At 55.1% G+C, this 57,671-nt stretch carries 50 protein-coding genes (1 of these 50 running past the window's edge); 32 read left to right on the top strand and 18 right to left on the bottom strand.

The window, feature by feature from the left end; translation table 11 throughout:
- The 6 genes in view from Q4D85_RS06165 to Q4D85_RS06140 are tightly spaced (at most 8 nt apart) and all read right to left on the bottom strand, a layout consistent with a single transcriptional unit that may run on beyond the window.
- Nucleotides 1-899, bottom strand: partial view of a phosphotransferase family protein gene (locus Q4D85_RS06165; RefSeq protein WP_303199002.1) — the 5' portion only. Its footprint begins 79 nt before the window's first position; 899 of the gene's 978 nt are visible here — the first part of the coding sequence; its start codon is at nt 897-899; its stop codon lies beyond the left edge, outside the window.
- Nucleotides 896-1,981, bottom strand: coding sequence for a phosphotransferase family protein (locus tag Q4D85_RS06160; RefSeq protein ID WP_303199001.1), 1,086 nt, complete (start codon nt 1,979-1,981; stop codon nt 896-898). Before Q4D85_RS06160 ends, Q4D85_RS06165 begins: the two co-directional genes overlap by 4 nt.
- Nucleotides 1,978-3,762 (bottom strand): ABC transporter ATP-binding protein, encoded by a 1,785-nt coding sequence (locus Q4D85_RS06155; RefSeq protein ID WP_303198999.1) that lies wholly within the window; start codon nt 3,760-3,762, stop codon nt 1,978-1,980. Before Q4D85_RS06155 ends, Q4D85_RS06160 begins: the two co-directional genes overlap by 4 nt.
- 8 nt (nt 3,763-3,770) lie before the next feature.
- Nucleotides 3,771-4,871: a glycosyltransferase family 4 protein gene (locus Q4D85_RS06150; RefSeq protein WP_303198997.1), complete on the bottom strand. Its 1,101-nt coding sequence runs from the start codon at nt 4,869-4,871 to the stop codon at nt 3,771-3,773.
- A 3-nt stretch (nt 4,872-4,874) separates the two neighbouring features.
- Nucleotides 4,875-6,083 carry a glycosyltransferase family 4 protein gene (locus Q4D85_RS06145; protein WP_303198995.1) on the bottom strand — a complete coding sequence of 403 codons (1,209 nt, stop codon included), beginning with the start codon at nt 6,081-6,083 and terminating at the stop codon, nt 4,875-4,877.
- Entirely contained in the window at nt 6,080-7,252 is a 1,173-nt protein-coding gene (locus Q4D85_RS06140) for a glycosyltransferase family protein (RefSeq protein WP_303198992.1), read from the bottom strand. Before Q4D85_RS06140 ends, Q4D85_RS06145 begins: the two co-directional genes overlap by 4 nt.
- Before the next feature lie 589 nt (nt 7,253-7,841).
- Between Q4D85_RS06140 and Q4D85_RS06135 the strand changes: the two genes are divergently transcribed.
- Together Q4D85_RS06135 and Q4D85_RS06130 are read left to right on the top strand one after the other, a co-directional pair.
- Complete coding sequence (locus Q4D85_RS06135) at nt 7,842-8,699, top strand: chromosome condensation regulator (RefSeq protein WP_303198991.1); 858 nt, start codon at nt 7,842-7,844, stop codon at nt 8,697-8,699.
- Between the two features lie 110 nt (nt 8,700-8,809).
- Entirely contained in the window at nt 8,810-9,001 is a 192-nt protein-coding gene (locus tag Q4D85_RS06130) for a hypothetical protein (protein WP_303198989.1), read from the top strand.
- 25 nt (nt 9,002-9,026) lie between these two features.
- On the opposite strand, the gene Q4D85_RS06125 is transcribed toward Q4D85_RS06130, so the two are convergent.
- On the bottom strand, nt 9,027-9,650 hold the full coding sequence (locus tag Q4D85_RS06125) for an SgcJ/EcaC family oxidoreductase (RefSeq protein WP_303198986.1): 624 nt from the start codon (nt 9,648-9,650) through the stop codon (nt 9,027-9,029).
- The gene (locus tag Q4D85_RS06120; RefSeq protein ID WP_303198983.1) at nt 9,628-9,999 is read right to left on the bottom strand and encodes a hypothetical protein; all 372 of its coding nucleotides are present in this window, start codon (nt 9,997-9,999) and stop codon (nt 9,628-9,630) included. Before Q4D85_RS06120 ends, Q4D85_RS06125 begins: the two co-directional genes overlap by 23 nt.
- Nucleotides 10,000-10,217: 218 nt before the next feature.
- On the opposite strand from Q4D85_RS06120, the gene Q4D85_RS06115 reads away from it, so the two are divergent.
- Together Q4D85_RS06115 and Q4D85_RS06110 are read left to right on the top strand one after the other, a co-directional pair.
- Nucleotides 10,218-11,624 (top strand): DHA2 family efflux MFS transporter permease subunit, encoded by a 1,407-nt coding sequence (locus tag Q4D85_RS06115; protein ID WP_303198981.1) that lies wholly within the window; start codon nt 10,218-10,220, stop codon nt 11,622-11,624.
- Between the two features lie 219 nt (nt 11,625-11,843).
- A complete protein-coding gene (locus Q4D85_RS06110) occupies nt 11,844-12,872 on the top strand; it encodes an ATP-dependent 6-phosphofructokinase (RefSeq protein ID WP_303198979.1) in 1,029 nt (342 codons plus the stop codon).
- A 49-nt stretch (nt 12,873-12,921) separates the two neighbouring features.
- Here the strand turns inward: Q4D85_RS06110 and Q4D85_RS06105 are convergent, their stop codons facing one another.
- On the bottom strand, nt 12,922-13,614 hold the full coding sequence (locus tag Q4D85_RS06105; protein ID WP_303198978.1) for a DUF4241 domain-containing protein: 693 nt from the start codon (nt 13,612-13,614) through the stop codon (nt 12,922-12,924).
- Nucleotides 13,615-13,769: 155 nt separating this feature from the next.
- Here Q4D85_RS06105 and ald point away from each other — a divergent pair, with 155 nt between their 5' ends.
- The 7 genes from ald to Q4D85_RS06070 all read left to right on the top strand — a co-directional run bounded on the left by ald (nt 13,770) and on the right by Q4D85_RS06070 (nt 22,359).
- Entirely contained in the window at nt 13,770-14,888 is a 1,119-nt protein-coding gene (ald, locus tag Q4D85_RS06100) for an alanine dehydrogenase (protein ID WP_303198977.1), read from the top strand.
- 255 nt (nt 14,889-15,143) lie between these two features.
- Complete coding sequence (locus Q4D85_RS06095; RefSeq protein ID WP_303198975.1) at nt 15,144-15,746, top strand: MptD family putative ECF transporter S component; 603 nt, start codon at nt 15,144-15,146, stop codon at nt 15,744-15,746.
- A 49-nt stretch (nt 15,747-15,795) separates the two neighbouring features.
- Entirely contained in the window at nt 15,796-16,584 is a 789-nt protein-coding gene (locus Q4D85_RS06090) for an energy-coupling factor transporter transmembrane component T (RefSeq protein WP_303198973.1), read from the top strand.
- Complete coding sequence (locus Q4D85_RS06085; RefSeq protein WP_303198971.1) at nt 16,584-17,969, top strand: ABC transporter ATP-binding protein; 1,386 nt, start codon at nt 16,584-16,586, stop codon at nt 17,967-17,969. The genes Q4D85_RS06090 and Q4D85_RS06085 overlap by 1 nt, the downstream gene beginning before the upstream one ends.
- A gap of 124 nt (nt 17,970-18,093) precedes the next feature.
- Nucleotides 18,094-19,602 (top strand): Asp-tRNA(Asn)/Glu-tRNA(Gln) amidotransferase subunit GatB, encoded by a 1,509-nt coding sequence (gene gatB, locus Q4D85_RS06080; protein WP_303198970.1) that lies wholly within the window; start codon nt 18,094-18,096, stop codon nt 19,600-19,602.
- Between the two features lie 364 nt (nt 19,603-19,966).
- A complete protein-coding gene (locus tag Q4D85_RS06075) occupies nt 19,967-20,680 on the top strand; it encodes a DUF3558 family protein (RefSeq protein WP_303198968.1) in 714 nt (237 codons plus the stop codon).
- A 2-nt stretch (nt 20,681-20,682) separates the two neighbouring features.
- Nucleotides 20,683-22,359 carry a hypothetical protein gene (locus tag Q4D85_RS06070; protein ID WP_303198966.1) on the top strand — a complete coding sequence of 559 codons (1,677 nt, stop codon included), beginning with the start codon at nt 20,683-20,685 and terminating at the stop codon, nt 22,357-22,359.
- A gap of 60 nt (nt 22,360-22,419) precedes the next feature.
- Here Q4D85_RS06070 and Q4D85_RS06065 read toward each other — a convergent pair whose 3' ends face one another.
- Nucleotides 22,420-23,130 carry a LysE/ArgO family amino acid transporter gene (locus Q4D85_RS06065; protein ID WP_303198965.1) on the bottom strand — a complete coding sequence of 237 codons (711 nt, stop codon included), beginning with the start codon at nt 23,128-23,130 and terminating at the stop codon, nt 22,420-22,422.
- Nucleotides 23,131-23,200: 70 nt separating this feature from the next.
- On the opposite strand from Q4D85_RS06065, the gene Q4D85_RS06060 reads away from it, so the two are divergent.
- From Q4D85_RS06060 to Q4D85_RS06050, 3 genes are all read left to right on the top strand, one after another.
- Entirely contained in the window at nt 23,201-24,070 is an 870-nt protein-coding gene (locus Q4D85_RS06060; protein WP_303198963.1) for a LysR family transcriptional regulator ArgP, read from the top strand.
- Between the two features lie 15 nt (nt 24,071-24,085).
- Entirely contained in the window at nt 24,086-24,778 is a 693-nt protein-coding gene (locus Q4D85_RS06055; protein WP_303198962.1) for an HNH endonuclease family protein, read from the top strand.
- Nucleotides 24,779-24,865: 87 nt separating this feature from the next.
- On the top strand, nt 24,866-25,714 hold the full coding sequence (locus Q4D85_RS06050; RefSeq protein ID WP_303198960.1) for a DoxX family protein: 849 nt from the start codon (nt 24,866-24,868) through the stop codon (nt 25,712-25,714).
- 102 nt (nt 25,715-25,816) lie between these two features.
- On the opposite strand, the gene Q4D85_RS06045 is transcribed toward Q4D85_RS06050, so the two are convergent.
- The 4 genes from Q4D85_RS06045 to Q4D85_RS06030 all read right to left on the bottom strand — a co-directional run bounded on the left by Q4D85_RS06045 (nt 25,817) and on the right by Q4D85_RS06030 (nt 31,298).
- Nucleotides 25,817-27,082: a glycosyltransferase family 87 protein gene (locus Q4D85_RS06045; protein ID WP_303198958.1), complete on the bottom strand. Its 1,266-nt coding sequence runs from the start codon at nt 27,080-27,082 to the stop codon at nt 25,817-25,819.
- 84 nt (nt 27,083-27,166) lie between these two features.
- Nucleotides 27,167-29,008: a dihydroxy-acid dehydratase gene (gene ilvD, locus Q4D85_RS06040; protein WP_303198956.1), complete on the bottom strand. Its 1,842-nt coding sequence runs from the start codon at nt 29,006-29,008 to the stop codon at nt 27,167-27,169.
- An 82-nt stretch (nt 29,009-29,090) separates the two neighbouring features.
- Nucleotides 29,091-29,624: a PH domain-containing protein gene (locus tag Q4D85_RS06035; RefSeq protein WP_303198954.1), complete on the bottom strand. Its 534-nt coding sequence runs from the start codon at nt 29,622-29,624 to the stop codon at nt 29,091-29,093.
- Between the two features lie 129 nt (nt 29,625-29,753).
- A complete protein-coding gene (locus Q4D85_RS06030; protein ID WP_303198952.1) occupies nt 29,754-31,298 on the bottom strand; it encodes a mechanosensitive ion channel family protein in 1,545 nt (514 codons plus the stop codon).
- 462 nt (nt 31,299-31,760) lie between these two features.
- Between Q4D85_RS06030 and Q4D85_RS06025 the strand changes: the two genes are divergently transcribed.
- From Q4D85_RS06025 to serA, 7 genes are all read left to right on the top strand, one after another.
- Nucleotides 31,761-33,617, top strand: a complete 1,857-nt coding sequence (locus Q4D85_RS06025) for an acetolactate synthase large subunit (RefSeq protein WP_368502273.1) — start codon at nt 31,761-31,763, stop codon at nt 33,615-33,617.
- Nucleotides 33,618-33,653: 36 nt separating this feature from the next.
- On the top strand, nt 33,654-34,175 hold the full coding sequence (ilvN, locus tag Q4D85_RS06020; RefSeq protein WP_303198946.1) for an acetolactate synthase small subunit: 522 nt from the start codon (nt 33,654-33,656) through the stop codon (nt 34,173-34,175).
- A gap of 93 nt (nt 34,176-34,268) precedes the next feature.
- Nucleotides 34,269-35,282 carry a ketol-acid reductoisomerase gene (gene ilvC, locus Q4D85_RS06015; protein WP_303198939.1) on the top strand — a complete coding sequence of 338 codons (1,014 nt, stop codon included), beginning with the start codon at nt 34,269-34,271 and terminating at the stop codon, nt 35,280-35,282.
- A gap of 734 nt (nt 35,283-36,016) precedes the next feature.
- The gene (locus Q4D85_RS06010; RefSeq protein ID WP_303199037.1) at nt 36,017-37,033 is read left to right on the top strand and encodes a cation diffusion facilitator family transporter; all 1,017 of its coding nucleotides are present in this window, start codon (nt 36,017-36,019) and stop codon (nt 37,031-37,033) included.
- A 117-nt stretch (nt 37,034-37,150) separates the two neighbouring features.
- A complete protein-coding gene (locus Q4D85_RS06005) occupies nt 37,151-38,953 on the top strand; it encodes a DUF262 domain-containing protein (protein ID WP_303198938.1) in 1,803 nt (600 codons plus the stop codon).
- Nucleotides 38,954-38,993: 40 nt separating this feature from the next.
- Nucleotides 38,994-40,568, top strand: coding sequence for a cell wall-binding repeat-containing protein (locus Q4D85_RS06000; RefSeq protein ID WP_303198936.1), 1,575 nt, complete (start codon nt 38,994-38,996; stop codon nt 40,566-40,568).
- A 211-nt stretch (nt 40,569-40,779) separates the two neighbouring features.
- Entirely contained in the window at nt 40,780-42,372 is a 1,593-nt protein-coding gene (serA, locus tag Q4D85_RS05995) for a phosphoglycerate dehydrogenase (RefSeq protein ID WP_303198935.1), read from the top strand.
- A gap of 97 nt (nt 42,373-42,469) precedes the next feature.
- Here the strand turns inward: serA and Q4D85_RS05990 are convergent, their stop codons facing one another.
- Nucleotides 42,470-42,841 (bottom strand): helix-turn-helix domain-containing protein, encoded by a 372-nt coding sequence (locus tag Q4D85_RS05990; protein WP_303198933.1) that lies wholly within the window; start codon nt 42,839-42,841, stop codon nt 42,470-42,472.
- A 109-nt stretch (nt 42,842-42,950) separates the two neighbouring features.
- Here Q4D85_RS05990 and Q4D85_RS05985 point away from each other — a divergent pair, with 109 nt between their 5' ends.
- The 3 genes from Q4D85_RS05985 to Q4D85_RS05975 all read left to right on the top strand — a co-directional run bounded on the left by Q4D85_RS05985 (nt 42,951) and on the right by Q4D85_RS05975 (nt 45,697).
- Nucleotides 42,951-43,379 carry a nuclear transport factor 2 family protein gene (locus tag Q4D85_RS05985; RefSeq protein WP_303198931.1) on the top strand — a complete coding sequence of 143 codons (429 nt, stop codon included), beginning with the start codon at nt 42,951-42,953 and terminating at the stop codon, nt 43,377-43,379.
- Between the two features lie 401 nt (nt 43,380-43,780).
- Nucleotides 43,781-44,500, top strand: coding sequence for an ABC transporter ATP-binding protein (locus Q4D85_RS05980; RefSeq protein WP_303198928.1), 720 nt, complete (start codon nt 43,781-43,783; stop codon nt 44,498-44,500).
- Between the two features lie 42 nt (nt 44,501-44,542).
- Nucleotides 44,543-45,697, top strand: a complete 1,155-nt coding sequence (locus Q4D85_RS05975; RefSeq protein ID WP_303198926.1) for a SufD family Fe-S cluster assembly protein — start codon at nt 44,543-44,545, stop codon at nt 45,695-45,697.
- 52 nt (nt 45,698-45,749) lie between these two features.
- On the opposite strand, the gene Q4D85_RS05970 is transcribed toward Q4D85_RS05975, so the two are convergent.
- Nucleotides 45,750-46,616 carry a DUF4862 family protein gene (locus Q4D85_RS05970; RefSeq protein WP_303198925.1) on the bottom strand — a complete coding sequence of 289 codons (867 nt, stop codon included), beginning with the start codon at nt 46,614-46,616 and terminating at the stop codon, nt 45,750-45,752.
- 152 nt (nt 46,617-46,768) lie between these two features.
- Here Q4D85_RS05970 and Q4D85_RS05965 point away from each other — a divergent pair, with 152 nt between their 5' ends.
- Together Q4D85_RS05965 and Q4D85_RS05960 are read left to right on the top strand one after the other, a co-directional pair.
- A complete protein-coding gene (locus Q4D85_RS05965; RefSeq protein WP_303198924.1) occupies nt 46,769-47,785 on the top strand; it encodes a 3-isopropylmalate dehydrogenase in 1,017 nt (338 codons plus the stop codon).
- A gap of 53 nt (nt 47,786-47,838) precedes the next feature.
- Nucleotides 47,839-48,492: a DUF2625 family protein gene (locus tag Q4D85_RS05960; RefSeq protein ID WP_303198922.1), complete on the top strand. Its 654-nt coding sequence runs from the start codon at nt 47,839-47,841 to the stop codon at nt 48,490-48,492.
- Here Q4D85_RS05960 and Q4D85_RS05955 read toward each other — a convergent pair.
- Both Q4D85_RS05955 and Q4D85_RS05950 read right to left on the bottom strand, forming a co-directional pair.
- Nucleotides 48,489-49,925, bottom strand: coding sequence for a deoxyribodipyrimidine photo-lyase (locus tag Q4D85_RS05955; protein ID WP_303198920.1), 1,437 nt, complete (start codon nt 49,923-49,925; stop codon nt 48,489-48,491). The genes Q4D85_RS05960 and Q4D85_RS05955 overlap by 4 nt on opposite strands.
- Nucleotides 49,926-49,961: 36 nt before the next feature.
- Nucleotides 49,962-50,642 (bottom strand): suppressor of fused domain protein, encoded by a 681-nt coding sequence (locus Q4D85_RS05950; protein ID WP_303198919.1) that lies wholly within the window; start codon nt 50,640-50,642, stop codon nt 49,962-49,964.
- Between the two features lie 361 nt (nt 50,643-51,003).
- Between Q4D85_RS05950 and Q4D85_RS05945 the strand changes: the two genes are divergently transcribed.
- The 6 genes from Q4D85_RS05945 to Q4D85_RS05920 form a co-directional block, all read left to right on the top strand.
- Complete coding sequence (locus Q4D85_RS05945) at nt 51,004-52,860, top strand: putative nucleotidyltransferase substrate binding domain-containing protein (protein WP_303198918.1); 1,857 nt, start codon at nt 51,004-51,006, stop codon at nt 52,858-52,860.
- Between the two features lie 116 nt (nt 52,861-52,976).
- Entirely contained in the window at nt 52,977-53,504 is a 528-nt protein-coding gene (locus tag Q4D85_RS05940) for an exonuclease domain-containing protein (RefSeq protein WP_303199036.1), read from the top strand.
- A gap of 94 nt (nt 53,505-53,598) precedes the next feature.
- Entirely contained in the window at nt 53,599-54,396 is a 798-nt protein-coding gene (locus Q4D85_RS05935) for a fumarylacetoacetate hydrolase family protein (RefSeq protein ID WP_303198917.1), read from the top strand.
- Between the two features lie 253 nt (nt 54,397-54,649).
- Nucleotides 54,650-55,234, top strand: a complete 585-nt coding sequence (locus Q4D85_RS05930; RefSeq protein WP_303198916.1) for a bifunctional 2-polyprenyl-6-hydroxyphenol methylase/3-demethylubiquinol 3-O-methyltransferase UbiG — start codon at nt 54,650-54,652, stop codon at nt 55,232-55,234.
- A gap of 481 nt (nt 55,235-55,715) precedes the next feature.
- Nucleotides 55,716-56,429: a DUF3558 family protein gene (locus Q4D85_RS05925; protein ID WP_303198915.1), complete on the top strand. Its 714-nt coding sequence runs from the start codon at nt 55,716-55,718 to the stop codon at nt 56,427-56,429.
- Between the two features lie 2 nt (nt 56,430-56,431).
- Nucleotides 56,432-57,671: hypothetical protein (locus Q4D85_RS05920; RefSeq protein ID WP_303198914.1), on the top strand; the 1,240-nt coding region annotated here is incomplete at its 3' end.

Genomic DNA, 57,671 nt, shown 5'->3' with positions numbered 1-57,671 from the left:
CAGCACAGCCGCAGGCGTGCGGATTGCGTGTATACCCGCAACCGGGAATCGGAAATATTTAAATTGTGCGCAAGTGAAAAAAGTTCTTCGGTGATGCGTGACTGGGTGTCGGAAGAATAAACCCCTTGGTAGCCACGCAGCTCAACATGAGCAAGCAAATTACCTACGTCCAACGCCGCTTCACCGTAGGCGGCCGTATCCAAATCCAGCACACTTATCGTCGCGCCGTCCCACAACAATTGCTTGTCATGTAAATCCCGATGCAACAGCATCGAAACATCTGGGGTGCGCAGCAGTTCTGTAGCTAGCTTTTCGACGCTCCCACGTAAGCCGTCAAACACCGATTCGGTCAACGCCTGATAGCTCTCCACCTGGCGTAACCAATGCTGCAGCGTGGCACGCTCCTCCGCAGCGCCATGAGAAGGAAGAGGCACGTGAGGTGTTCGTGCGAAACTCGGCCAAAGCTCGGCGAATTTTCGCCAACCGGGCAGGGAATCGTCGCCAAGCTCCAGAAGCGTCTTGCCACTCAGCAGCGAATACTCGACGGTAGACTCCGTTTGCGCCACGATCTCCGCAGCGCCCAGCCCCGCAGCCTTCGCTACAGCAGAAAGATCCGGCGGCGCAGCCTTCGCAATATGCTTGATGGCCCTACACCGATCAGCGTCGATGACGACCGCGCGCCGATGCAGCCGGTGTACCACCAACCCTGGGTGAGGTTCAAGCGCGGGAAGCTTAGGGTCGAAACCAAACGGACTACGCACGACGTTGCCATTCGCATCAATCTCGCCAGCCCGCAACTGCCCGTCGACAAGCTGCTCAAACGTGAGGCTGTGGTTCTTTATATTCGGCCACGCGCGGACGATATGAGGAAGGCTAAAGAGAACATCAATGGGTGTCACCGAAGCACCTCCTCAATACGATCCAGCCGTTGAGCAATCTCGCCGCGCCACTGCGGCGACGCGGTGCGCAAGGGTTCCGTCAACCGCATAAGCGCCGCGTGCACCTGGGCGGTACGAATATCAGCCTCGGAGGGAAGCTCAGCCGTTTCAGCATAAGCATCAAGAAACACACCCCGAAGCTCAAGATCAATAGCCGACAGATAAGAACCAATATCGAAAGCCGCAGGTCCAAGATGTGCCCGGTCGAAATCACTGAGCCACAACTGACCACTCGCGCAGTCGTAAAGAATCTGATCGGGAGTAAAATCACCGTGCAACAAAACACTGTCAGAATTCTCAAAAGTAGGAGCCTTGATCGCAGCCACCCGCTCAGCCAGCCCAGAATCCAAAGATTCCAAAATCCCCACATGGGCACGCAATTGCTTACGCACGTTAGGGGCCGGAGCAACAAGATCAGACGGCACCGTATCTCCTAACGCATGCAACCGCGCAAGCGCCGCACCAACCCGAGCCGTCGCCGACTTATCCGGATTGTGCTCCAAATCAGAGTCGCCAACAAAATTCACAACACTGAGATACGGGTTGGAACCATCGTCAAACCGCGTTTGAGTAGGCACCGCCGTGGAGATGCACTCATGCAATTGCTTGGACGGCGTACCAGCAGTGTTGACGCGCCACACCCGATCACCAACCCGAAAAACCACACGGCGCGCCGGGTTGTAGCGAAGAATCTTTCCGCCTAGAACCTCGGTGGGCAATGGGCGCAACAGTTTGGTGAGCTTTGCGTCAGCGATGATTTCGCCTGTCTGGAGCATAAGATCGTCAGACAGCGCAATGGTGCGTACATTAAGCTGCATCTCGTTAGCCAACCGCTGAATTTTCTGGGCTTTCTTGTGGCTGTTGGGCCACAACACTCGAACCCAACCGAGAATGCGGCGGGTCTCGGGGTCCCGGAGCGAGGCAACTAAGGAAGTGGCGGGTTTGATGCGAATCCATTCCGCCTTGACATTTTCGCCGAGTTTTTCGCTGAGCCAGGAGGGATCGGTAAAACAATCAACTAATGACGCCGTGGTTGGAATCATGGCTGGAAGTCCTCCTTGGAGTTGACCCAATTACGGAAAGCTTCGCTGTAGGAATACAGCTCGCTGGGGGAGCCGTCGAGAAGCACTTTGCCGTTCTCAAGCCACACGACACGGTCGGCACGCAACGCAACTTCCGCGTCATGGGTGACAGCTAGGGTGGTGCGACCTTCAACGAGTTTCTCAATCGCCTCAAGCACCAGACCTGCGGATTCCGGGTCGAGCCCAGTGGTGGCCTCATCGAGAATGACGATTGGGGTGTTGCGGAGCAAGGCGCGCGCAATGGCTACTCGTTGGCGCTGACCGCCGGAAAGCGTGCCGCCGCGTTCACCCACAACGGTGTCGTAACCCTTAGGCATCGCAATGATGAAATCGTGGGCGTTCGCAGCCTTGGCCGCCGCTTCGATGTCCGCATCGGTGGCGTTGAAACGACCGTAACGAATGTTTTCGCGAATCGTGCCGGCGAACAGGACTGCCTCCTGGTGCAGCAAGGAAACATGGGCACGAAGATCCGCAAGATCGAGACTTGTCAGTGGAAGGCCGTCGATACTAACGGTGCCTTTTGTGGGGTCAAGCGCTCGAACCAGCAGCGAAACCAGCGTGGATTTGCCCGCGCCGGAAGGACCGATAATCGCCACGGTTTCTCCGGGATGAATGTCTAGATTAAGGCCGCGGAGAACCTTCGTCGATTCATAGTTAGTATGCACGTCGTCGAATGTGACCAAGCCGGAAACATTGTCCCCAAGTGGGACGGGGTTTTCGGGAGAGGAAATGTCAGATTGAAGCTCCATGAGGTCAGCGACACGCTCACCGGAGGCCGTCGCCCGGGCGATGCGCCCGGTGTATTTCGCCATGTCGCGCAGCGGTTTCATGGTGGTGCGCAGGTAGGTGGTAAACAGCACGAGGTCACCGAGAGTCATGGCACCGTCAAGCACCCGGAGCCCGCCGCCAACTAGAACAGCTGCCGACGCAACACCGACAATCACATCGGTGCTTCGTTCCAAACGAGCGGCCAGTCGGCGGCTTTTGACACCCGCGGTCAGCGAGGTTTCATTCGCACCTATGAACCGATCGGCTATTAGCGACTCCAAACCGTACGCCTGCACGATCTTGATCGAGGACAAGGACTCCTGCGCGGTGTTTGCCAACTGCCCTTCAGCTTTACGGGTTCTGCGGGCAGCGACAGCGATCTTGTGGGAAGCACCCCGAGAGGTGATTAAGAACAGGATCATGGCGGCGACAACAACCAGCGACAATAGGGGATCGAGCACCATCATGATGAATAGCATCACGATCAACGTAATCACGTTTGCCAGAAGGGGAAGCCCTGCAGTAACCGCCACTTCCTGCATGCGGTTGACGTCCGAAACGAGACGTTGGACGGTATCCGCACTGCGGTTTTGGGAGTGAAACTGTTGGGACAGGCCTTGGACATGGTGGAAAATGCGGGCGCGCAACAGGGTTGACGCGCGGGAACCTACCAGCGCAAAGGCGACCGTGGCCAGGTAATTGCACAACGCGCGCATCGCAACAATTAAGACCAAAACTCCGCCGCAGATGAGTAGCAGCCGTAACGAGGCCGGTGCCTCCGCAATGTCTGCACCGATGGACACGGACAAAGCGTCGATGACAAATTTCAGCGGCCATGGTTCCAACACGCGGAAAACGACCTCAAGAAGCAATGCCACCACGCCGCCAACGATGAGCTTCCGCTGGGGTTTGACGTCCGGTGCAATCAGTTTAAGTGTGCGTCTGAGCGCGATTTTCTTCATTCGTTTACGCATAGATCAGCCTATTCCGCCACACCGGCGAGTTGGAACATGGTGTCGACGACGCTGGACCAGCTGTGCTTTTCTACGGCGCGCTTCCTAGCGAGCTCGCCGTAGTGTGCGGCTAGTTCTGGACTGTGCGCTAGCGCGTCGATCGCCTGAGTCAATGCAGTTGTATCTGATGGGGGCACAAGAACACCGACACCTCTTAGAACTTCGGGGATCTGCCCGATCTCCGAGGCGACCACCGCTAGCCCGGCTGCCATGTATTCATAGACCTTCAGCGGCGAGAAATACTCCTGGTTTTCCGGGTAAGGTGCAACGCCAATGCTTGCACCTGCAAGGTAGGTGGGCATGTCTTCGGGCGCGATAGCACCGCAGAATTCGACGTCGATTCCCAGCTCGGCGGCTTTCTGTTCCAGGTTGTCGCGTTCTGGGCCATCACCGATGATACGTAACCGCCATGGGCGCGTGGCCTGGGCAGCGGCTTCTAGAAGCACTGGCACACCGTGCCACGGCTTTAACGTTCCGACGAAAACAACCACGGGTGCTTTCGACGGATCGGTGTCCTGCGGGTGAATTCGATTAACGTTCACACCGTTGGCCACGGTGAACGCGGTTTCGGTGTCGGTGTGATCGATCACCCACTGTCGTACCGGCTCCGACACACAGATGGTTGCGGCGGCCGCGCGCACCTGGTTCTTTAAAGCGGTGCGGGCGTATTCTTCACCGATAAGTTCGCGGTGGGTTCGTTGTTCGTCGATAAGCGGTGCGTTTACTTCGAGGATTGCCGGCAATGCGCTTTCGGCGATTACCGTGCTAAACAGGGAATAACGCTCGTAGATGAAGTCGAAGTCGCCGTCGGCAATGAGCTCGACAAACCGCGCACTAGCGGCGATCTGTGCGTGCTCCCGCGTGGCGGCATCGCCTTTGCCAATGGGGATTTCGACGACAGTAAGCCCAGCGAGGTCGGCGGGAATGTCGGTGCCGCGTTTCGTTGTGAAAACGGTGACGCTGTGACCCTTTTCGAGCATTTCGCGCACGACTTCTTGGATATGGACGCTGGCGCCCTTTGTTCCAAAAACGGGAATGCCTGGGTCAACGCTGACATAAGCAATATTCATGTTTTAAGCTCCTTGGGCAGATTCCCACTGCGATAATGTTCGTGCTTGACTCAGGCTGTCAAAGTGCTTTTCGACGAGCACTCGGGCGTTTCTGCTCAAGGCGAGGCCGTCGACCTTTCCGTTGGCACATTTCTCTAGTGCTTCCGCAAGCGCGGGGATATTACCTGGCTCTAAGAGCAGTCCCGTGTCTTCGTTGCGGATTACCTCGGGGATTCCTGTCACGGCTGTCGAAATCACGGGAGTTCCACACGCCATCGATTCCAGGATCACCGTTGGCAAACCATCAATGTTGCCGTCGGTACCTGGTACGCACGGGGCTGCGAAAACGTGGCAGCGGCGTAGCAGATCGCGCACCTCTTCTTGGTTCAACGGCCCCAGCATGGAGACAGTATCTTCAAGGTCGAGATCCTTGATCTTCTGCATCAAGTCGTCTTTCAACTCGCCAGTACCACCGAGGAAGACTTCGATGGGGATACCTTTTTCTTTCAGGATTGCTGCCGCGTCGATGAGGTCGCCAAATCCCTTTTTGGGCACCAGCCGTCCAACGGCCGCGACTTTGAGCGGCTCCGATAGTTCCGGCGGCTTGTGATACGGGAAACGATCGAGTTCTAGCGCGTTGTACTGCAGGCTGATATTTGCCCCAGTGTCTGCCAGAACCTGCTGAAGATAATTGAAGTTGTATTGACTAATCGCAATCACCCGGTCTGCATCGGCACAGATGCGGCGGAGCCAGTCCATGTTCACACTGTTGTGGAAAATGTCCTTGGCGTGGGTGGTCACGGTGTAAGGAATGCCACTAAGCTGCGATGCAACCCAGGCCATGCGGCCGGAAAGCGCAGCGAAATGCGCATGAAGGTGCGTGATCCCTTCCTCCTTGGTCTTCAGTGCCAATTCCAACCCTTGGGAAACATCCGTAAAACCTAAGGTGGAAAGCTCTGGAAGGATTTTGTGGAAGTTCTTCGCTATCTCGGGATCTTTTACTGTTGAACCGATGTTCTTCCAGAAATCCTCAGCGCCGAACGGACGACTGATCCACTTCACCTCGGCACGCACCCGAGCCAACTCCGGATGAAAACGGGCGTCGGTGGTAGGGCGCAACGCGAAAATTGTCAGTTCGTCACCGATTGCTTCGCGAGCAAGAATTTCTGTGACGATAAAGGTCTCGGAGAACCGAGGATAAACTTTAAGGACATAACCTATCCGACCGGTCATGACATCACCTCTACGCGTTCGTGGCTGAAAAGATCCGCTGCGAATTCTGCTGCCTGGGTTAGCCCCTGGCGAGAAACGGAAGAACGATCAACGGTGCGGGTAACAGCGGTTTTTACCCATTCACTGAGTGCCTGCGTTTCCAGGTCTTTCATTCGGGTGTATTCAACCATTCCCACTGTTGCCAGTGAGCGGGCCCGAATCAGTTGTTCAAGTCGTGGCACCTCACGGGGCACGATCATCGCGGGGGTGTCCGTAGCCAGGATTTCTGCGATGGTGTTGTATCCGCCCATCGAAATCACGGCCGACGCCCGCGCAATTTGGCTCGCCAGTCCCGGCCACGATTTGATCACTTTTACTTCTGGACGGTGGTCGGCAGCATTAACGAGCACATCAAATCGGTGATCGTCTAACTGTGGGCCAGCGACCACCACGTGGTGGTGCCCAGCGGGTACATCAATATCCACTGCGATCCGGGCGAGATCGAAACCGTCTTCACCGCCGCCAACCGTGGTTAGAACGAAGGGCTTTGGCGCAATATCGGAATTTCGATCGGCGATCTGGCGTCCTTTGGACAAGTAACCGGTGAATTTCACCTTGTCGGCCAGGGCCAGCGGAATCTCACCGGACACCACTGGATCGTGAACATGTTTGTCGCCGTACACCCAAATGGCATCGATGAGGTCGTAGACGATGTCGATATCGCCGAGGCGATCCCATTCGGCTAGTGCCACTTCCGGGGAGTCGAGGATTTCGCGCATCCCGAGCACGATATGGGTGTCCGGGTGCTGTTGCTTGAGCGCGATAAGCGGGGCCTTGAGCTCTTGCCAGACCCCGAAGATGTGGCGGTCGACCACAACGATATCTGGCTGGTAATTAAGCAGCGTTGCGGAAATGATTGCGGACCGAAGCTCGATCAACTGCGAGGTCTCTTCGTTGATGTTGCGTGCTTGGTAGCCGGTTTCGCCTTTGGAGATTCCGGGAACTGCAACCCAGTCGAAACCTGGTGGAAGCGGAAATAGATGAGAAGGCGCAAGACCAGAAAGTAACAATCCCGACACGTTCGGGATCGCCTTTGCGATGTGATGCGCGATCGCCAAGTTGCGGCGCACGTGGCCTAGCCCTTGTGAATCGTGGCTGTACATAAGCACACGAATGGGGGTGGAGGTCATGGTGATAAGCCTTACCTGAAGAATCCTATGCCCTGGTTTTGGCGTAGGGGTGGGAAAAGGGGGATAAACGCTGGTGAATGAACGTTTTACGGTTTAAAAGATTTTTCTAATTAATCATTCGTTTCTAATAGTTTAAGTAGATTATTTGCGGTCTTGCAAATTCCCTTTTGCGCAACATGAAATGTGATAGGTGGGTGGTAGGGCAATGGAATTGCGCATTTCCCGAGGTTGGTCCCCGATATTTGGCAAATTATACGGTGATGTTAATGGATTTTTCAGAATGAGTTTTTAGTGCAATGACCGGCCATTATGAAGCCAAGGTGAACCCAAAATGAAGGATGTGATTTTCGACATATTGTTGGAGTTTTTAAAGAAATAGGCGTAACCTATGTCGCCGCACGATTGGCACCCGGTAGCCACCTATAAAAGAATCTGGAAGGATTCTTCACCACACTACGGTTTTGTCTCATTCCACCAACCATGACTGCACTCTGCGCGAAGCGGAACCACGCGTTACTCTGCGCGAAGCGGTACCACGCGGTCTGGAAACTCCGTGCACTTTCGCGCCTCTAGGGTAGGTTTGGTTGCGATGTATCAGCGTAATTACCGCCCACTTATCGCCGCCGGTAATCGGCATTCAGTTGCTGCGCGTGTCGACGGCACCGTTCTTGGCGCTGGCAACGCAACGGCTGGCGAACTTGAAATTGCCCACTGGTCCGACGTTATTGCTGTATCTGCGGGCAATGTGCACCCGGCACCGAATACCGGTAAAACGCACACGGTTGCTCTGCGTACCGACGGAACCGTCGTGGCAACCGGGTGGAATGCTCACGGCCAATGCGAGGTCGCCGACTGGGAAAATGTTGTGGGCATATCCACGGGTTGGCGGCACACTCTCGGGCTGGTAGCGGACGGGACTGTGCGCGCGGCAGGGCGGACGAACGAAGGGGCATGCGATGTGCAGGGGTGGCGGGACGTGGTGGGGATTGCGTGTGGCGATTGGCATTCGGTGGCGGTGAAAGCGGATGGAACCGCCGTTGCGGTCGGTAATAATCGACGTGGACAGTGTGACGTCGCGTGTTGGGAGGGGCTGGTGGCAGTCGCCGCAGGTTACCTGTTTACCGCTGGCTTAAGGTGTGATGGCAGCGTGGTAGTTTCCCATAGGGGGACAGGGGAGTTAAATGGTGTGTGTCAGTGGCACGACATAGTTGCGATAGATGCTGGTAGTAACCATATCGTCGGATTAGATTCCGCCGGGCGTGTCAACGCAGTTGGTGATAATCGCTGCGGGCAGTGCAACGTTAATCGCTGGACGAACGTGGTGATGGTTGCTGCGGGTGCTTCACACACGCTCGGCCTTTGCGCGGACGGCACCGTCGTCTACGCAGGTGACAATTCGCACGGCCAATGCGAAGTAGCATCCTGGCGGTTATTCGATGAAAGGTAACGAACGAAGCCTTATAGCCCACACCAGATTCGACCGTCGTATCCGGGGATTGCGGAGCTAAAAAACGAGGCTTTTTGCAGCGTAAGGATCACAAATGTCCGGTTGAAGCGGTGGCAGCAAGTGCACTTTTACTACCGCTTTTCGACGCCGACCGATTGGCACCTGGTGGCGTCGAAAAGCTCAGCGCCAGGAATCAGTGTCGGTACGTACTGAAAACCTGGCAACCGTTGCACGATAGCGTGATGGAAAACATGAAATACCGGGGTGGAAAAACACCACCCCGGTATTTGTCGGATCCGTAATTAGCCTTGCAGCAACATTACTGGATCATTTCTCCGGCATTGCGGAGGAATGATGGCTGGAGATCTTCCATTGGTTGCCATCCCACTTATATGTGTAGGTAAATCGCGCCGCAGTGGAAGTACCATCTTCGTATTTGAAGGTGTACAAACCGGAATCAGTCGCGGTATTGCAACCGCGAGTTGTCCAGCGCTGATCGATCGTTCCCACCGGCTTCTTTTCAAGGAAGTGTACGAAGTAGTCTTCCTTTTCTGGTTCGGTAAACCGAAGCTTATTGGAAACCGTGGGGAGCAAAATGGAATCCTCACCATAAAGATCCGCGACCTTGGCTGCGTCGCCGGTCTGCAAAGCTGCATTCCAGGTGTCAAAGAGCCCGGTAATGTCCGAGTCTTCCGCGACTACGCAGTTTTCGCCTTTGAGATCGGGTTGAGGCGATCCCGTTGTGCCGGTTGCGGCAGGCAAGTTGGTGTCTGCACCTTCTTCTGGCATGGCGGAGGAGTGGTGAGTTGTGATCTTCCATTCGCCGTCTTCCAAGCCATAAATAAAGGTGTACCGAGCTGGTACTTTGCTGCCGTCGGCGTAGGTGAAGGTGTAGGTTCCGGCATCAATTGCTTGGTTGCAGTCAATCTCAATCCAGCGTTCGTTGATCACACCGGTTGGTTTCTTTATCAAGCCAGTGCGCGAAATAGTCTTCTTTTTCAGCGGCAGTGGTGCGCACTTGATTAGAAACGGTTGGAAGGAGCACGGACTCACTGGCGTAGTTTTCGACGACCTTCTTAGGGTCGCCGCTTTCCAAGTCGGCATTCCATTGATCAAAAAGGGCGGCAATGTCAGTCTCAGTGGTGGTTTCGCATGAATCGTTTTCGTTTCCGCCCATTCCAGCCGTCGTGGTGGCGTTAGGGCTGCTGCTGGCGGCGGAGTCGACTGTGCTGGTTTCGCTGCAACCTGCAAGGAGGAGGGAGAAACCTGCGATACAACCAACGATATACTTCGTCTTCATATAGTGTCCTTTCGGAAACGGATAAGATTAGGCGCATCCTATGGGGACAATAGGTGCTAATAGGTTAAGTGTATAGCGGAGCTGCTGGGATTTTGACGGATTCGGGAAGACTTTGAGCAGATGTGCGTAAGCCGACGATTCGGTTGACGCTTTTCGACGATCGCGGGTTCCGGTGCGCTGTGTTTTCCGTGCGAATACTAAGGCGTACAATCACTGCAATGACAAACCGCGCACTGCCACCTTCTGTAAGCGAAACTCATGCATGGAAAGCGCTAGGCGCCTTGTGTATCGGGTTTTTTATGATCCTGCTGGATCAAACCGTCGTGGCGGTTGCTACTCCACAGTTTCAAACCCAGCTTAACGCAACGCTGAACCAAGTAGTGTGGGTAACCAGCATTTACCTGCTATTTTTCGCAGTTCCGCTCTTAGTCTCCGGGCGACTAGGCGACAGGTTTGGTCAGCGAAATGTGTATCTCATTGGGCTGACGTTGTTCACGTTAAGCTCCCTCGCATGCGGACTATCGCCAACCGTTGAAGTGCTGATTCTCGCCCGCGCGATGCAAGGGCTAGGTGGTGCGCTGATGGGGCCACAAACCATGAGCGTGGTAAATAAACTCTTTGCCCGAAACCGCCGCGGTGCGGCTATGGGGGTGTGGGGCGCGGTTGCTGGTTTGGCCTCGCTATTAGGTCCGATCCTTGGCGGCCTGATAGTGGGCACCATCGGTTGGCAATGGGTGTTCTTTATCAATGTGCCGTTAGGCGCACTGTCCTTCATCCTCGTGTACCGTTGGGTTCCCACATTTGAGCTGACTACTGGAAGGCTGGATTTCCTCAGCGTGGTGGTATCCATCATTGCCATGAGCGCAATTGTCTTCGCCGTGCAGCAAGGCCCGGAACTTGGCTGGCCGACCTGGATGTGGGGGCTGTTGATACTGGGCATAGTCCTCATTGGCTTGTTCATTTGGTTGCAAAAAACAGCAGAGAACCGTGGGTCGGCGGCATTGATTCCGCTGTCGATTTTTAGCATCAAAAACTTCTCCTTGGGTGCGTTTTCCATCTCCGCGATGGGATTCGCCATTGGCGGTGTGATGTTGCCGATCATGCTGTTCTTGCAAGAAGGCCACGGGTTATCCGCCGAACAAGCCGGGTTCATGCTGGTACCTATGGCGGTTCTCTCCGGCGGCTTGGCTCCTTGGGTCGGTAAACAATCAGACCGAATGCACCCCCGCGTGCTGTCGACGATCGGTTTCGGCTGCATGCTGCTTGCCGCCATTTCCCTTGTAGTGGTCATGCGCGACGGGGTGAATATGTGGTGGATTCTGCTGCCGATAGTGCTCCTCGGTTTTGGCAACGGTTTTGTGTGGTCGCCTAATTCAGCCACCAGCCTGCGGGATCTGCCGATCCATCAGATCGGCGCGGCCTCAGGCGTCTACAACACCACTCGCCAACTGGGGTCGGTGCTGGGGGCCGCGGCCGTCGGTGCTGCGATGCAAGTTGGTGTGGCTAGCACCGATTACGCCACGGCTATGGGAAACTCGATCATCGTTATCGCGGTCGTGTTATTTGCCGGTTTGGTTGCAGTGTCCCGCTTTGACAATAAGGTGCACACCCGAGAAGCGTCGTAAAGCACACGCAATCAAGTGGTGGCGCCGACGAATCAACGCCACCGAAGAACGAACATAGAAAATCGCAATAAAAATAATGTCCGATTGTGGCCCTGCAATCTGGGTGCGAGAAAACTCACAGTGGGATTTGGGAAGATTTCCGAAAAACTCCTTGTCAGTGACTTGAGATTGGAATTTCCGATCGGGCAAAGCAAAAGAAAGTGGACTAGGATTTAACTCATGCGTATTGCCACACTGACCTCCGGTGGTGACTGCCCCGGCTTGAATGCTGTTATCCGCGGAATCGTCCGCACCGCAACTGAATATGGTTCCACAGTGGTGGGTTACCAGGACGGTTGGGTCGGTTTGATGGATGATCGCCGCACCCAACTCTACGATGACGAAAGCATCGACCGCATCTTGCTTCGCGGTGGCACCATCTTGGGTACGGGGCGGTTGCATCCAGACAGATTCAAAAATGGCCTGGAAGAAATCAAAGAGAACCTGGCGGACGCCGGAATCGATGCCCTCATTCCGATTGGCGGTGAAGGTACTCTCAAAGGCGCGAAATGGCTGGCAGACAACGGTATTCCAGTAGTTGGCGTGCCTAAAACCATTGATAACGACGTCAATGGTACCGACTACACCTTCGGTTTCGACACCGCTGTATCCGTCGCCACCGATGCGATCGACCGGCTCCACACCACCGCCGAATCCCACAACCGAGTGATGATCGTCGAGGTCATGGGCCGCCATGTGGGCTGGATTGCACTGCACGCCGGAATGGCAGGCGGTGCGCACTACATCGTGATCCCCGAAGCTCCATTCGATATTGCTGAAATTTGTAAAGCGATGGAACGCCGTTTCCAGATGGGGGAGAAATACGGCATCATCGTTGTCGCCGAAGGCGCCTTGCCGAAGCCCGGCACGATGGATTTCGCGGAAGGTGAAGTCGACCAATTTGGGCACCAAGTATTTAACGGAATTGGCCAGGTCATCGGCGAGGAAATCAAACGGCGACTGGGGCACGACGTGCGTACTACCGTTTTAGGTCACATCCAGCGTGGCGGAACCCCGACCGCATTCGACCGGGTGCTGGCCACCCGATACGGCGTGCATGCAGCGCGGGCTTGCCACAATGGCGATTTTGGCAAGTGCGTGGCGCTGCGTGGCGAGCACATTGAACTCATCGACCTTGAGGAGGCCGTCGGTAAGCTTAAGACTGTATCTCCTGGGCGGTATCGCACCGCTCAGGCGTTGTTCGGATAGCAGCCGACTCACCTGTAACCCCCGAACCAAGATTCGGGGGTTACTCATTTTACGGAGCAGGTGAATCGACGATTTCAAGGTCGATGTGGTAGCTGACTAGTTCCCCCTCCGCGCTGAATCCGGCCAGTACCGGATAGAAACCATCACCCCAACCAGAGTGACTCAGCACCACGTTTTCGTTTCCTGAGACAAAGGGCAGCGGAATATTGGCAAGCCCTGCCTTAAAATGATCGGGACTATCCATGAGCGCGAACCAGCAATCAGGTGTGTCGTTATCGATGAAGTCCTCGTCGAAATTGATCCCGTTTTCCTGGCAGTGCTTGGTAACCGTTTTGGCTGCTGTGCTATCGACGAAAGCTACAGTGCCAGCATCAACGCCTACTCCGAAAACCACCTCATGGTCATCGTCGTCTTCATCTAGTTCTTGTGGATCAGCATTTGTTGGAATGGCATCCGCATAACGAACTGCAGGATCCGGGCTGAAGACGACGCTGAGGTACGCTTCACGCAAATGGGGATTTTCCTCTTCGGTTATATGCGCGATGGTGACGAATACATCAAATTCGCCGTTGGGGGCGGGAAAATGAAGTGATTCTCCCAGCGATACAAATGGATCGCAGGCCTCAATGCTGCCAGAGGTTATTGTCAATTTTCCGAGGGGAGTGCGGGTTAGCCGGTAGGTTTCACCATCGGATGAATCAGTGGCGCGTTCAGCGTACGCAAAGCAAGATCGTTCGGTCATAACTGTCAAAGATAACGTAGTCTGTAGCGCGGTTCTTTAAAAAACTGTGGGAAATAACACCTTAAGAAAGAACTAGATATTTCATAGCGCGGTGTTGGGCCAAAGGGATAGAATCGCAGCTAAAATCCGTACCACGCCAGCTAGGAGAATTCCCCATGATTATTGGCTGCCCCAAAGAAATCAAAACTAACGAGGCTCGGGTCGCGCTCACGCCCGCTGGGGTGCGCGAACTCGTGAAAAACGGCCACGAGGTGTTGATTGAGAAGAATGCGGGGCTCGCCTCGGGATTTGATGATTCCACGTATGAAAGTGCTGGCGCCCACCTTATACCGGATGCCACAGAGGTGTGGCAGCGCGCCGATCTGGTTGTAAAAGTCAAGGAGCCGCAAGAATCAGAATTTGCTTTGATGCGCCCAGACCTGCTCCTTTTTACCTATCTGCATCTTGCTGCGGAGCCATCCGTTGCCGATGCGCTTCTGCAACGTCAGGTCACCGCGATCGCCTATGAGACGGTGACTGGCGATCATGGGTTGCCGCTTCTGGCACCGATGAGTGAAGTGGCGGGCAAGCTTGCGACTCAGGTCGGCGCCTATCATCTCATGAGCCCCATGAGCGGTTCAGGAATCCTTTTAGGCGGGGTTCCTGGGACGCTGCCAGCCCAGGTGGTTGTGATTGGTGCGGGAATTGCAGGTGAAAACGCAGCTAAGGTGGCATTGGGGATGGGCGCCAAGGTGATCATCGTCGACATTAATCTCCAGCGGTTGCGTCAGCTTGCGTCGCAGTATGGTCCGCAGCTTAAAACTCTGGCTTCCAATGAATTCAATATCGCTGCGGCGGTGAAAGATGCTGATTTGGTAATCGGCTCTGTTCTTATCCCGGGTGCCGCTGCGCCGAAATTGGTTACTAAAGACATGATTTCCGCGATGCGAGATGGATCGGTGCTCGTTGACATCGCCATTGACCAGGGCGGATGTTTCGAGGGATCGCATCCCACCACCCATGCCGACCCGATTTTTGAAATCGACGGCAAGCGTCTTTATTGCGTGGCCAACATGCCGGGTGCGGTGCCTCGTACCTCTACCGAAGCGCTCACCAACGCCACCCTGCCGTATCTTCTCCAGATCGCTAACCGTGGTTGGCGCGACGCGCTCGCCGTCGACCCGCATTTGGCGCACGGTCTCAATATTCACGGTGGTCGCGTGACTCACCCTGAGGTTGCCGAAGCGCTGGGGGTGGAGAATACTCCAATCGGTGAGGTTCTTCGTATGAACTGATACTGCCAACGTGTCGTGGCGCATGCTGTCTTCCGTGTGGGAGGTGCAGGACAGGAGACGGATGCTGACAGTTTCCAAGTTAGCTTTATGTAGCCGCATGCAGGAGTGCTGTGAATACCCCTTAGTTCGGGGTATTCGCTTTTAAAGGGTGGCAATTGTGGATAAAAACCTTGACCGATAAGGCGAGCGCTACTAAAACTGATTGTGGTTCATAATTAACTAAGCCATGCCTTATGTGGAAGAAGGTGGGTGGGCATGTCCACTGCTCGCGCTAATTCGATCGTCCATCCTCGAAACCTCGTAGTAGCCGGAGTTTTCTCCTGCGTGTATTTCGTGGTGATGTTTGCCTCCGGCTTCTTGGGGGTTTTCACGCCAGCCATGATGTTTGTCGGCGGTGTGATCGGCATTCTGATAAACAGCATGGTCATCATGCTGTATCTGGCAAAAGTTCCATGCTTCGGCGCATTCACCATTCTTGGGGCAGTGCTGGGGTTAGGCATGGTCGTTACCGGGCACGTGTGGTTTACCGTCATCGTGTCCATAATTCTAGGGGTGATCGCCGATTCCATCGCGTATGCAGGAAAATACCGCAAAGCCGTATTGAACTCCTTAGGCTTTGCGGTTTTCAACCTCTGGACGCTCGCGCCGCTAGCACCCATTTTCTATAACGCTGATGAGTATTTCCGTTATGTCGCCGAGTCGATGGATTCCGTTGATTACGCTGAGACGATGCGAAACCTTTTCACACCAACGGTGATTATCGTCTGGACCTGCATAGCGTTCGTTATCACGTTTCTCGCTGGCCTTATGGGAATGCGGGTGCTGGCTAAGCACTTCAGTCGGGCGGGTGTTGTGTAACGACACAGATCGGAAAAGCAACGTATACCGACTCGCTTTAAGGAATGCCATGTCCGAACCATCTCGGTTTCCAACTCGATCGAAAGTGGAAAATCTACCTGCTGAAACTTATGGCATTGCGATGTTTGGCGGGACTGGGGATAGCGGGCGGCTGGGTATCGACCCGCGAACCAAATTGCTTTTTCTTGTTGTCTGTAATGTGCTTTTGCTGGGTATTGGTTCTGGCCCCGTGGTTCTTCCGATCGTTGCGACGGTTGCGGTTCTTCTTGCACTAGATTTTGGGGCTCGCCGGGCGGCTAGGTTCATCGGCGTTATCGCGGCATTTTATGTCCTGCTATTTTTACCACAATGGTGGGATAGTTGGGCAGCTGCCGCTTTAGCGGGTTTCGGGTTTTACGGAATGCGGTTTTACACCAGCATTATGCTGGCGTTGTGGGTGATTGGTAGCACCAAGATCAGTCACTTCACGGAGACGTTTTACGCGTTGCGGTTGCCCAAAACGCTGATCATTCCGCTGACAGTCATGTTTCGATTCTTCCCGGTAGTGGTCTCAGAATTTGGTGGTGTTATTGAAGCGATGAAGCTTCGCGGCTTCACTGGTTGGCGGTTGATTCTGCGCCCGATCCGGTTTGCGGAATACATCATCGTTCCGACGCTTTCCGCCATTGCCCGGATCGGCGATGAGCTTGCAGCCGCCGCCCTTATCCGTGGGCTCGGTGCACCCGGCCGTCCAACCCGGATGCGCACGGCTTCGGTTTCGCTTTTCGACGCCGCCCTGGTTCTCATCACGGTACTGTTCGTTATTATTCGCGTCGCATCGGTACGAGGTTCAGCCTGATGAATCCCTCTCATCCAGTCACCATTGATCACGTAACTTTGCGGTATCCGGCATCGAACGACGAAATCCTCACCGATTTTTCGTTCCAACCAGCCCCGGGCAGCGTTACATTGATCTGTGGTGCCAGCGGCAGCGGTAAATCCTCGGTTCTACGGCTGATCAACGGCCTTATCCCGCATTTTCACAGCGCGGAATACTCAGGCGCAGTCACAGTTGCGGGCAATGATATTTCCACTACCGAACTGCATACATGCGGCAAGCTATGCGCGACTGTATTCCAAAACCCCAAAACGCAGTTTTTCACCACTGAAGTTGATTCCGAATTGGCCTTTGCCAACCAGAATTTCCAAGTGCCTGCTGCCGAAATCGCTCGCCGAAGTGCGGAGGCATTAGCGGGCATAGGAATCACGGAACTTGCAGGACGGAGCCTCAATCAGCTCTCTGGTGGACAACTGCAGAAGGTCGCCTGCGCTCAAGCTCTTGCTCAGAACACACCACTAGTACTATTCGACGAGCCCACCTCCAACCTCGATGCCAAAGCCATCGACGATTTCACCACGGTAGTCGCACAACTAAAAGCGGACGGAAAGACCGTAATCATCGCCGAACACCGCCTCTATTTTCTACGCGGACTGGTTGATGAGGTGATCGTGTTGGATCACGGCCGCATCGCACACCGCTTCAGCGGCGCTGAGTTTTTCGAATTATCTCAGCAAAAAGTGCATGAAATGGGGCTACGCTCGCTAACCCGACCCGTGCTGACCGAAGCCATGCCGACGACCCCAGCCACGATGCAACCTGGACACGTCGAAAAGCACACGGAGGCTGACGTGATAGTCGAAAACCTCAAGGTTATATTCGGTAATCGGCGCGTGCTCGATATTGGGCACATGTGGTTCCCGGCGGGGCAAGTCACGGCAATTATCGGTCCGAACGGTGCCGGTAAAACCACTTTGGCGCGGACGTTAGTTGGCCTTAAGAAACCGCAACGCGGCTCTGTGATTCATGGCGCGGCATCATCCTTTCTTGTCATGCAGGACGTGCACCGGCAGTTGTTTACCGAATCCGTTGAAGCCGAGGCACCACACGGATTCCTCGCGCGCCTCGACCTGGATCACCTTGCCGACCGCCACCCATTATCGCTATCTGGCGGGCAGAAACAACGACTGGTCTGCGCCACCGCGTTGAGCCTGGGCGCGCATGTGGTTATCTTCGATGAGCCTACCTCGGGCGTGGATTATCGACATCTGCGGGCGATTGCACAATTGCTGAAAGAGCTAGCTGGGGAGGGCAAAGTGGTGATAGTTATCAGTCACGATATTGAATTTCTCAATCATTGTGCCGACCAGATAGTCGAGCTTGTCCCAGTCAGCCCCCAGCCATAGGTGCGAGCAACCTTCCGAAGCTGTGATCGGGACGCGGACGGGCGACCGTTTAAGCCACTAAGTGGGAAACGGGTTATTTGTTCAAATCCTAAAAATCAGTTTGTTAACGGTATAGTTTTTGGGTATGACAGCAGCTTTTGATGAATTGATGGACTACGGCGAGGTTTTAGAAAAATTCGAGCCAGTAATGGGCATGGAAGTCCATGTTGAGCTTGCAACCGAAACCAAAATGTTCTCCGCTTCCTCCGCCCACTTCGGCGCGGAACCAAATTCCAACGTTGACCCAGTTTCGCTGGGGCTGCCTGGCGCATTACCAGTGGTCAACGCAAAAGGAGTGGAATGGGCCATCAAAATCGGACTAGCGCTTAACTGCACAATCGCGGAATCCTCCCGGTTTGCCCGCAAAAACTATTTCTACCCGGACCAACCAAAGAACTACCAGATTTCGCAGTACGACGAGCCTATCGCATACGACGGCTACCTTGATGTCGTGCTGGAAGACGGCACACCATGGCGGGTGGAAATCGAACGCGCCCACATGGAAGAGGACACCGGAAAACTCACCCACTTAGGTGGTGCTGATGGCCGAATTCATGGCGCTACCTCCTCCTTGGTGGACTGCAACCGAGCTGGTGTCCCACTGATTGAGATCGTGACCAAGCCAATCATCGGTGCCGGTGAACGCGCCCCAGAGGTAGCAAAAGCCTATGTCTCTGCACTTCGCGACCTTGTGAAAGCACTGGGTGTTTCCGACGCACGGATGGATCAAGGCTCCATGCGCGTCGATTCCAATGTGTCGTTGAAGCCCATTGGTGCCACCGAATTTGGCACCCGAACGGAAACCAAAAACATCAACTCCCTTAAGTCTGTCGAGCAGGCAGTTCGGTTCGAAATGCAACGGCAAGCCCGAGTCATTGAGGACGGTGGTGAGATCATTCAAGAAACCCGTCACTACCATGAGACTGACGGCACCACCACCTCTGGTCGTATCAAAGAGACGGCTGAGGACTATCGTTACTTCAACGACCCCGACCTGCCGCCGGTGATCGCGCCGAAAGAATGGGTGGAAGAAATCCGGGCAACACTTCCGGAGCTGCCGTGGGTGCGTAAAGCTCGACTGCAAAAAGAGTGGGGGCTTACTGACCTTGAAATGCGCGACCTGGTTAACGCCGGTGCGTTGGACGTTATCATCGCCACCATTGAAGCAGGCACCACCTCCGGTGAAGCACGTTCCTGGTGGGTCTCCTACCTCTCTCAGAAGGCGAAAGAATCAGGCGTTGACCTTGAGGCGCTGCACATTACTCCGCAGCAGGTTGCTCGGGTAGTTTCGCTCATTAATGAAGGGAAACTTACCAATAAACTCGCCCGCCAAGCTGTCGATGGCGTGCTTGCGGACGAAGGCGATGTGGACGAAGTCATCGCCGCCCGCGGTCTTGAAGTCGTGCGCGACGACGGGGCCATCGAAGCAGCTGTCGACGAAGCCCTGGCTGCAAACCCAGACATCGTGGCGAAGTACAAGGCCGGTAACACCAAAGTTGTTGGCGCTATCGTCGGCCAGGTCATGAAAGCCACCCGTGGCAAGGCTGACCCCGGTCAGGTCAACCAGCTGATCGCTAAGAAGCTCAATTCTTAAAACAACCTCCATACACGAAGCGACATGGGAACGTTTTACTACCCATGTCGCTTTTTCGTGCATAAACAACCCCCATCCAATCAAACTTGTCGACGCCGCCAGTGCGGCACCTGGGTTGGGGCTGTTGTGCTGGTTTTCTGGAAGTCGGGGATTGTGGGCGGTCGCCTGGTTCTTTCCTGGGGTTTTAGTGCTGGGTGGGTGGAATCTCCGACGTGATGAATTACGTGGGTGCTTGTCGACGCCGCCAGGGTGGCGGTGGTTTACCCGTTTGGGGGTGGCGGTATTTTTTATGGAACCGGTTGGGGTGATGAGTGAGTCTAACTGTATAGAGCACGTTGTCTATATGGTTTTACACTGGTTGTCAGTGGCGTTGAAAGGCGGTTTTGAGGAAATGGTCAAGAAAATGTCAATGCATGCCAGGACTGTCCCTAATCAGATGACGGCTCATTCAGCGCACCGCGTCTTGATAGCAACTGTGGTGTGTTGTGTCTTTCTGCTTTCTGGCTGCGGGTTATCTACACCTTTTGCTCAGTACTTGGCTGCCAAAAACCAGTCGCAATCCCAACAACAACCAGCGTCATCGCAGGCGGATCAACCGAAAACGCTCGGTGAGGTGTTGGAAGCGGGTACTGGAACGTTTGATCCGAATGATCCAAACTTCTCTCTTTTCAATCCGTGCACGGAGATCACCGAAAAGCAATTTGAACAATTAGGTCAAAAAGTTTGGGATGTGTCTGTGGTATCTCACGAAAACTACAATAATTGTGGGTTATTGGAAATCACTCCTGACTTAGGTACCGTGGGCTTTTCTATAGGCGCTGATCTAATTACCTATGACTTTTTAGAGTCTTCGGGTTTAATTCGTGATGAGCCTGGTCTTGTTCTTCCTGAGGGCATGTATGTTCACACGTATCCGGATGAATCGGATGAGTTGTCATGCACCATTGCGGTTTCGACGAATCGTGGACGGCTTAGCATTGATGGGATGGGAAATCGACTCATGTCTGGGATAACTCGGCATGAGGTGTGTCAGCAAGCAGTGGACAAATTTCAAGAGTTCCTCAATTTGAAAGGTTAGTTATGTCCATGCTGATTGATTCATCATCGTTCAGACATGCATTTGGTGAAATCGAATCCGCTTTAAATAATGTCTTTCTTATCAGTCGTACGGCATCTCGTTCCAGCATTAATGGTGCGTTTTCGTCGTTGTCGGGTTTGCGTGAGTTGGGTGTGAATCATGCTCAGGTGATTCAGGGTGGGGCTGGTAGTGCTCGTGATGTGTTGGCGAGTTTCCGGGATTTGGTTGAGTGGTTGGGGATGAATCTCCGGTTGAATCATATGGCGTTTACTGGTCATGATCTCGCGTTATCGCGTGGGTTGGATACTGCTGATTCGGGTGGGACGTTTGAGCATGATGTAGCGGAGTTTGCGTCGAAACCGGCGGCGTCGTTTGCGGATTTCCCATTCCTGCCACCTACCCCGGTTCCATCAGTGTCGTTGGAAACGTTAGTCGCACAACTGGGGGCGACACAGTCGGGTCAAGCCGCCCAAGCTGCGGCGGACTGGCAATCAATGGCCACCCAGGCTACGAGTATCGCTACACAACTAGAAGGTATTGCATCCGAGTTGTCGTCGCAGAATCAGGGGATTGCGGCGTTGCGGGCTACCGCGGGGATGAAGGCTACTGCGGCGAAAGCGTCGTATTTCGCGGCGAATGCTACGGAGATGGCTCGGTCGGTGGGGGTGTTGTCGACGATTGCTCCGCATTTTCATACTCAGGCATCTCAAGCGTTGTCTGCGTTGCAGACTATTGCGAACCCTGCGGAAAAAGAAGCAGCAGAGAAGTTGTATCTGACAGCATTTCATGGGGTGTATAGCGGTGCGTTATCCCAAGCAGTACCAGTGATTCGGAATTTGATGATTGATAACAGTGCTGGTGTTGGTGGTGGTAGTGCCGCAATCGGGTCGGATTCTACTGGCGCACCGCCCTCACCTGCGACGAGTACGCTTCATCCTGTGGGGATGGGGACACAGGCCGCATCGACTGCGACTCTTCCAACTACTGGTGGGGTGGGTGCACCGGCAGCACCGGCACCGGGTATGCCACCGATCACCGGGCTTCCTACAGGAGCAGGACCGGGTGGTTCCGGTGTGTCAGCACATGCGCCGGTATTTAGTGGACTGACACCCGGTGTGTCTGGTGGTCGGGGCGGTATCAGTGGTGGGAGTGTTCCCGCGTCTGGTGGGCTCCGGCACGGGCACTCCGCTACCAGTGGTGGTCGTAGTAACACTGGTGCCGGTATGAGTGGGATCGGTGGTTACGGTATGGCCGGTGGGGCAGGTTCAGCTGGCATGCGAAGCGGAACCGGTGGTGCTGGTGGTCGTGCATTCGGTGCTGGTGGTGGTGCTGGCCGTGGATTCGGTAGTGGTATGGGTACTGGTGGTGGGGTTGGTGCGGCACCGAAAACCCCACATGGAACCGGCAACGGCAGCAGTGTGGGAAACAGTGCTGGCGCAGGCGGTGTGAAGTCAGCCGCTGGTGCTGGTGGTGCAAATAGTGGCGGGCGTGCTGGTACCCCGATGGTTGGGGCACCGATTGGTGGGCAGAACAATAACAATAATGAGAATCAGCGTAAGCGGAAGAAGCCGATACGGGGTATTACCGCGAGTGTTGAACGAGACGCCAACCTCAAAGCGCTGTTGGGCGAACAACCCAAAGTAATCCCAGGTGTCATCGGAAGCTGGGTACGAGAATAGAGAAACGCCCATATTCGAAAAGCGTTTGGCTGTGAATATGGGCGTTAGTTTTTGTCATTGTTAGTGCATGAGTAAGCGGATGCACATCATCACCATGATGCAGCCGATGGCGAAGTTAATGAAGCGCCAGGCCTGGGGTTGGCTGAGAACCGTCGAAAAGCGGGTGGATCCATAACCAAGCAGCGGAAACCAGGTCATGGAAGCCAAAAGTGCGCCAGCGGCAAAAAGCCACCGACCGGAAGTGCCATACTGATTCGCCATGCCGCCGAGCATGATGACCGCATCAATATAGGCAGCGGGGTTAAGCCACGTGAAGGCCAATGCGGCGAGAACCGGTTTGAGCCAGGTGCGGGTGGTGGTTTGCACCTGAGGCAGGGCTTGAGTAGTGGTTTTGGTGGTCACTGAGCCACCCGATGAGTGCCCGAAGTCGGAGTCGGAGGGTGATACAGCGTGCGGGGAGGTCTCAGATTCCACGGTGAGAGCGTCAGCATCTTTTTTAAATGCGTCGCGGAAACAGGAGAAACCGAACCAAGCCAGGTAGGCGGCACCAAGCCACTTTAAAATGACCAAGGCGATGGGGGCGCGTTCAATAAGCTCACCAACCCCGGCGGTGCCGCCAAGGATCAATAGAATGTCGCTGAGCATGCAGACAGCCAATACCGCCACGACTGCTTCGCGTTTGATACCTTGTTTGATGATTAACGCGTTTTGAGGGCCGATAGCGACGATAAGAGAGATTCCGAGAAGGAAACCAGCGATCACGATGCTCATGTGGACAAGTGTCCCGCGGCTAATGGATTAAGTAAAATTACGTTTTGTTACGGTAGGTTAGAATAGCTTCATGAACCCGATTCACCTGCAAACTCTTCTCGCTATCGTCGATGAAGGCAGCTTTGAAGATGCTGCCCTCACATTGGGGGTCTCACCGTCGGCGGTTAGCCAACGCATCAAAGCACTGGAAAAAGAAACTGGCCGGGTGCTTTTAAGACGAGGTGCGCCAGTGACCGCCACCGAGGCAGGGGAGGTGTTGGTGCAAGCAGCCCGCCGCATGGCGTTATTGCAGGCAGAAACGTTAGCGACGTTGCGGGGGCGTATTGCACGAGTTCCACTATCGGTTGTGGTTAATGCAGACTCTTTGGCAACATGGTTTTCCCGGGTGCTTGCCGACGTCGCAAGCTGGGATACCGCAACGTTGACGTTACGGATCGAGGACGAATCCCATTCGCTTAACCTGTTACGAAGCGGGGATGTACTTGGGGCGGTTACCCGCGAGAAAAATCCCGTCTCAGGTTGCGAATCCATCGAACTAGGGCACATGAGGTATGTGTCCGTGGCAAACCCGTGGTTACTTGATCGCTACACTACCCGTGGTCAGATCGATTGGGCGAAAATGCCTGCCTTGCGGTTTGGTCCACGTGACGCGCTCCAAGATGAAGATTTAAAGGGGCGGGTCGATGAAATTCCACATAATCGTCGAATTTCGCAGATTCCCTCCGCCGAGGCATTCGTGGAGGCAACCCGGGTGGGATTGGGGTGGTCGTTTTTGCCGCTGCAACAGGCACAACCGCTACTTGAATCAGGTGAAATAACGCGCTTAGATGACACTGTGCTGGAAGTGCCGTTGTATTGGCAGCGGTGGCGTTTGGAATCGCCAGCACTGGAACGGTTAACCGCAGCTGTGATTGAGGCATCTGAATCATTGCGGTACTAAAGCCTGGACGGAAACGTGAAACGAACATTTGTAATCATTCTTTTCGCCTGTAGCTTTCTGGCGACAAGCTGCGCAGTTGTGGCCGACCACATGGCTACGCAGCTGCCGGAGGCGTCGACAAGCGATGGCAGCACTGATCCGTATATCGCGATGTTGCACGGCTTGCCGGGGCGAACATTCGACCCAAATATCCCTGAGTATAACCGCCAGGCGTTCGGGCAGCGGTGGAGCGATGACGTGTCGGTTGAAGGCGGACACAATGGTTGTGATACCCGCAACGACACCCTTGCTCGGGATTTAACTGAGGTGGCTTTCAAACCAGGAACCCGAGATTGCGTGGTTGTAAGCGGGGTGTTGGCCGATCCTTATACCGGTGCGACCATACATTTTGTGCGCGGCAACGGCACCAGCGAGGAAGTGCCGATCGACCATGTCGTTGCGCTTGCCGACGCCTGGTATGCCGGGGCTTATTTGTGGGATGAGCCCCGGCGGCAAGACTTCGCCAATGATCCGGTGAATCTTCAAGCGACCACTAAGGATGCTAATCGCGCTAAAAGCGCCAAAACTGCAGATACGTGGTTACCGCCAAATCCGGATTACCACTGCGACTATGCGCGCAGGCAGATCGACATAAAATCCCGATACTACTTGGCAGTCACAGACGCAGAGCGGTTCGCGTTGGAGCAAGCATTGGGCAGTTGTTTATAAGTTAAAACTAAAAATTATGGAGATTGTGTGGTCGCGTAGGCGTGGCTGAACCAGCACCGCCTAGAAACTCACCTACGCTTATGAAGTATGAGCGAGAACACACGACCAGACCAAGCTTCCGGATTTGACGACGACATTCCGGCTTTTTCCGACAATGGCAGTCAGGCCGCCACATCGGCGACCAATGTATACAACAAAGCCGGTCGGGCGGCACCGCAATCAATCGCGGCTTCAGAATCGCAAACTGAAGTATTCGTGCAACCATCGGCTGAAGAAACAGTCGTGCTAGATACCCCGCAACCGGCAAAACCAGTCCGCTATGAGGAACCAGCCTTCATTGAAGAGCCACTAGCGGCTGCCCCCGTTGCTGAGCCAGCCATCGACACCACCCCGGTGTACACCGAGCAACCAGTTGCAGGCGTTAAACGCGGCACGACCGACTTCGGCATCTTCATCGTGCGAATCGTGCTGGCGCTGTATCTACTTGCGGAATCGATCTCAACATTCTTCCAATTGGGTCGTTCGCCTGGACTTAATGGGTTAGAGAAAGAATTTGCCTCCTACGCGCTGCCCGAGATCCTTGCGATTGCGGTGCCAACGATGCAATTGGCCGCAGGCGTATTCCTGCTATTGGGCCTGGTGACCCCAGTGGCTGCGGCAATTGCAACCGTGGTTACCACTTTCATGGCAATTCATGCGGTCAATACCGCCGACTCCTTTAACATTCTAAACCCCACCGATTCGGTGTGGTTGGGGCTGATCCTGATGGGCATTTCGGTAGCGGTGCAGTTCACCGGTCCGGGTCGTATTTCCTTCGACACAACCCGCAGCTGGGCAACCAGGCCATTGGTTTCCTCTTGGCTTTTTGCGATTATCGGTGTGGCTGGTGCCGTTGCCTTGTGGTGGTTTGGCGCTGGCGTGAATCCGCTGAATTAACAACAACGGGAAAATTTTCAGCCACAGTAAGTAAAGTTTTACTGCTGTGGCTTTTTCGTGCTTGGAAGCGGCTACCGCTTGCAAACTGGTATCTTTGTTCTGCTATGCCAGAACCCGTGACCGGATGTGGCTCATTTTCGGTATCGCTATCGTCATCATGATTGTCAGGATGATTGCCCAGAAGAAATAATCATCCATAAACAACTTCATATACAGAATCTGCTGGAAGTCTTGATCACCTTTCGGATCGCCTAACCACCAATGCGGCGGAATGGTGAGCGTGAAAAAGCTCAACACTGCACCGAACCACAATACGGTGGTATTGCGCAGCGAGGCGGCGTAATACAAAACCACCAGAAGCCACAGCGGCAGCCACACCCAATGGTGCGACCACGAAATAGGGGAGATAAGCAGCATAAGAGCAGAATTCGCCAGCGCCGCTTCAAAGAACAGATTGTGCTTCAAAAGCCGCGAAATTACCAGGAAAAACGCTGCGATTGTGAGAATAATCAGCACGAACCAGAGGATATTGATCGTTGAGGTGGCGTTATTGGCCGCCTCATTCGACGGCCACAATCGGGTGATAACTCCCTTAATCGACTGGTTGGAAATATAAGCGACATTAACCCCGATCTTGGAGTTATCGTTCATCACGAAAATCGCATGGGTATAAAAATCCCAGGTCTCTTTCGCATTATGGAGCGCCCCGATGCCGGTTGCGACGGCACCACCGACAACCGCCGCCGCAATTGCCCGCCAGTCTTTCTTGAGCAAGAACACGAACAGCATGACAACGGGGGTCAGCTTGATCGCTGCGGCAACGCCGATGAGCCACCCCTGCGGAAGTCGCCGGTTACGCGGCACGATGTCCAAAAACACCAGCGCCAACAGCCACATATTGATCTGCCCGAAAGAGGCATTGTGGCGCAGCGGTTCCGCGAGCAAACAGAACCCCCAACCCCATGAGGCAAGAAGTAACGCACGATTTGACTGAGGGAAGAGATACTGGGCCAAAAACCACACGCACAGCAGCATCAAAAGCGAAGAAATGCCGACCATCGCGTAGCCCGCAGCATCGGGGCTGAGCAGTGTGAATGGGCTAAGAAGTAACGCGGCAAACGGCGGGTAGATGAACGGCAGCATGAGATCGTAGGCCGGAAACGGCTGATCGTAAAGACTGCCGCCATCAAGATACGCCTGTGCGCCAGCTCGATAGACGATCATGTCGATATGACCGGAAGTACCGAAGGTTTGCCACACCATGATCACGGTAGAAACCACGAAACCAAGCCCGACGAGTGCCCGAACCAGTGTTGGTCGGGTAGAAAGAGTTTCACTAATGCGGTCGAGGTAGGTATTTGCTGTCACAACTATTGATTCCTTGTGTTGGTGATTGGTGTGGGCGTCGAAAAGCACAGGTTGACGGCACCGCAAGCGAAACGTCGCGCCACGCTAATCAACCTGGCGCACGGCACCTTTATCTGCACTCGTAGCCATTTTTGCATAAGCGCGCAGGGCTTTCGAGACTACCCGGTCACGGTTAACCGGGGTCCACGGATGCGGCCGCGCGGCCATTGCTTTTCGACGCCGATCGAGCTCCTCCTCATCGACGTTCAAATTCAAGACCCTATCCTTGACTGAGATGGTGATCGAATCACCATTCTCAATCAGGCCGATAACGCCCTCATGCGCGGCCTCCGGCGAGACGTGACCGATGGACAAACCGGAAGTGCCGCCCGAGAACCGGCCGTCGGTAATCAGAGCACAAACCTTTCCAAGCCCGGCACCCTTTAAGAACGATGTCGGATGCAGCATTTCCTGCATACCAGGGCCGCCGGCGGGGCCTTCATAACGAATGACCACAACTTCGCCCGGCTGAACCTCACGTTTGAGAATCGTCGACACCGCTTCTTCTTGGGATTCACACACTCGGGCCGGGCCGGTGAATTCCCACAGCTCCTCGTCGACGCCTGCGGTTTTGAGCACCGAACCGTCGGGGGAGATATTGCCCCGCAAAATAACCAAACCACCATTTTCGGAATACGCGTGGGCTATATCGTGAATGCATCCGTTTTCCACATCCAGATCCAACGACTCCCACCGAGTAGACTGACTAAACGGTTCAGTGGTACGCACCCCGCCCGGCGCGGCGTGGAATAGTTCGATGGCTTTGTCGATAGCTTTACCACCCCGGATGTCCCAGTCGTTGAGCCAACCATCGACAGTGTCGTAGGCGACGGTGTGCACCGACTCGTCCAGCATTCCGGCGCGGCGCAGTTCGCCCAAGATTGCGGGTATGCCGCCTGCCCGGTGTACGTCTTCGATGTGATAGGTGCCGTTCGGGGCCACCTTAGAGATGCACGGAATCTTATGGGAGAGTTCGTCGATATCGGAGAGATCGAAATCGATTTCGCCTTCCTGGGCGGCAGCCAGGGTGTGCAAGATGGTGTTGGTGGAACCGCCCATTGCCATGTCTAAGGCCATTGCGTTTCGGAATGCTGCTTTGGTGGCAACGCTGCGGGGCAGTACTGACTCATCGCCTTCGCCGTAATAGCGGGCGCACATATCCATGATCATTTCGCCTGCCTGAATAAACAGGTCTTTGCGGGCGGTATGGGTGGCGAGCGTGGTGCCGTTGCCGGGTAGGGAGAGCCCTAAGGCTTCGGTGAGGCAGTTCATGGAGTTGGCGGTGAACATGCCGGAACAGGAACCGCAGGTGGGGCAGGCGGACTCTTCAATGGTGGCGAGGTCCGCATCGGATACTGCGTCTGACGCGGATGCGGTGATGGCGGTGATCAGGTCGGTGGGGGCGTGTGCTACGCCGTCGACTGCCACAACTTTTCCTGCTTCCATGGGGCCGCCGGAGACGAAAATGGCGGGAATGTTGAGGCGCAGTGCCGCATTGAGCATGCCGGGGGTGATCTTGTCACAGTTGGAGATGCACACCATGGCGTCGGCTGTGTGGGCGTTGACCATGTATTCCACCGAGTCGGCGATGATTTCGCGGGATGGCAGGGAATACAACATGCCGCCGTGGCCCATGGCGATGCCGTCGTCGACGGCGATGGTGTTGAATTCTTTGGGCACACCACCCGCTTCGCGAACTGCGTTTGCCACAATGTCTCCCACATTTTTCAGGTGAACGTGGCCGGGAACAAATTGGGTGTAGGAGTTAACGATGGCAACGATTGGTTTGCCAAATTCGTGTTCTTTGGTGCCGGTAGCCCGCCATAGGGCGCGGGCACCTGAAGCATTGCGGCCGACGGTGGTGATGCGGGAACGGAGCGGGATCATAACAGTCTTCTTTGCAAAAAGTTAGGCGGGTTGGTTGGAAACGAAACTATGAGGGTGAAGCGTTTGAATTTTAGCAAGCAGGTTAGTCGTTGGTGTGACGCTCGGAATCGGTGTTGTCGTGCTGAGCCTCATACTCTTCTTTGGAGATGAGGACCTGGCGGCCGTCTTTGTGGACAATCACTACTTTTTCGTTGGCAGCCATGCGCCCCTGGGTAAGGGCGTCGGGGATTCGGCCAGCAGATGCGGCTTCCAGCTGGGGAAGCGAGTTGAAGCTCACGCCAGGCAAGGTGAGCTTGGTGTCGTTGGTGGTTTGTACGAACGCGGTGGAGCGGGCGAAGCCGATTCCTGAGATGTTGTCCCAGTCGACATGCTGCGCGGCTTTGAACGCATAGTGGGCGGTTATCCCAGATTCGTCGACCACGGTGCAGGATTTGAGCACCCAGTAGATGAAAATCAAGGGCAACAGTGGCAGCCAGAAAAGGAACTTTGGTAATGCTCCAACGACTAGCAACATGATGCAGGACATGATGACCGCCGCCAAGATGTGGGTGCGGTCTGGTTTGAATTCTGCAGCAGGTGTGGCGGAGCTGGCAGTATCGTCACTGGGAATGCTCATGAAAATTCATAGTAGTTCAATGCCTTTGTGGAAGGGAACACGGGTTTCGCCCGTTGTCGCTAAAACTCATAGCCGCACAAACCTTCCGCGCCTACTGCGGGTGGCTGCTTGGTGTAACTGCTGTGGTGGTTATGGTGCAGACTGGGGTTCCTCGGTGAGGGGCGGTTCGACATCGATGCCGGTTTCGGGATTGGTGTCTGATGATGGTGCTGGTTCAACGGCCTGTGGGGAAGCAGATTCCTGGACTTGTGGTTCTGCCTGCGGATTGGTTTCGGTTGCGCCTGGTGCAACGGATGGTTGCGTTGTTGGGGATTCTGACACAGCTGGGCTGGATTGAGTGCTGGTGGCTTCGGTTTCGGATACCGGCATTGATTCGGCCTCGGTTTCCGGGGCGGTAGCACTTGGTGGGACGGCGTTAGTTGAGCGCGGTGTTGCTGTAGGGGGTGCTAACCAACCAGTTGCCTCCGTGCCTTCGGGGCTTAAGGTGAGACCTTTGAGAATAAGGATGACCACAATCGCCGCGAGCAGGATGGTGGTTGAAACCCGGGTTCGGCCGCCCACGCTGAAAAATCGTTCCCAACCAGTGACTTTTTCTTCTTGTAATGAAGGTGGCTTTTCTTGGTCGTTAAACGTGCCGGTGGGTTCTGTGACGGCTGGGTCGTCTTCGACGAGTAATCCTCGCTCGGTTTGGGATTCCGCTGCGGCGGGACTGAGGGTTCCTTCCGTGGTTTGTTTTTCCGGTTGTGGTGGTGGTGTTGCAGGCATTCGGGTGGTCGCCGGTAATTCCGCCATTGGGGTGGTGGCAGCCGAAAGGGTGGGTGAGGTTTCTACAGTTGTACTGTATTCCTCCCAGAATTCGTCGATAAGCTTCACCCGGATGGCGCGTTCGACTAGCCACTGGCTGCCGGGTTTAACCTGGGCTAAGAACCGCATGTCGATGCTCCACGGCATTCCCAGCGTGGTCGGGGCGGTGATGCCAACAGCGGGGTGCACCGCCAGTGGGCCAAGGACTACTTCGGCCACTTTGGGTTCCGTGAGGGCGCGGTTAGCTGCGGCTGTAGATCGCTCAATGGTGTCGCTTACCGACGCGGTGTGGGTGAGCGGGATGGGCATAACGACGACTGCGGAGGACCAATGGTTGGAGTTGTTGATCGACACCCCAGCCTTGGAATTCGGAATGATGACGGTCTCTTCAGCTAACGTGCGTATTCGAGTCGCCCGCATGGTGATTTGGATGACGGTGCCTTCAATATTGGTGGCCCCGCCTTCAAAGCGAACCCAGTCTCCGACTCCGTATTGTTTTTCACTTAAGATAAAGAACCCCGCAAGGAAATCGGCAATGATCGATTGTGCGCCTAAACCGATAGCGGCTGAGGCGGCAGTTGCGGGGATGGCGGCACCTGCTAGAGAGAACCCTAGCGCCTTGAGCATAAAGACGAAGACGACGAAATAGGAGATGATCTGGGCGATGTAGACAACTACACCGGCGAATGCCAATTGTGTTTTGGAGTCCGCTTCCGTTTCCGCCACGAATTTGTTGGTGATGAAATACATCGCCAATCTTCCAGCGCGGGGGATCAAAAATGCGATCACGATCAATAACGCGAGCGAGAGCCCGGTGTCAATGACCCACGACCATAATGAAATCGCAATATAAGAAAGCGGCATAATCATCGAGCATAATCGTCTAGGTGCTGTGGTGGCACGCAGGGAAAGCTGGTTCACATTTTTGGTTGCGAAACTATGCGGCTGAGGAAATAAAAATAAAAGATTTGCTTGGTTCCTGGTTCCGAAACGGGGGAGATTTTGCATAGGGAAACCGGAGGAAAAACCCAGACAGATCCCTGTGCCGGGGGTAGGATTGTTACCTGGTGTGCCTAGCGCTGTACTATGTGACGCTATGAACATTATTCGACTTGTACTCGTGGTAACCGGCGCGGCGCCTGCCGTAGCGGCTTCATAGTTCAAGTCGAATCGTCAAGCGCCCTCCTTCACACCACAAGTGTAGAAGCGAGGGTTTTTGTTTTAACGGTTCAACCTACCAAGGGTTTTCATCTTCGCTTCTTTTCGCACCTATTGATAAGGCGTGAGGATGGGAAACTGCGAATGCCATATTCGCAGCAAGTTTCATAACAGATAGTCAAGGAGTTAGAAGTCGTGGCAGCTTCCTTACGTCCCACTCCCGCTACGATGGCAAACCGTAGCCAAAAGGCACAGGCGCAACGCATGAATGGTGCCGAGGCCATCGTCCGGTCATTAGAAAACCTTGGTACCGATTTGGTCTTTGGGTTGCCAGGCGGCGCGGTTCTACCGCTGTACGAGGCGTTGTATTCCTCCACGAAACTGCGTCACGTATTGGTTCGGCATGAACAAGGTGCAGGTCACGCTGCCACCGGGTATGCCCAGGTGTCCGGCAAGGTTGGTGTGTGTATCGCTACCTCGGGCCCAGGCGCGACGAATCTTGTTACCCCGATTGCCGATGCCCATCTTGATTCAGTGCCGTTAGTTGCCATCACCGGTCAGGTGGGTCGGCACATGTTGGGCACTGATGCCTTCCAAGAAGCAGACATCCGCGGTATCACCATGCCGGTGACCAAGCATAACTTCATGGTGACCTCACCGGAGCAGATTCCGCAGGCGATCGCTGAGGCCTTCCACCTGGCTTCCACCGGGCGACCGGGACCGGTGCTGGTGGATATTCCGAAAGACATTCAGGCGGCGGAGATGGATTTCGTCTGGCCGCCAAAGATTGACTTGCCTGGCTATCGTCCCGTGACGGTTCCGCACAACCGTCCAATTGAGCAAGCGGTAAAACTGATCGCCGAGTCCAAGCGTCCGGTTTTGTACATCGGCGGCGGTGTAATTAAAGCCGATGCATCGGAACAATTAAAGGCTTTTGCCGAGCACACCGGCATCCCAGTCGTTACCACGCTCATGGCGCTTGGGTCGTTCCCGGATTCCCACCCGCTTCACATGGGTATGCCAGGCATGCACGGCACTGTTCCTGCGGTTGGTGCGATGCAGGGCAGCGATTTGTTGATCACCATCGGCGCGCGTTTCGACGATCGTGTCACCGGTGACACGTCCTCGTTTGCGCCGTTGGCAAAGGTTATTCATGCGGATATTGACCCGGCTGAAATTGGGAAAATCCGTGCGGTAGATGTCCCTATCGTTGGTGACGCAAAGGAAGTGTTGTCCGCGTTGTTCACCGAGTTCAAAGCGAAAGTACCTGGTGGGGTGAACATCTCAGAGTGGATGGCGCACCTGAATGACCTCAAAGAACGATTCCCCCGGGGATACCAGATCACCGATGATGGGCTGTTGGAACCCCAGCATGTGATTCAGTCCCTGTCGCGTCTTGCTGGCCCTGATGCTATTTACTGCGCTGGGGTGGGACAACACCAGATGTGGTCCGCCCAATTCATTGACTTTGAAAAGCCACGCACCTGGCTGAATTCCGGCGGACTGGGCACCATGGGCTACGCGGTGCCAGCGGCGCTGGGTGCCAAAGCGGCAGCGCCAGAGAAGGAAGTTTGGGCGATCGATGGCGACGGGTGTTTCCAGATGACCAACCAGGAGCTCACCACGGCAGCGGTGGAGGGTTTTCCGATCAAGGTGGCGTTAATCAACAACGGCAACTTGGGGATGGTGCGGCAGTGGCAAACGCTGTTCTACGACGGACACTATTCCAATACTAAGCTGCGGGAACAGACAGAATATATGCCCGATTTCATTGGGCTTGCCGAAGCTCAAGGGTGCGTTGCATTCCGGGTGACGAAGGAAGAAGAGATCGAACCAACGATCCAAAAGGCGCGCGAGATTAACGATCGCCCTGTGGTCATCGACTTCATTGTGGGGCAAGATGCCCAGGTGTGGCCGATGGTTGCGGCGGGTCACTCCAATTCCGATATCCAATACGCCAGGGGATTGCGGCCATTATTTGAAACAGATTCGTGCCCGACTGAGCAAGAACTGCTCCACAATCAAGACTGATGTGAGTTACCGAGAAAAGAAAAGGATTGCAAAATAATGGCTAATGATGTTATTTCTCGTCACATCCTCAGTGTCATGGTTGAGGACCAAGACGGCATTATTTCCCGAGTGTCGGCGATGTTTACCCGCCGTAGTTTCAACCTGGTCTCCTTGGTTTCGGGAAATACCGAAATCGACGGCATCAACCGGATTACGATCGTGGTCGATGCGGATGAAATCGCCATCGAGCAGATCACGAAACAATTGAATAAGCTGGTGCCGGTGTTAAAAGTTGTGCGGCTGGAAGAAGATGTGACAATCGCACGAGCGTTGATGCTGGTCAAGGTGTCGGCGGATGCCTCGAATCGCCCGCAGGTGGTTGATGCTGCCAATATTTTCCGGGCTCGGGTGGTAGACGTCGCCCCTGACTCGGTTGTCATTGAGGCAACCGGAACCCAAGGTAAACTCGGTGCGCTGCTGGATGTGCTGGAACCGTTTGGCATTCGGGAGTTGATTTCTTCCGGACAGATCGCGTTGAACCGCGGTCCGAAGACGATGGCTCCGAATTTCCGCCAATAACTTATCCCATAAAATGAGACTAATTGCGTATTTTTGTCTCATAATATGATATAAATATCTCTAAGATCCCTCGAAGAAAGGCTCAACCTTCTCATGGCTATTGAATTGCTTTACGACGCAGACGCGGACCTCACCTTAATCCAGGGCCGTAAAGTTGCGGTTTTGGGCTATGGCTCCCAAGGTCACGCTCACGCCCAGAACCTTCGCGACTCCGGTGTTGAGGTCGTTGTTGGGTTGCGTGATGGCTCCAAGTCGGCTGAAAAAGCAAAGGAAGCTGGCTTCACCGTTTTGTCCAACTCGGAAGCTGCTGCGTGGGCGGATGTCATCATGATCCTGGTGCCTGACACCAGCCAGGCCAAGGTCTATTCCGAAGAAATCGCACCGAACCTCAAGGATGGTGACGCCGTTCTTTTCGGCCACGGACTGAATATCCACTTCGGCCTGATCAAGCCTGCTGAAAACATCACCGTTGGCATGGTTGCGCCGAAAGGCCCGGGCCACCTGGTACGTCGTCAGTTTGTCGATGGCAAGGGCGTGCCATGCTTGATCGCTGTTGCTCAAGATCCAAAGGGTGAAGCTAAGGATCTGTGCCTGTCCTATGCGGCAGCTATCGGTGGTGCACGCGCAGGCGTTATTCCAACCACCTTCGAGGCAGAAACCGTCACCGACCTCTTCGGTGAGCAGGCTGTTTTGTGTGGCGGCGCTGAGGAGCTCGTCAAGGTTGGTTTCGAGGTCCTCGTCGAGGCTGGTTATGAACCAGAGATGGCATACTTCGAGTGCCTGCACGAGCTGAAGCTGATCGTGGACCTGATGTTCGAGGGTGGCATTGCCAACATGAACTACTCGGTCTCCGACACTGCGGAATTTGGTGGCTACCTTTCCGGCCCACGCGTTATTGACGCCGGTGCCAAGGAGCGCATGCGGGAAATCCTCAAGGACATCCAGGATGGTACCTTCACCAAGCGTCTGATCGCCAACGTCGAAGGCGGCAACAAGGAGCTTGAGCAGCTGCGTGCTTCCTATGCGAATCACCAGATCGAAGAGGTCGGTTCCAAGCTGCGCGACCTGATGAGCTGGGTGAAGAACCCACTTGACGCAACCGCATAATCACAACCTCACCGGTTATACGTTTCGTAACCGCTAGTGGCATAAATGGGAACTTCCGTTTGCTGCTAGCGGTTTTTGCATTCTCAGAAGGGAAATAAAATAGCCTAGCTGCGGAACGGTGCGTGCCTGTCACCGGGCGGCCAGGTTTTGTGCTGGGTGGGGTTGTGTCGTCGAAAAGCGGCAGCACACCGCCTCAAGCATGGTAGATACCGAAAAAAATAATAATTTTCTATTGCATGATCGTCGGTTATAGGTTGATCTCTATCGGGGGTGGGGAATAATTATTGAAAAAGATTTCCGCGTGTCTAAAGCGGTGTGGATGTAAGAGTTCATTACATTGAACTTTACGCCGCCTACGTGCAGGCGGTGCGGCGCTTACATGTATAGACGGGTGCCGTTTTCAATAAATCGACATTATTGAAAATCTTGGGTATGTTAGGAAGCATAAGCAAACCTTGTGACGGCTAGTCATTTGTATGTGACACGCACACATGGTGTTGCGGCGGAAAGGAATTTCAGTGACCTCGGTATTTCGATCGGCCGCGACCTGCCACCAGAGCTCCTGGAAATACGGCAGACACCTTTGTAAATACAGTGACTCCGCGCAACAGATGCAGCCACCCGCCCAGCAGAAAGCGCACGCACATGACCACTTTTCCTTCGACGATGACGAACTGTTTGTGCTGTATAACACGGTCATGGGCTATCCCCATTCAGAACCAGGGCGGTCGATGATGTCTGAACACGATAAGCAGCACAACGGCAATCACAACCACAACCATGGACACAATCACGGGCATGACCATGACCATAGTCACGGGCATAATGACGGCCACGGACACAGTCACAGCCACAGCCACAGCCATAGTCACCACCATCATCATGGTGCGGACAGCTTAAAAGCGCTCATAACCGTTCTTGGCTTTACCGCCACGATCTTCCTGGCGGAATTGATCGGCGGCTGGGTTTCCGGATCGTTGGCCTTGATTTCCGACGCTATGCACATGCTGTCCGACTCCACTGGCCTGTTGGTAGCGGCACTGGCGATTACCATCGCGCGGAAACAAGCATCAGCCCAAGCCACTTATGGATATAAACGCATCGAAGTCGTGGCTGCCTTCGCCAACGCCATTAGCGTCTCAGCAATTTCCGTGTGGATCGTTTATGAGGCTTTCGAGCGATTTGCCGCAGGCGAAGAAGTAAACACCACAATCATGTTGGTGGTGGGTACTATCGGTTTAGGCGCCAATGCCATTGGCGCAAAGGTGCTGCATAATCATGCTCACGACAATATGAATGTCCGTGGTGCGTATCTCCACGTCCTTGTCGATTTATTCGGTTCGGTGGCGGTTATCGTCGCGGCAATCTGCATGAAATTCTTCGATATCCTGTGGGCTGATACTGTGGCGTCGCTGTTGATCGCGGCCTTGATTCTGCCCCGATCGCTGAAGCTGGCGTGGGAATCGCTGCGGGTGTTGTTGGAACAGGTGCCGGTCGGGGTTGATGTGGAGAAAATCTCCCAGACGATCGAAAACTTACCAGGGGTGCGGGCTATCCACGACCTTCATGTGTGGTCGTTAGACGGAACGGAAGTCATCGCTTCCTGCCACGTTGTGGCCGACTCACCCTCCAAAGACTACTGCGAAATCCTCGACCGGGTGCATCACGCCTTGGGTGAGCTTGGCATAAAACATGTAACAGTGCAGGTAGAAGACGACGGGCACCACGCACATGAACAGTCCTGCCGTTAAAAATGTGCTTTAAAAAATGCAGGCCTAAACGTGGCGGGCTGGCGCCGGAAGTAATTAAAACCCGGTTCTGACGTGCAAATATGAGCAGTGTTAGGGTGAACAGCTAAACTTCACCTCATGGGTTTTTCCACACCAAGTTACGATCTCTATGACCTGTTCAGCCGCATCGATCGCGGTGATCTTCAGTTGCCAGATTTTCAGCGGGAATACCGGTGGAATGTTGACCAAATTCGATCGCTTTTAGTAACGGTGCTGCGTGGTTACCCAATGGGATCAATCATGGCGTTGGATACCCGCAACGAGCCCATGCGGTTTCGGCCCCGGCCGATTCACTCCGCACCGGATGCCTCTGTCGCCCCAGGTTTGTTGTTACTAGACGGTCAGCAACGCCTGACCACCCTGTACCAGTGCTTACGTGGCGATGGTTTGGTGGAATCGGTGGATTTCCGCAATAAAAAAGTTCGGCGTCGGTTCTTCATCGACGTACGCACAGCGGTGTCTGCTGATGTTATGCCGGACGAAGCCGTAATCTCCGTTGACGAAAACGGCAAGGTCATGTCGCACTTCGCCCAAGAAATCCCAGGGGGATTAGCTACCCGGGAATGCGCGCTCGCCGCGGGCTATATTCCGGTTTCGGATTTGCTTTTCGACGCCGGCACGGACCAGCTTTTCGAAATCGCCACCAATTTCGACGCTGAATCCAGGGAACAAGCCAAGCAGTTCTACACTCGGATCATCAAGTCTTTGGTGCGATACGCAGTTCCGATGATCCGGCTGGATCGGGAAACCGCCCAAGCGGGAATCGGATCCATCTTCGCCCAGGCAAATTCGATGGGCCTGCAAATGGACGTATTCGAATTACTCACCGCTGTGTTTGCCACGGAAGACCCCGATTTCCGGATGCAAGACGACTGGGCTATTACCGATAACGTGCTGCGCTCCCACCCAGCATTAGACGGCATCGATCGCACGGATTTCCTCACGGCCGTGGCACTGTACGTCACTGCCAAGAAGGGACGCGCCTCCGGCTTTAGGGAATCTGTTTTAAAACTCAGCCTTGCCGAATACAAACCCGCAGCTGACATCATGAGGATCGCCTTCCATGAGGCCGCAATTTTCATGTCCAGACGCTGCATTCTGACCACGGAACAGGTGCCGTATTCGTCACAACTGATCCCGCTTGCGGTGATGATCGCGGTGCTGGCGGAAGAACCACACGTTTTGGCGGAACAAGCCGCGTGGGATCGAATCCACCGGTGGTTCTGGTGCGGTGTCTTCGGGGAACTCTACGGTTCACCCGCCCTCATGGTGCGCATCGGAACAGACGTAGACGAAGTGACCAGGTGGGTGCGGGATTGGAACGGCTCGCAAGGCGTACCGCTACCGAGGTCCATCTCGCAGGCGCGGTTCGTGGAATCACGGCTGCTGTCGGCTGGCCCGAAATCCGGACTATACAAAGGAATCTACGCTCTGATCATGGGGCGAGGCGCAAAAGATTGGCGCACTGGCAAGGTCTTCGACAGCGAGACATTCACCGAACAAGGCACCCACTTCCGACGCATTTTCCCCAGTACCTGGTGCGAAGCCAACGGTATCGATGGGATTCTCGCCGATTCGGTTCTCAACCGCACACCGATGAGCAGACGCACCAACGTCATGGTGGAACAAGCCTCACCGGCACGTTACTTGTACCGCATTCAGTCCAAGAGCCTGCTTGACGACGCAGAATTCGACGCTGTACTCGAATCCCACCTATTGGATCCGAACCTTCTGCTCAAAGCCCAAGCATCGGAATTCTTCAGCGACCGGCGCCGACGACTGCTGTGCATGATCGAAGAAGCCATGGGGGTTGCGGCCGTCCACGATGTCGATGAAACTAACCTATATGCCGGGGAGGAAGGTCCTGGTGCCTTCGCCTAGCTGAACGCACTAAGGAAACAATCGAGGAAAAGGGTACGAGGTGGCGTCGAAAAGCGGTGCAGCGATTGCCGTTATGGCAACACTGCTTTTGGGTGCTTGCACAGCCGAAAACCTCGCCGTCGTGCAGAAACAAACCAGCACGCAATCACCTGCGCAGACCCACCCCAACCCGGATCTCAAAGACGCACTTAGCACCAACCTCAACCGACACGTTGCCCAGCATTACCAGAAACACCCAGTCGTGCTTGACGGCGCGGAAAACGCAGGCGTCGACGCCTCCCGGCACTTTTTCGACAGCTCCGAAACCGTGGTTGTGTCCGGAACTGACATCGCCGACCAATTGCGGGCCGCCTCGATCGCGGTGGTAAGCCACGCGCCGATGCTGACCATCCAAGACAGCAATCGCGCCACGGTTCTTTCCGAAATCCACCGGCTGGGTGCCCGCTACGTGTTAGTTGTCGGTGACACCAAACTCGCCGCCACCCAAGGCGAACTGACCATCATCAAAGACCCCGGCACCCCGGAAGCACTCGGGACGTTAACGGCGTTTTCGTTTAACCCGAAAGGCATCACGTTTCCGCACGACGTTCCCCGCGCCGTCGCCGGACTCGGCGGCAAACAAGCAACACTGTTGCAACCCGGCTGGATACACCCAACAACCACCCCAACCCCGCACGCGGTTGGTCGGCTTCAACCATTTCCCGCCCAATCGCGCCGGGACGCCGACACCGCGCCGATCGTACTTGCCTCAGCCGAATCTTCGGTTGCCGCCATCGCCACGGCACGATCCTTCGGCGCAACGGTGCGAATCCTTGAAGCTCCGGATCCACGGTTCAACCTCGAAACCATGCGTCAAGTCACCGGTCTGGCAGATCAACCGCTGGTGGCACTGGGCAGTCAGTTTGGCAGCTCGGAACAGCTGGCAGACCGGATAAGGATGGTCGATTCTACGGCACAATATCAACCGGGAGAGGGCAAACGCGGTTTGGTGTTTCCCAAGCGGATCGTCGTGTCGGAGACGATCAGGTTGGCGCAAGCCCGACCGGATGCGCCACTGGACGTGCGCGAAAAAATCGCACAGCTTCAAAGCCGTGAGGCTACCCACGGGCAGGTTTTCGATGGGATTATCACACCGAGTTTTGTTCTCGATGCAACCGCAATGGCGCCGCATGTCGTTGACGTGTGGGTTGAGGCGATAACTCAAGCAGGCGGCTATGCGCTTATCATGCACCCCGACCTTGAAACCGATCCTGGTTGGGCGGATATCCTCAACCAACCAAACGTTGGTGTTGCATTAGAAAAACCCACGCGTGAACAGGTTGAGGCTACCCAAACGTGGCTCGCTGAGCTGGTGCACAGTCACAGACTGCCGCAAAAAATTTTGCTTCTTGATCAGCCTGATTTCTCACTAGCGCAGTTTTCCACCCCGCCCGATGAACTGGCGGTTGTGTGGCAAACGCACACCACTGAGCCTGCACGGTATCACGCGGAGATGGCGAAACTTCCGCCCGGGGTGCACGCGGGTTTAAGCCTTAGCAGAACTGATCCGGCGACAGCCAGCACAGTCAAAGAATTAGACCCTCGTCCGGTTGTGCTCAATCGATACGATAAATAGTACCCCCGATGGTGGTTCAGATTAGATTGGCAAAAACAGCTTTGAACAGTAGTTTTAGAAAAACTCGCTACACGGTGACTCAAGGCTTGTTCAATCTGGACTACACTTCTTAACCAGTCGCACGCCACGAAGCCAGGTGTGGACACGGGTAGCATCGGCGCGGTCGTGTTGGTGTTACACGGACAAAACGGTTTTTCCCAGGAGTTTCAACGTGAGCCAGAATGGCCTTCCTGTAGTTCTCATTGCAGACAAACTCGCGCAGTCCACAGTTGACGCGCTCGGAGATCAAGTGGAGGTGCGCTGGGTAGACGGGCCAAACCGCGCCGAATTACTAAAAGCAGTGCCCGAAGCAGACGCGTTACTAGTGCGGTCGGCTACGACCGTGGACCGTGAGGTGCTTGAAGCCGCACCAAACCTCAAGATTGTTGGCCGTGCAGGTGTTGGCCTGGACAATGTGGACATCGCCGCGGCAACCGAACGTGGCGTCATGGTGGCGAACGCCCCAACTTCCAATATTCACTCCGCCTGCGAACACGCGATTTCGCTGTTGCTTTCCACCGCCCGGCAGATCCCTGCTGCGGATCAGACCCTGCGGGAGAAGACGTGGAAGCGATCGTCATTCAATGGGGTGGAAATCTTCGGTAAAACCATAGGTATCGTGGGTTTTGGCCACATCGGTCAACTTTTCGCCCAGCGGTTGGCAGCATTCGAAACCACCATTCTCGCGTTCGACCCCTATGCGAACCCGGCGCGTGCCGCCCAATTGGGCGTGGAGCTTACCGATCTGGAAGACCTCATGTCGCGTTCCGATTTTGTGACGATCCATTTGCCAAAGACCAAGGAAACCGCTGGCATGTTTGATGCTGAGCTGCTTGCCAAGGCAAAGAAGGGCCAAATTATCATCAACGCGGCGCGTGGCGGGCTTGTCGACGAGCAAGCGTTGGCGGATGCTATCACCGCGGGCCACATCCGGGGTGCCGGTTTCGATGTTTTTGAGACCGAGCCGTGCACGGATTCGCCACTGTTCTCCCTGCCGGAAGTTGTTGTGACCCCGCACCTGGGCGCTTCCACTGTGGAGGCGCAGGATCGGGCTGGCACCGATGTGGCTGCTTCGGTTCTTAAGGCACTAGCTGGGGAATTTGTTGCCGACGCCGTCAATGTTTCCGGTGGCCGGGTGGGTGAAGAGGTTGCCCTGTGGCTGGAATTGGCTCGCAAGCTCGGCCTGGTGGCGGGGCATATGCTGGGCAAGGCACCAGTGCGGTTGGAAGTTGAAGCGCGGGGCGAGTTGTCCACCGAGGATGTCGAAGTATTGGGCTTGTCTGCGGTACGCGGTTTGTTCTCCGGCATCATCGACGAGCAGGTGACGTTTGTGAATGCCCCATCGATTGCTGAAGAGCGCGGTCTCAAGGTGGAGGTTTCCACGGCGCCGCAGTCGGTTTCTCACCGCTCGGTTTTGGATGTCACCGCAATCGCTTCTGATGGCACGCGCATTTCCGTTATCGGTGCGCTTACCGGTTTAGAGCGGGTTGAGAAGATCGTTCGTATTAATGGCCGTGGTATTGACCTTCGGGCTGCTGGCCGTAATCTGTTCTTCAACTATGCCGATGCTCCGGGTGCGCTCGGCATCGTTGGTACCGCGTTGGGGGCTGCGGGCATCAATATTGTTGCTGCTGCCTTGACTCAGGAAACCGCCGGCGATGGCGCGGTTCTGATTTTGCGCGTTGACAGTGAGGTTTCGCAGGAGCTGTTGGAACAGATTGCCTCGGATCTCAAGGCGGAAGCTTTCCAATTGGATCTCGGCTAATCCTGCCTAACAACAATTCTCACCACCCCGCGTTACGGCTTTGACTGAGTTTGTGGCGCGGGGTGGGTGCATGTGTAGGATTTTTTATCGAGAAGCGTTAGGAAATGGCGTTGTCGTATTTGGCTTGGGCCGCCATGACGTCCTCTGCGTGGGTCTCGGCCCAGCGTCGTAATGCAGACAGCGGCTCGATGAGGGTTTCGCCTAGTTCCGTGAGTTCGTATTCCACCCGGATCGGGATTTCGTCGAATTCCTTGCGATTGATAATTCCGTCCCGTTCTAGTGCTCGCAACGTATCGGTGAGAACTTTGGCGCTGATCCCGGTGAGCTTCTCTTTGATCTGGCCAAACCGGCGGGGACCGGATGCGAGATAGATGACAATCATGGCGGTCCATTTATTGGCGATTCGCGCGAGCGAGGTGCGGGAGGGACAATCGGCGAAAAAGATATTCCAGTGTGTGTCGGGCATCATACTGTCCTTGGGTGATAGTTACCTTGAAGTAACTGTGGGGGCGTGTGTAACCATTGGGTTTGTCCAGTAGATCCCATCCGGTTTTCGACGCATGAGGAGAGGTATTCACATGCCACAGCACTCTATCCAAGCACGTTTCATTGTAGAACAGTATTTTGCCGCGCTGGCCGAAGGGCGAGTGACTGATGCAGTGGGCTTCTTAGACCCGCAGGTGCGGTGGCACCAACCAGGCAACAACCAGTTTTCCGGGAGCTATGAGGGCATTGATGCAGTAGTTTCCCTCATTAGCACCATGATGGAGTTTTCCCAAGGAACGCTGACGGTGCAGCCAACCGGAAGTCCGATGGTGAATGCACACGTGGTTGCGGTGCCGGTCAGGTTCACCGGCACTCGGGCGACGGAAGCGGGGGAGACGATCCACATGGATCAAAGCGGCATCGACCTGCTGACGGTGGCCGATGGCCGCATCGTCGAGGTACGGCTGTTTTCACAGGATAATGCGGCTGAGGATGTCTTCCTTGGGGAGAAAAGGAACTAGCCGCATGTCCTAGCGCGGAAGGGGTGTACGTTGATGTCTTTTGGCTAGGGTGGGGTGAAAAAATCGCGGATGCCAGTTTATCTGAGGGGATTTTGTTCTTACCGCTGATGTGGGGCACGGAATACAATCAGCTACCGAGATTGGACATGAGGTTTTGCCGTTTCAAAGGTTTTAGCACCCCTTGGCTATTTGATAGGGCAGTTCAGCGCAGATTAGATCGGATACACCTACGCCGCCCCCGAATGTGGGAGCGTATGAGTGGGATATGCGAAAAAGCTTTTCTTTCCTTTATTTATTTCGGAGTCAAACTTACGATGGGGGTTGAGAGCATTAAAACCTGCAGGTGTGTGGTTTGATGGTGTGGGCGCCGCCCACCTGCCCAACGTGTTAGGAGGGTAGTAATGTCTACCAAACCGGTGTTGAGCTTAGAAAACGTGTGCATTTCGGTGGGTGATAAGGAAATCTGCCATGACGTGTCGCTGACGATCAATGAGGGTGAATGTCATATTCTGATCGGCCCGAATGGGTCGGGTAAGTCCTCGTTGTTATGCGGCTTGATGGGAATTAAACCGTTCGAGATCACCGGCGGAACCGCCCTACTAGGTACAACTAATGTGGCGGATCTTGAGGTGGATGAGCGCGCCCGGTGTGGGTTGGGCTTAGCGTTCCAACGGCCGCCGTCAATTCCAGGGGTCTCGGTGCGTCGACTAGCACAAGCCATAGGAGCTACGAACCGCTTGGATACCACCGCCAAGCAATTGGGGGTGGAGTATCTGGTCGACCGCGACGTGAACTGCGGTTTTTCCGGCGGCGAGGTAAAGCGCTGGGAAGTGGCCAAACTTGGTCTGCACGATCCCACGATGTGTCTGTTGGATGAGCCGGAATCTGGTGTTGATTTGCAGCAGGTAAATGTGGTCAGTTCCGCGATCAATCATCTGTTGCAAACCCCAACTGCTGCGGGCCAAAAGCGGGCGGTATTAGCCATCACCCACACTGGTTTCATCCTGGATGGAGTTGATGCCGTAATGGGGCATTTGATGGTTGATGGTCGGATAGTTGAATCGGCACCGCCACGAGAACTATTTGATCGCATTCGCAAAGACGGGTACGTGGCTGCTTAAGCCGTGAGGCGTTAGAGAAAACTGTGGAGAGGATGATTGATTATGAGCAATGGAATTGCACCAACAGCCTCGCCGCTGATGGCGGCGGCTGAAAATGGGATCGGTCCGTTGAGCGTTACTCCGGAATTGCTGGCGTCGATAGGCTGGGCGCCAGAGGAGCAACGCGCGGGCACAAGTATTGTGGTTGATCACCACTTCGGGTCGATGGTGACTAATGACCCTAATGTGGTGGTCATGCCATTAGCCCAGGCGCTTATCGAGCTGCCTTGGGTGCAGGAATTGATGTTTAGCCTTATCAGTCCCGATGGGGATGAAGTATTGCGTCGGGCGTTCGAATCGACCCAGGAGCCATTGGGTACCTTTACCTGGGTTAAAGACGGTGCGCAGGTGACTATGCCGACCCAATCGTTTACCGTTTTGACCAAACCGCAGGAGCGACAATTCGTTCACGACATCACGGTTATTGGAAAGAATGCGGTTGTCGACAGTGTTTCCGGCGCTGCGGTTGCGCCAGCTCTCACGCATGCGACACATGTATCGGTTTCGGAGACATTCATCGGAGATGGGGCTCAGGTTCGTTCCGTCGATGTTGATAGGTGGGGCGCCAACATGACCGTGTATTCCTACGATCGAACAACGGTGGGTGAGGGCGCCAGCACCAGTTCGGTGTCTGTTGCGGTATCGGGATTGACAAAGCACCATTCGGATTCGGTGACCACGGTGGGTAAGGATTCGGCGGTGACTGATCACTCCATCGTTTTTGCCCCCGAGGGAACGACCCGCGAGATGGCATCGACGGTAGTGTTGACCGGGCCTGGTGCCCAGGCGGAGCAGGTCGCCCGCATGGTCGCCGATGGTGGTGTGATTCGCAATCGGTCGACATTGCGGGCCACGGTGGCTGATGCCCGAGGTTTCTTAGAGTGCGACGGTTTGATGCTCAAAGATTCTGGGCAGATTGAGTCGATTCCTGCTTTGGACGCCCAGGTGGCAAGGGCACAGCTTTCGCATGAAGCATCGGTGGGCATGATCGATGACGATAAGCTGGATTATCTTCGTGCGATGGGTTTGGATGAAGACAACGCGCGGGATTTGATCGTGCAAGGTTTCTTGAACCTGGATGATCAACGTATCCCAGCGTCGGTTCGGGCAACCGTGGAGAATTTGGTCACTGCAGCCCGCGGCGCCGAGAAGATGTAGCGGTTCGCTTGTCGACGCTGCCACCGTGGTCAGTTGCACCGATTGGCGGGACTTAGGTTGCGTCGTAGATTACGCGCACCATCGCCAATCGGTCTTCCAATGAGGCGGTTGGCGGGACACACACCTTTGCGCCCACGAATGAAACGTCGCCAGCTGCTTCGATGGCGGCGGAAATAGCAGCTGGGCTGAGCAGGGATGCCGGTTCATGAATCGAACTGGGCAAATGCCCGTCGGCCCACGCTGCACCGTAGGCGGTTTCGCGATCCGAGGCGCCGGAGAAGATCACCCCGGCCAATAGGTCGTGATTTCGTGCGGAAGTGATGTGTTGGATGGGGGTGTCGTTGCTGCGGCCATCTATGGCGGAGCGGCCCCAATTGATCGAAACCTGAACCCCTACCTCTTCAGCTACAGAGAGTTCCTCCTCCAGGGTTAAAAATCCCTTTTCCGGGGTGTGGTTGAGGGTTTTGGAGTCGCAATGCTCGATAATGATCGTCTTATCGCCCCAGCTTAGGATCTCTTTCATCGATTCTCGAAACGCCGCCGGGTCGCAATCGGTGGTGGGTGCGGAATGCACCGCGATGGTGGAAATGTTCAACGTGGTGGCGATCTGGTAGATCTCCTTCGTAAAAGCGAGTGCTTTTGACCGGCCTTCCGCATCGGGGCTGGCGAGGCCGAATGTTCCATCGGCCCAGACGTTTACCATCGTGCCGGGAATGGCGGTGATGATGGAGTCGGGGAACTTTGCGATGTGCGGTCCTAACCAACTGCGGGTTTGGGGATCGGCGAGTTGGCCGGGGTAGGGGATTTCTAGGCCTGTGATCCAATCTTGTCTGGCGAGTAATTCGTAGTAGTGTTCCTGCTCTGCGAGGCTAGTGGGCATGGAAGCGTAAGCACCGAGGAGAAACGGGCGGGTGGTCATGAGAGGGAACCTTCCTGTAAAGACAACCACAAAATTCATCAGACGTCTGATGAATTCCATTGTAGGGCAGGTGGGGGTGCTGGGGTGCCTAATGGGGGTTGGGGTGCTAAACTTCACCAGGAGTTCACATAGTGAGAAAGGAATCCCGCATAATGAAACTTGCCGTTATTGGTGGCGACGGAATCGGCCCCGAAGTAACCACCGAAGCCCTCAAGGTGCTCCACGCGGTGCGCGACGACATCGACATCACCGAATACGATCTCGGCGCCACCCGCTACCTGAAAAACGGCGAACTTCTCACTGACGCGGACCTGGCGTCATTGCGGGAACACGACGCTATTCTCCTGGGCGCCATCGGCGCGCCGGGCGCGGTTCCCCCCGGCGTTTTGGAACGAGGATTGCTGCTGAAAATGCGGTTCGCGCTCGACCATCACGTGAATCTGCGCCCCGCAAAGCTTTTCCCAACCGCAACCTCGCCGCTGGCTAATCCCGGCGACATTGACTTTGTGGTGGTGCGGGAAGGAACCGAAGGGCTTTATTGCGGAAACGGCGGTGTGCTGCGGGAGGGGACCGAGCATGAAGTAGCCTCTGAGGTCTCACAAAACACCAGGTACGGGGTGGAGCGAGTCGTCCGTGATGCTTTTAGTCGCGCCCAAGCACGTCGGAAGCATCTTACTCTGGTGCACAAGACCAACGTCTTGGTCAATGCAGGTTCACTGTGGCAGCGCACCGTCGACGAAGTAGCGCAAGAATTCCCCGAGGTCACGGTGGAATACAACCACATTGATGCCGCCACCATTTACATGGTTACCGATCCAGGTCGATATGACGTGATCGTCACCGACAATCTCTTCGGCGACATTCTCACTGACTTGGCGGGAGCGGTCACCGGTGGGATTGGATTAGCGGCATCCGGGAATATCGACGCGACGGGCGCAAACCCATCGATGTTTGAACCCGTTCACGGTTCCGCGCCGGATATCGCTGGGCAAGGTATCGCCGACCCAACCGCAGCAATTTTGTCCGCCGCGATGTTGCTGCGCCACCTTGGCGACGACCACAATGCTCGCCGCATCGAACAGGCGGTGGAAGCTGATGTTGTGTCTCGGCAACCAGGTCCGGTTCGCACCGTTGACGTCGGCGATCGGATCGTAGCTGCATTGAGTTAACGAATTCGTAAATTTCATTATGGGCGGTTGTTCTACCCACTAACCTGTGAGGCATGCAAATTCGAACAATTGAAGAGCTCACAGACGTCACTGACCCCGCCTGGAATGAAATCGAAGAAGCAATCAAAACCGCTCCGGTAGCAGTCGAGGTTCTGCCCACGGATTCCGGGGCGGACACCCTCCATAAACTCCAGGTGACGACCCATTCCACCCTAGGTGGCATCGCATATAACTGCGGTGGAATCCTCATCGATAACGGCTGGGTTCGACTTTATGGCGGCGGGGGAGCGCAACTACCCAGCATCGCCGAGGCAAGTGGCATCACCGAACCGAGCGTACCCGGTGCCTTGATTTTCGGTCACGACGTCCTGGGCGGTCGATTCGCCATCGACGGCGGTGGTCTAGGGATCAGCCCCGGCGAAGTGTGCTATTTCTCGCCAGACGGTCTGGAATGGGAGGGGCTCGACATGGGGCACTCCGGCTTCATCCACGCGTTTCTCGGCGGGGCAACCACGAAATTCTACGACCTGTTCCGGTGGGAAGGGTGGGAAGCGGACACGAAAGCGCTGCGACTGGATCAAGGATTCATGGTCTTCCCGCCGCTATTTAGCCGTGAAAGCCAGGACGTTGACAGGATCACCCGCACGGCGGTTCCTATGGCGGAAATCTTTGCATTCTATGAAACCTCCGCAGCCAGCAACGGCTAACTCTGGTGTGTCTTTATCTGGTGGTAGGCCGCCAACGCTAATTGGCGGGTTTCACTTGCATCCACCATCGGTTCGGGATACGCCATCGTGGGGTATTCCGGCACCCACCGGGTGATGTACTCATTCGTGGGATCAAAGCGTTTCGCCTGGGTATGCGGGTTGAAAATCCGGAAATAGGGGGCGGCGTCATCGCCACAACCTGCCACCCACTGCCAGTTAAACGGATTGCTGGCCGGGTCGGCGTCGACAAGCTGGTCCCAGAACCACTGTTCCCCTAACCGCCAATCAAAGCCTAGGTTCTTGGTCAACAACGACGCTGCGACCATACGCACCCGATTATGCATGAAACCAGTTCGGCCCAACTCCCGCATACCCGCATCGAACAGGCCGAAGCCCGTGTCGCCCTGACACCACAACGCAAAATCCGCATCCGGGGTTCTTCGCCACGGGAAGCGATCAAATTCTGGGCGGGAATTTTCGGTGGCTAAATTGGGAAGGTGATACAGCCTATTCCACGCGAAATCCCGCCACATTAACTCCGCGCAGAACCGCGAAACATTATCGTTATCGCCGCATTCCCGGGCGGCGTCGTAAAGCGTGTGGATGCTGATTTCCCCAAACCGAATATGCGGCGACAAACCGCTGGTAACTGCCACCGCCGGAAAATCTCGCTCGGACGCGTAACGGCCCGCCGCAGTCTCCAGCGTCGGAGAGAAGGCATCCCACCTGCGCCACGCAGCAGGTTCCCCCGGCGTCCACACGTTGCTAAAATCCGCAGCCCAATCAGGCTCGTTTCGGCTCGGGTGGCTCGGCAGCAACGCCGCATCGTCGATCGAGGCACGCAAGAGCTGCGCTATTTCCGCATCTAGGCGCACCTTACTATTTGCAGGCACCGGCGGAATTTCCGCCACCGGATGATCGTGTTGAAACCCTTGCAGATTAGCGGCAAACGGCGTGTACACCTTGTACGGCGATGCGGTCTTAGTGACAATTTCCCCGGGCTCCGCGAGCAACGCGCCGGGAAAACTCGTGCTTTCTATGTCCCGTTTTGCCAATAACTCAGCCACAGTATCGTCTATGACGGCTTGGGGTTGATGGTAGCGTCGTGACCACGCTACCGCGGTAACCTGCAGCGATTCCGCCAGCCGGGGAATGATATCGACCGCATTCCCCGACGCAATGATCAATGGAATTCCTAAATCCGCAAGACGGGTCTGCAATGACACCAAACTATGGTGCAACCACCACGATGCGGCACCGCCTAGTTTTCTAACTCCTGGGCTGGGCGATTCCACGACATACACCGCGGCGACATCCCCAACGCTGCGGGCGTGATGAAGCCCCAGGTTATCCGTTATCCGCAAGTCGTCTCGAAACCACATCATGGATGAGAACTCCTGGCGCGCAAGCATCGGTACAGTCGTGTGCCACATGCCACCTACTGTACCGAGCTAACTTATGGCAGCGAGTTATACGTAGGACTTTGTTCGGGACATATCGGTGACGAAATGCGGATTTTCCTTCTTGATACGCTCCGCCAATTCCCGTACCGAATCCTGGGAATTTTTCTCCATTAACCACTCGACTTCCTTCTCTGTAATGCCGAACAACTGAACAAACTCAGTGCGGCCCAGTGCCGACCATTGCGGTTGTGCCTCGGTATCCGGAACCGTGATAGCAGCCGTGATATCCGATTCCGTGCCGATATGGATCGACTCACCGGAGCCCTTAATAAACTGATACGGTTCAAAAACTCGACCGCTGTCAAAGACATAACTGGCGAGATTTTCCAACAGGTCTACCACCCACACCCCATCGTCCTCGACATCCGCCAGCTTGAAAGTGAGTTCAAAACCAAACCCATTTTCCTCATCACTTAAATGCTCCGGGTCGGCATACAAGTACGTAAACCCATAGGTGACAAAATGTTTATATCCATTGGGGGAGGTGTAGATGGACTTGCCGTCTAAGTAGCTGTCGCCACCAAACATCGCCGGAATGATCGGTGCGTAATGGTCTGGTTCTTGGCCCGGATATAACGCTTCGAACGCCCGGTTGATGGCCTCCCACCCCGGTGCCCACGTCTCATCCTCCGCTAATTTCTTCTCGCACTCCGCCTGCGTCATGTGATACGGATTTTTCTGCGTCACAGCTACCTTCTTTTTAAAAAAATCGGACAACAACGTACTCATCTTAAGGCTTAAGACCTCGGCTGATCGGGGAATGAGAAAACAAAACCATGCGATGAGGTTTCCAGTTATGGTTATGCTTTACAACACCCCGATCGAGGCAGCCGCGAACCTACCTATCGTCGGTAACACCGCGGTTTCACGACTTGTGTGTACCCCGCCCACCGGGAAACGTCGAAAAGCAAACACCGTACAAAAATCGCCGCCACCGGCACCACAGCACAGCGAAAAGACTATAAACAACTGCGAAAAATAGTTAGCGGTGTGAAATAACTTATAGATTCTGCTGAATTGTCATTCAAGTCACGTCTACGATGGTGGCATGACGGTTGAACTTGAAGAAGTACGGGAATTCCTAAGCGCCGCAGCACCATTTGCCTCATTACCGCGCGACACAATCGCCGACATAACCAAGCACATGGGAATGGTGTACGTGCGACGCGGCGACACAGTCATCGAACTGGGCGCAGAAAACGATAACTGCTACATCATTCGCTCCGGCGCAGTCGACGTTTTAGACTCCGAAGGAACCCTCCTCGACCGCCGCGAATCCGGCCGCTCCTTCGGATACTCCACCCTCATGGGTGATGGTACCTCCCGCTACCAAATGGTCGCAGTAGAAGACAGCCTGCTACTCACCCTGCCCCGCGAGGCATTCGTCCCAGTCGCCGACCAATTCGAAGACTTCGCCCGCTTCTTCTCCTCCCAATCCAAACGCATGAACGCCGCCGCCGACAGCCTCCGCAGCGACACCAACAACGACATCCTGCGCACCCAACTCGGCAGCTTCATGATCACCACCCCAGCCACCGTTCCCTCCGGTGCCACCATCCAAGAAGCCGCCCAGATGATGCAAGAAAAAAACGTATCATCCCTCCTCATCGTCGAAGACGGTGAACTCCACGGCATCGTCACCGACCGCGACCTGCGCAAAAAAGTCGTCGCCGTTAACCTCGACGTAACCCTACCGGTCAGCGACATCATGACCAGCCACCCCCGCACCGCCACCAGCGAATCCCAAGCCTTCGAAGCCATGATCATCATGAGCGAACTCGGCATCCACCACCTGCCCGTGGTCGACGACGGCAAACTCACCGGCATTGTCTCCTCACCCGACATCATGAGGCTCCTACGCAACGACCCCATCTACGTCACCGCAGACCTCGCCCGCAAATCCGACCCGGCAGAACTTCGGGAAGTCTTCAAATCCGCCGACGACGTCGCAGTCAGGTTCATCGAACGCGGCGCAAGCCCCGAAGAAGTATCCGGTCTGCTCACCGTCGCAGCCGACTCATTAGCACGACGCCTGCTCACCCTCGGCGAAGAAAAATTCGGCCCAGCACCCATCCCATACTCCTTCGTAGTCGTCGGCTCCCAAGGCCGCCGCGGCATGGGGCTTGCCTCAGACCAAGACAACTGCCTCGTCCTCTCCAACGACTACGACGAAGCCCAACACGGAAACTACTTCGCCGAACTCAGCGAATTCGTCTGCCGCGGCCTCGACGAAGCCGGACAAATACTATGCCCCGGCGACATGATGGCCATGACCCCGAAATGGCGCATGACCCAACACCAATGGATAGACACCTTCCGCGAATGGATCACCGCACCGGAACCCGATAACCTCCTGCACGCCCAAACCTTCTTCGACTTCCGCTGCATATACGGCGACCAAGAACTCGCCGACGAAGTACACCGAGCGGCCACCGAAATGGCACAACCCGCAAGCCGCATGCACGCCCACCTAGCCACCCTGGCGGCGCGCCGGGAACCACCACTGGGATTCTTCCGGGGATTCGTGGTCGAACGCGGCGGTGAATACGCCAACACCCTGGACGTGAAAAAGGGCGGCACGGCGGCGATCGTACAGATGGCTCGGCTATTTGCGCTGTCTTCAGGTGTCTCAGCTGTTGGCACCCGGCAGCGGTTGACGCAATCAGCGGGGCAGGGTGCAGTCTCGGTCAAAGGCGCCCAGGATCTGGTGGATGCCTTCGACTTCCTCAACCTCATCGCGCTGCATCAGCAAGCCGAACAGGTGCGTCGGGGCGAAGCGCCGACCTATCACATTGACCCCAATGCTTTAGGCAAGATGGATCGTGAGCATCTGCGGGATGCGTTCCAAATTATTAAATCCATGCAAACAGCGCTGGCAACGAAGTACCCGGTGAGGAACATCTAGTGTTTGGACTGTTTAATAAGAAGAACAAAGCGACCGGTGCTCTCAAGGAATTCTATTCCGCCGCCGCAGTACCAGCCGCAACCCAGATTGACGACGCACCTCTTTTGGCTGTCGACATGGAAACAACTGGGTTAAAGGCAGAAGAACACAAAATCCTTTCGATTGGTTGGGTTCCAGTCACCGGGCGCCGAATCGACCTCGGCGGCGCGGGCTATGTGCTGGTATCCGGGGCCGAAGTAGGCGACAGCGCCGTTATCCACCACCTCACGGACGATATGGTGGCTCAGGGAGTTACGGAGGCCGAGGCCATCGAACAGTTGTTGGTGGCGTTACGGGGACGGGCGATGCTTAATCACTATTCGGCGTTGGAGTCGAGCTTTTTGGATGCAGCTTGCAAACGGCACTTCGGTGCGCCCTTTGACGTCCTACTTGTGGATACATTCGCTATAGAACGACGCCACATGGAACGAATGGGGACCTACCCCCGGGGTGAAGATCTACGGCTGGCTCGGGTGCGCAGCAGATACAACCTGCCGAATTACCGCAACCACAACGCGCTTACCGACGCCTTGGCCTGCGCCGAGCTGTATTTGGCACAGATAGCTACCCTCAATGTTTCCACGTTGAAATCGTTGCAGTATTAGCCGCGGCGGTTTGAGTTCCGGCGTCGTCACAGAAAATTCCGCCAAAGGGGGTAATCGCCCAATAATGTGCAGTCGACATAGTAATATGCACGTTATGCGTTTTGGACGAATAGCTACTCCCGATGGAATGTTCTTCTGTACGATCGACGGCGCCGAAGGCGAAGAAAAATGCCGTGTGATCGACGGAACCCCGTTTACAACCCCGAAGCACACCGGACAAGAATACAACCTTGCCGATGTTCGGCTCTTGGCACCGATGCTTCCTAGCAAGATTGTGGCTATCGGCCGAAACTACGCCGATCACGTGGCGGAAGTGTTCCAGAAGTCCGCGGAACACCTACCACCAACCTTGTTCCTTAAACCACCAACAGCGGTGATCGGCCCCGGTGCTGCTATTAAGATTCCTGATTTCGCCACCAAGGTGGAATTTGAGGGCGAATTGGCGTTGGTTATTGGCAAACCGTGTAAGAACGTCCAGGCTAAGGACTGGAAATCGGTGGTTTTGGGATTCACCATCATCAACGACGTCTCCTCCCGCGACCTGCAGTTCGCCGACGGCCAGTGGGCTCGGGCCAAAGGCATTGATACTTTCGCGCCCCTTGGGCCGTGGATTGAAACGGACATCGATTCCATTGATACGTCCAATTTGCCTATCAAGGCGCATCTAACGCACGACGGTGTGACCGCCACGAAGCAGGATTCCAATTCCAACCAGATGATCATGAACTTAGGGGAGATCATCGAATTTATCACTGCATCCATGACGCTTCTGCCGGGCGATGTTATTTGCACTGGTTCGCCAGCAGGCACCGAGGCGATGTTCCCTGGTGACTTCATTGAGATTGAAATTCCGGGCATTGGTAAGCTCGGCAACCCGGTTGAACGCGCCTAATACGGCACAACCAGTCCAGTATCATCCACACGCGACTATTGCTTAAGACATAAAGCTTCTTAAGCGATAGTCGTTTGTTTTTACCCACTGCTAAAACTGAGACTCGTAGCCACTTTGGGCGTTGTGTCTTTCGATGCGGAGAAATCAATCGCCACTTCTGTCCGATGTGGTTAATACGAATACTATTTCCTGAGTTCGGCAGCACTTGGGACTGCGTAATAACTAACCCGGTACGCGATCTATAGTGTCAGTTATGACAACCGACATGTATGACGATGGTTCCACACAGCGGTGGAGCGGAAACCCCAACGCGGCGTTACTTCGTGAAGCCGCACACCTTAGCCCTGGCACCGCACTGGATATCGGCGCTGGCGAGGGGGCGGACGCCCGGTGGCTTCACCAACAAGGCTTTAACGTCACTGCGGTGGAACCGTCGCCGATAGCGTGTGCACGCATTGGTGACGGCATCACAGTGATTAATGATTCATTTGAGGCTGCGGATTTAGGCCGTTTCGACCTGGTGACGGCGTTTTATACACCATTGCTTGACGACGCCGCCACGCGGGAAAAACTACTCGGTTGCCTTGCCCCGCAGGGTACGCTGATCATGGTGCATCACGTGGACGTATCCCACATGGCAGCCCACCACAGGAGGTCGGAATCGGAGTTTCTGCTACCCGGCAGGCTGCATGAATGGGTTGCCGCGAATCCGGAGTTCCAGGTCGAAACTTTCGGCACATTCCCGCGCTCAGTCAGCCACGGCGCTGGCGCTGGTCACAGCGAAGACGTAGTTCTGAAGATAACTAATATCGGATCACCCACAGGCCCTCGTTCATAGCCCAACAAAGCAAACGCGAACGTCAAGGCGTGGTAGTAACTCGCCTGCCTACTTCTTGTGTATCAGCCTCTACGTTTAGCAGTCGATTTCGAATCCAAGCGCGGGTGGATTCTTCGACTTGATGCGGTGACGGGTGTGGAAATCGGGGATTTCCGAAATTTGAACGGTTTTGGTTGGCTGTGACCCCAGGTTTTGCGTAAATCTCCGACTTGAAGAATTACACGGCTGCTTGTCGACGCCGCCAGGGTGGCACGTGGGTTGGGGTTGTTTGTTGTGCCGGTTTTCTGGAAGTCGGGGATTGTGTTTAACGCCTGGTTCTTTCCTGGGGTTTTAGGAAGTGTCGGGTGGATTCTCCGACTTGATGGGGTGGCGGTGGGTTACCCGTTTGGGGGTGGCGGTATTTTTTATGGAACCGGTTGGGGTGGTGAGTGAGTCTAACTGTATAGAGCACGTTGTCTATTTGGTTTTACACTGGTTGTCAGTGGCGTTGAAAGGCGGTTTTGAGGAAATGGTCAAGAAAATGTCAGTGCGTGCCAGGACTATGCCTAATCAGATGACAGCTCGTTCAGCACACCGCGTCTTAATAGCAACTGTGGTGTGTTGTGTCTTTCTGCTTTCTGGCTGTGGGTTTTCTACACCTTTGGCTCAGTACGTGGCTGTTAAAAACCAGTCGCAGTCCCAACAACAACCAGCGTCATCGCAGGCGGATCAACCGAAAACGCTCGGTGAAGTTCTTGAGGCTGGTACTGGAGATTTCGATTCAAACAGTTCTGGATTTGTGATATTTAATCCATGTACTGAAATTGGGGCAGAACAGTACGCTGAAATTGGCCTTTTTCTAAAAGAGGAATTGCCAACCACAAGAAACGATTTTTCAGCGTGTTCGCTTCGAAGGATTGATCCTCAACAAGGTGAAGTTTCTTTCACAATCGGGTCTGACGCACTTTCTTACAGTGATTTGGAATCGCAAGGATTAATCTTGCAGGAACCAATGGTTAAGCTCCCTGTGGGAATGTACTTTCAGGGCTACCCGAATTTCAATGAAGAATTGCACTGTACAGTTGCGACTTCAACCAACCGAGGACGAATAAGCCTAACTGGAATCGGAAACAGGTTAATGGGTGGGGTAACCCGACTAAACGTGTGTCAGCAAGCAGTGGACAAATTTCAAGAGTTCCTTAATCTGAAAGGTTAGTTATGTCCATGCTGATAAATTCAGCGTCTTTTGAGAAAGCTTTCGCTGAAGTTCAATCTGCAGTTGTTCAAGCAGACGACACACTGAGTTTTTCAATACGCTCTTCGTTGAGTGGTGCGTTTTCGTCGTTGTCGGGTTTGCGTGAGTTGGGTGTGAATCATGCGCAGGTGATTCAGGGTGGGGCTGGTAGTGCTCGTGATGTGTTGGCGAGTTTCCGGGATTTGGTTGAGTGGTTGGGGATGAATCTCCGGTTGAACCATATGGCGTTTACTGGTCATGATCTCGCGCTTTCACGGGGGTTGGATACCGCGGATTCGGGTGGGACGTTTGAACATGATGTAGCGGAGTTCGCATCGAAACCGGCGGCGTCGTTTGCGGATTTCCCGTTTTTGCCGCCTGCTCCGGTTCCGTCGGTGTCGTTGGAAACGTTAGTCGCGCAGTTGGGTGCAACACAGTCGGGTCAGGCTGCTCAGGCTGCGGCGGATTGGCAGTCGATGGCCACCCAGGCTACGAGTATCGCTACACAACTGGAGGGTATTGCGTCCGAGTTGTCGTCGCAGAATCAGGGGATTGCGGCGTTGCGGGCTACCGCGGGGATGAAGGCTACTGCGGCGAAAGCGTCGTATTTCGCGGCGAATGCTACGGAGATGGCTCGGTCGGTGGGGGTGTTGTCGACGATTGCTCCGCATTTTCATACTCAGGCATCTCAAGCGTTGTCTGCGTTGCAGACTATTGCGAACCCTGCGGAAAAAGAAGCAGCAGAGAAGTTGTATCTGACAGCATTTCATGGGGTGTATAGCGGTGCGTTATCCCAAGCAGTACCAGTGATTCGGAATTTGATGATTGATAACAGTGCTGGTGTTGGTGGTGGTAGTGCCGCAATCGGGTCGGATTCTACTGGCGCACCGCCCTCACCTGCGACGAGTACGCTTCATCCTGTGGGGATGGGGACACAGGCCGCATCGACTGCGACTCTTCCAACTACTGGTGGGGTGGGTGCACCGGCAGCACCGGCACCGGGTATGCCACCGATCACCGGGCTTCCTACAGGAGCAGGACCGGGTGGTTCCGGTGTGTCAGCACATGCGCCGGTATTTAGTGGACTGACACCCGGTGTGTCTGGTGGTCGGGGCGGTATCAGTGGTGGGAGTATTCCTGCGTCTGGTGGGCTCCGGCACGGGCACTCCGCTACCAGTGGTGGTGCTCGTAGTAACACTGGTACTGGCATGGGTGCCGGTATGA

Source organism: Corynebacterium sp., assembly GCF_030532965.1.
Taxonomy (GTDB): domain Bacteria; phylum Actinomycetota; class Actinomycetes; order Mycobacteriales; family Mycobacteriaceae; genus Corynebacterium.
Note: the sequence above shows the minus strand (reverse complement) of the source record. Positions and strands in the feature narration are given on the sequence as shown.

What these genes read in the sequence shown, in the direction of transcription:
- Q4D85_RS06030 (WP_303198952.1), bottom strand. Translation starts at nt 31,298, where the DNA reads ATGATTATGCCGCTTTCTTATATTGCGATTTCATTATGGTCGTGGGTC.
- Q4D85_RS06085 (WP_303198971.1), top strand. Translation starts at nt 16,584, where the DNA reads ATGAATCCCTCTCATCCAGTCACCATTGATCACGTAACTTTGCGGTAT.
- Q4D85_RS06105 (WP_303198978.1), bottom strand. Translation starts at nt 13,614, where the DNA reads ATGACCGAACGATCTTGCTTTGCGTACGCTGAACGCGCCACTGATTCA.
- ilvN (WP_303198946.1), top strand. Translation starts at nt 33,654, where the DNA reads ATGGCTAATGATGTTATTTCTCGTCACATCCTCAGTGTCATGGTTGAG.
- Q4D85_RS05930 (WP_303198916.1), top strand. Translation starts at nt 54,650, where the DNA reads ATGACAACCGACATGTATGACGATGGTTCCACACAGCGGTGGAGCGGA.
- Q4D85_RS06065 (WP_303198965.1), bottom strand. Translation starts at nt 23,130, where the DNA reads ATGAGCATCGTGATCGCTGGTTTCCTTCTCGGAATCTCTCTTATCGTC.
- Q4D85_RS05965 (WP_303198924.1), top strand. Translation starts at nt 46,769, where the DNA reads ATGAAACTTGCCGTTATTGGTGGCGACGGAATCGGCCCCGAAGTAACC.
- Q4D85_RS06050 (WP_303198960.1), top strand. Translation starts at nt 24,866, where the DNA reads ATGAGCGAGAACACACGACCAGACCAAGCTTCCGGATTTGACGACGAC.
- Q4D85_RS06120 (WP_303198983.1), bottom strand. Translation starts at nt 9,999, where the DNA reads ATGAAGACGAAGTATATCGTTGGTTGTATCGCAGGTTTCTCCCTCCTC.
- Q4D85_RS05985 (WP_303198931.1), top strand. Translation starts at nt 42,951, where the DNA reads ATGCCACAGCACTCTATCCAAGCACGTTTCATTGTAGAACAGTATTTT.
- gatB (WP_303198970.1), top strand. Translation starts at nt 18,094, where the DNA reads ATGACAGCAGCTTTTGATGAATTGATGGACTACGGCGAGGTTTTAGAA.
- Q4D85_RS05975 (WP_303198926.1), top strand. Translation starts at nt 44,543, where the DNA reads ATGAGCAATGGAATTGCACCAACAGCCTCGCCGCTGATGGCGGCGGCT.
- Q4D85_RS06110 (WP_303198979.1), top strand. Translation starts at nt 11,844, where the DNA reads ATGCGTATTGCCACACTGACCTCCGGTGGTGACTGCCCCGGCTTGAAT.
- Q4D85_RS06145 (WP_303198995.1), bottom strand. Translation starts at nt 6,083, where the DNA reads ATGACCGGTCGGATAGGTTATGTCCTTAAAGTTTATCCTCGGTTCTCC.
- Q4D85_RS05990 (WP_303198933.1), bottom strand. Translation starts at nt 42,841, where the DNA reads ATGATGCCCGACACACACTGGAATATCTTTTTCGCCGATTGTCCCTCC.
- Q4D85_RS06070 (WP_303198966.1), top strand. Translation starts at nt 20,683, where the DNA reads ATGTCCATGCTGATTGATTCATCATCGTTCAGACATGCATTTGGTGAA.
- Q4D85_RS05945 (WP_303198918.1), top strand. Translation starts at nt 51,004, where the DNA reads ATGACGGTTGAACTTGAAGAAGTACGGGAATTCCTAAGCGCCGCAGCA.
- Q4D85_RS05940 (WP_303199036.1), top strand. Translation starts at nt 52,977, where the DNA reads ATGGAAACAACTGGGTTAAAGGCAGAAGAACACAAAATCCTTTCGATT.
- Q4D85_RS06135 (WP_303198991.1), top strand. Translation starts at nt 7,842, where the DNA reads ATGTATCAGCGTAATTACCGCCCACTTATCGCCGCCGGTAATCGGCAT.
- ald (WP_303198977.1), top strand. Translation starts at nt 13,770, where the DNA reads ATGATTATTGGCTGCCCCAAAGAAATCAAAACTAACGAGGCTCGGGTC.
- Q4D85_RS05970 (WP_303198925.1), bottom strand. Translation starts at nt 46,616, where the DNA reads ATGACCACCCGCCCGTTTCTCCTCGGTGCTTACGCTTCCATGCCCACT.
- Q4D85_RS06060 (WP_303198963.1), top strand. Translation starts at nt 23,201, where the DNA reads ATGAACCCGATTCACCTGCAAACTCTTCTCGCTATCGTCGATGAAGGC.
- Q4D85_RS06160 (WP_303199001.1), bottom strand. Translation starts at nt 1,981, where the DNA reads ATGATTCCAACCACGGCGTCATTAGTTGATTGTTTTACCGATCCCTCC.
- Q4D85_RS05960 (WP_303198922.1), top strand. Translation starts at nt 47,839, where the DNA reads ATGCAAATTCGAACAATTGAAGAGCTCACAGACGTCACTGACCCCGCC.
- Q4D85_RS06090 (WP_303198973.1), top strand. Translation starts at nt 15,796, where the DNA reads ATGTCCGAACCATCTCGGTTTCCAACTCGATCGAAAGTGGAAAATCTA.
- Q4D85_RS06035 (WP_303198954.1), bottom strand. Translation starts at nt 29,624, where the DNA reads ATGAGCATTCCCAGTGACGATACTGCCAGCTCCGCCACACCTGCTGCA.
- ilvC (WP_303198939.1), top strand. Translation starts at nt 34,269, where the DNA reads ATGGCTATTGAATTGCTTTACGACGCAGACGCGGACCTCACCTTAATC.
- Q4D85_RS05955 (WP_303198920.1), bottom strand. Translation starts at nt 49,925, where the DNA reads ATGTGGCACACGACTGTACCGATGCTTGCGCGCCAGGAGTTCTCATCC.
- ilvD (WP_303198956.1), bottom strand. Translation starts at nt 29,008, where the DNA reads ATGATCCCGCTCCGTTCCCGCATCACCACCGTCGGCCGCAATGCTTCA.
- Q4D85_RS06140 (WP_303198992.1), bottom strand. Translation starts at nt 7,252, where the DNA reads ATGACCTCCACCCCCATTCGTGTGCTTATGTACAGCCACGATTCACAA.
- Q4D85_RS06115 (WP_303198981.1), top strand. Translation starts at nt 10,218, where the DNA reads ATGACAAACCGCGCACTGCCACCTTCTGTAAGCGAAACTCATGCATGG.
- Q4D85_RS05935 (WP_303198917.1), top strand. Translation starts at nt 53,599, where the DNA reads ATGCGTTTTGGACGAATAGCTACTCCCGATGGAATGTTCTTCTGTACG.
- Q4D85_RS06005 (WP_303198938.1), top strand. Translation starts at nt 37,151, where the DNA reads ATGGGTTTTTCCACACCAAGTTACGATCTCTATGACCTGTTCAGCCGC.
- Q4D85_RS06095 (WP_303198975.1), top strand. Translation starts at nt 15,144, where the DNA reads ATGTCCACTGCTCGCGCTAATTCGATCGTCCATCCTCGAAACCTCGTA.
- Q4D85_RS05980 (WP_303198928.1), top strand. Translation starts at nt 43,781, where the DNA reads ATGTCTACCAAACCGGTGTTGAGCTTAGAAAACGTGTGCATTTCGGTG.
- Q4D85_RS06150 (WP_303198997.1), bottom strand. Translation starts at nt 4,871, where the DNA reads ATGAATATTGCTTATGTCAGCGTTGACCCAGGCATTCCCGTTTTTGGA.
- Q4D85_RS06155 (WP_303198999.1), bottom strand. Translation starts at nt 3,762, where the DNA reads ATGCGTAAACGAATGAAGAAAATCGCGCTCAGACGCACACTTAAACTG.
- Q4D85_RS06010 (WP_303199037.1), top strand. Translation starts at nt 36,017, where the DNA reads ATGTCTGAACACGATAAGCAGCACAACGGCAATCACAACCACAACCAT.